Origin of the sequence: Streptomyces sp. NPDC007901, assembly GCF_042959465.1 — a bacterium.
Classification (GTDB): Bacteria; Actinomycetota; Actinomycetes; order Streptomycetales; family Streptomycetaceae; genus Streptomyces.
Map to the genome: position 1 here is coordinate 56,016 of NZ_JBIBKW010000030.1, position 42,134 is coordinate 98,149.

Annotated in this window: 37 protein-coding genes and 1 pseudogene (1 of these 38 only partly in view); 8 read left to right on the forward strand and 30 right to left on the reverse strand. The window is 69.8% G+C overall.

The window, feature by feature from the left end:
• The 9 genes from ACFZDK_RS49855 to ACFZDK_RS49895 form a co-directional block, all read right to left on the reverse strand.
• A protein-coding gene (locus ACFZDK_RS49855) for a type II secretion system F family protein (RefSeq protein ID WP_390984383.1) crosses the window boundary here: on the reverse strand, window positions 1-571 show its 5' portion. It extends 383 nt beyond the left edge of the window; 571 of the gene's 954 nt are visible here — the first part of the coding sequence; the start codon lies at window positions 569-571; the stop codon falls past the left edge of the window.
• Window positions 568-1,944 carry an ATPase, T2SS/T4P/T4SS family gene (locus ACFZDK_RS49860; RefSeq protein ID WP_390984386.1) on the reverse strand — a complete coding sequence of 459 codons (1,377 nt, stop codon included), beginning with the start codon at window positions 1,942-1,944 and terminating at the stop codon, window positions 568-570. Before ACFZDK_RS49860 ends, ACFZDK_RS49855 begins: the two co-directional genes overlap by 4 nt.
• Window positions 1,945-2,029: 85 nt before the next feature.
• Window positions 2,030-2,857, reverse strand: a complete 828-nt coding sequence (locus ACFZDK_RS49865; RefSeq protein ID WP_390984490.1) for a hypothetical protein — start codon at window positions 2,855-2,857, stop codon at window positions 2,030-2,032.
• Window positions 2,857-3,489: an SAF domain-containing protein gene (locus tag ACFZDK_RS49870; protein ID WP_390984389.1), complete on the reverse strand. Its 633-nt coding sequence runs from the start codon at window positions 3,487-3,489 to the stop codon at window positions 2,857-2,859. Before ACFZDK_RS49870 ends, ACFZDK_RS49865 begins: the two co-directional genes overlap by 1 nt.
• A gap of 96 nt (window positions 3,490-3,585) precedes the next feature.
• Window positions 3,586-4,470 carry an ATP/GTP-binding protein gene (locus ACFZDK_RS49875; protein WP_390984391.1) on the reverse strand — a complete coding sequence of 295 codons (885 nt, stop codon included), beginning with the start codon at window positions 4,468-4,470 and terminating at the stop codon, window positions 3,586-3,588.
• Window positions 4,416-5,009, reverse strand: a complete 594-nt coding sequence (locus tag ACFZDK_RS49880; protein WP_390984393.1) for a hypothetical protein — start codon at window positions 5,007-5,009, stop codon at window positions 4,416-4,418. Before ACFZDK_RS49880 ends, ACFZDK_RS49875 begins: the two co-directional genes overlap by 55 nt.
• 286 nt (window positions 5,010-5,295) lie before the next feature.
• Window positions 5,296-6,300, reverse strand: coding sequence for a hypothetical protein (locus ACFZDK_RS49885; protein ID WP_390984396.1), 1,005 nt, complete (start codon window positions 6,298-6,300; stop codon window positions 5,296-5,298).
• Between the two features lie 102 nt (window positions 6,301-6,402).
• Window positions 6,403-6,684: a hypothetical protein gene (locus tag ACFZDK_RS49890; protein ID WP_390984398.1), complete on the reverse strand. Its 282-nt coding sequence runs from the start codon at window positions 6,682-6,684 to the stop codon at window positions 6,403-6,405.
• Between the two features lie 422 nt (window positions 6,685-7,106).
• Window positions 7,107-7,793 carry a hypothetical protein gene (locus tag ACFZDK_RS49895; protein ID WP_390984401.1) on the reverse strand — a complete coding sequence of 229 codons (687 nt, stop codon included), beginning with the start codon at window positions 7,791-7,793 and terminating at the stop codon, window positions 7,107-7,109.
• A 213-nt stretch (window positions 7,794-8,006) separates the two neighbouring features.
• Here ACFZDK_RS49895 and ACFZDK_RS49900 point away from each other — a divergent pair, with 213 nt between their 5' ends.
• From ACFZDK_RS49900 to ACFZDK_RS49920, 5 genes are all read left to right on the forward strand, one after another.
• The gene (locus tag ACFZDK_RS49900; protein ID WP_390984404.1) at window positions 8,007-9,251 is read left to right on the forward strand and encodes a hypothetical protein; all 1,245 of its coding nucleotides are present in this window, start codon (window positions 8,007-8,009) and stop codon (window positions 9,249-9,251) included.
• Window positions 9,252-9,339: 88 nt separating this feature from the next.
• The gene (locus tag ACFZDK_RS49905) at window positions 9,340-10,578 is read left to right on the forward strand and encodes a cytochrome P450 (protein ID WP_390984406.1); all 1,239 of its coding nucleotides are present in this window, start codon (window positions 9,340-9,342) and stop codon (window positions 10,576-10,578) included.
• A 417-nt stretch (window positions 10,579-10,995) separates the two neighbouring features.
• Window positions 10,996-11,418 (forward strand): hypothetical protein, encoded by a 423-nt coding sequence (locus ACFZDK_RS49910; protein WP_390984409.1) that lies wholly within the window; start codon window positions 10,996-10,998, stop codon window positions 11,416-11,418.
• A gap of 3 nt (window positions 11,419-11,421) precedes the next feature.
• The gene (locus ACFZDK_RS49915; protein WP_390984412.1) at window positions 11,422-12,747 is read left to right on the forward strand and encodes a DUF6545 domain-containing protein; all 1,326 of its coding nucleotides are present in this window, start codon (window positions 11,422-11,424) and stop codon (window positions 12,745-12,747) included.
• 132 nt (window positions 12,748-12,879) lie between these two features.
• Window positions 12,880-14,343, forward strand: a complete 1,464-nt coding sequence (locus ACFZDK_RS49920) for a cytochrome P450 (protein WP_390984415.1) — start codon at window positions 12,880-12,882, stop codon at window positions 14,341-14,343.
• 244 nt (window positions 14,344-14,587) lie between these two features.
• On the opposite strand, the gene ACFZDK_RS49925 is transcribed toward ACFZDK_RS49920, so the two are convergent.
• The 10 genes from ACFZDK_RS49925 to ACFZDK_RS49970 are packed head-to-tail and all read right to left on the reverse strand — an operon-like array spanning window position 14,588 to window position 27,645.
• Window positions 14,588-15,502 carry a replication-relaxation family protein gene (locus ACFZDK_RS49925; protein ID WP_390984418.1) on the reverse strand — a complete coding sequence of 305 codons (915 nt, stop codon included), beginning with the start codon at window positions 15,500-15,502 and terminating at the stop codon, window positions 14,588-14,590.
• Window positions 15,499-18,123, reverse strand: a complete 2,625-nt coding sequence (locus ACFZDK_RS49930) for an ATP/GTP-binding protein (RefSeq protein ID WP_390984421.1) — start codon at window positions 18,121-18,123, stop codon at window positions 15,499-15,501. Before ACFZDK_RS49930 ends, ACFZDK_RS49925 begins: the two co-directional genes overlap by 4 nt.
• Complete coding sequence (locus ACFZDK_RS49935) at window positions 18,099-18,710, reverse strand: hypothetical protein (RefSeq protein ID WP_390984424.1); 612 nt, start codon at window positions 18,708-18,710, stop codon at window positions 18,099-18,101. Before ACFZDK_RS49935 ends, ACFZDK_RS49930 begins: the two co-directional genes overlap by 25 nt.
• 29 nt (window positions 18,711-18,739) lie before the next feature.
• The gene (locus tag ACFZDK_RS49940; RefSeq protein ID WP_390984427.1) at window positions 18,740-19,888 is read right to left on the reverse strand and encodes an NlpC/P60 family protein; all 1,149 of its coding nucleotides are present in this window, start codon (window positions 19,886-19,888) and stop codon (window positions 18,740-18,742) included.
• Window positions 19,885-22,758 carry a hypothetical protein gene (locus ACFZDK_RS49945; protein WP_390984429.1) on the reverse strand — a complete coding sequence of 958 codons (2,874 nt, stop codon included), beginning with the start codon at window positions 22,756-22,758 and terminating at the stop codon, window positions 19,885-19,887. The genes ACFZDK_RS49940 and ACFZDK_RS49945 overlap by 4 nt, the downstream gene beginning before the upstream one ends.
• Before the next feature lies 1 nt (window position 22,759).
• A complete protein-coding gene (locus ACFZDK_RS49950; RefSeq protein WP_390984431.1) occupies window positions 22,760-23,110 on the reverse strand; it encodes a hypothetical protein in 351 nt (116 codons plus the stop codon).
• The gene (locus tag ACFZDK_RS49955) at window positions 23,107-25,800 is read right to left on the reverse strand and encodes an ATP-binding protein (RefSeq protein WP_390984433.1); all 2,694 of its coding nucleotides are present in this window, start codon (window positions 25,798-25,800) and stop codon (window positions 23,107-23,109) included. Before ACFZDK_RS49955 ends, ACFZDK_RS49950 begins: the two co-directional genes overlap by 4 nt.
• The gene (locus tag ACFZDK_RS49960) at window positions 25,797-26,372 is read right to left on the reverse strand and encodes a hypothetical protein (protein WP_390984435.1); all 576 of its coding nucleotides are present in this window, start codon (window positions 26,370-26,372) and stop codon (window positions 25,797-25,799) included. The genes ACFZDK_RS49955 and ACFZDK_RS49960 overlap by 4 nt, the downstream gene beginning before the upstream one ends.
• Window positions 26,369-26,710, reverse strand: coding sequence for a hypothetical protein (locus ACFZDK_RS49965; RefSeq protein ID WP_390984437.1), 342 nt, complete (start codon window positions 26,708-26,710; stop codon window positions 26,369-26,371). The genes ACFZDK_RS49960 and ACFZDK_RS49965 overlap by 4 nt, the downstream gene beginning before the upstream one ends.
• Entirely contained in the window at window positions 26,707-27,645 is a 939-nt protein-coding gene (locus ACFZDK_RS49970; RefSeq protein ID WP_390984440.1) for a conjugal transfer protein, read from the reverse strand. Before ACFZDK_RS49970 ends, ACFZDK_RS49965 begins: the two co-directional genes overlap by 4 nt.
• A 705-nt stretch (window positions 27,646-28,350) precedes the next feature.
• Between ACFZDK_RS49970 and ACFZDK_RS49975 the strand changes: the two genes are divergently transcribed.
• The 3 genes from ACFZDK_RS49975 to ACFZDK_RS49985 all read left to right on the forward strand — a co-directional run bounded on the left by ACFZDK_RS49975 (window position 28,351) and on the right by ACFZDK_RS49985 (window position 31,783).
• Window positions 28,351-29,790 (forward strand): hypothetical protein, encoded by a 1,440-nt coding sequence (locus ACFZDK_RS49975; protein ID WP_390984443.1) that lies wholly within the window; start codon window positions 28,351-28,353, stop codon window positions 29,788-29,790.
• On the forward strand, window positions 29,787-31,217 hold the full coding sequence (locus tag ACFZDK_RS49980; protein WP_390984446.1) for a hypothetical protein: 1,431 nt from the start codon (window positions 29,787-29,789) through the stop codon (window positions 31,215-31,217). Before ACFZDK_RS49975 ends, ACFZDK_RS49980 begins: the two co-directional genes overlap by 4 nt.
• Window positions 31,218-31,282: 65 nt before the next feature.
• Window positions 31,283-31,783, forward strand: coding sequence for a hypothetical protein (locus ACFZDK_RS49985; RefSeq protein WP_390984449.1), 501 nt, complete (start codon window positions 31,283-31,285; stop codon window positions 31,781-31,783).
• 102 nt (window positions 31,784-31,885) lie between these two features.
• Here the strand turns inward: ACFZDK_RS49985 and ACFZDK_RS49990 are convergent.
• The 11 genes and pseudogenes from ACFZDK_RS49990 to ACFZDK_RS50040 form a co-directional block, all read right to left on the reverse strand.
• A pseudogene (locus tag ACFZDK_RS49990) lies at window positions 31,886-32,413 on the reverse strand (transposase); the annotation flags it as partial.
• A 163-nt stretch (window positions 32,414-32,576) separates the two neighbouring features.
• Window positions 32,577-33,380: an aminoglycoside phosphotransferase gene (locus ACFZDK_RS49995; protein WP_390984451.1), complete on the reverse strand. Its 804-nt coding sequence runs from the start codon at window positions 33,378-33,380 to the stop codon at window positions 32,577-32,579.
• A gap of 63 nt (window positions 33,381-33,443) precedes the next feature.
• Window positions 33,444-33,584 carry a hypothetical protein gene (locus tag ACFZDK_RS50000; protein ID WP_390984454.1) on the reverse strand — a complete coding sequence of 47 codons (141 nt, stop codon included), beginning with the start codon at window positions 33,582-33,584 and terminating at the stop codon, window positions 33,444-33,446.
• A 5-nt stretch (window positions 33,585-33,589) separates the two neighbouring features.
• Window positions 33,590-34,699, reverse strand: a complete 1,110-nt coding sequence (locus tag ACFZDK_RS50005; protein WP_390984457.1) for a radical SAM protein — start codon at window positions 34,697-34,699, stop codon at window positions 33,590-33,592.
• Between the two features lie 161 nt (window positions 34,700-34,860).
• The gene (locus ACFZDK_RS50010; protein WP_390984460.1) at window positions 34,861-35,787 is read right to left on the reverse strand and encodes an endonuclease/exonuclease/phosphatase family protein; all 927 of its coding nucleotides are present in this window, start codon (window positions 35,785-35,787) and stop codon (window positions 34,861-34,863) included.
• A 49-nt stretch (window positions 35,788-35,836) separates the two neighbouring features.
• The gene (locus tag ACFZDK_RS50015; protein ID WP_390984462.1) at window positions 35,837-36,607 is read right to left on the reverse strand and encodes a hypothetical protein; all 771 of its coding nucleotides are present in this window, start codon (window positions 36,605-36,607) and stop codon (window positions 35,837-35,839) included.
• Window positions 36,604-37,182, reverse strand: coding sequence for a hypothetical protein (locus ACFZDK_RS50020; RefSeq protein WP_390984465.1), 579 nt, complete (start codon window positions 37,180-37,182; stop codon window positions 36,604-36,606). Before ACFZDK_RS50020 ends, ACFZDK_RS50015 begins: the two co-directional genes overlap by 4 nt.
• Window positions 37,183-37,276: 94 nt before the next feature.
• On the reverse strand, window positions 37,277-38,638 hold the full coding sequence (locus tag ACFZDK_RS50025; protein ID WP_390984470.1) for a glutamine synthetase family protein: 1,362 nt from the start codon (window positions 38,636-38,638) through the stop codon (window positions 37,277-37,279).
• Window positions 38,638-40,131 carry an amino acid permease gene (locus tag ACFZDK_RS50030; RefSeq protein WP_390984472.1) on the reverse strand — a complete coding sequence of 498 codons (1,494 nt, stop codon included), beginning with the start codon at window positions 40,129-40,131 and terminating at the stop codon, window positions 38,638-38,640. The genes ACFZDK_RS50025 and ACFZDK_RS50030 overlap by 1 nt, the downstream gene beginning before the upstream one ends.
• A gap of 105 nt (window positions 40,132-40,236) precedes the next feature.
• A complete protein-coding gene (locus ACFZDK_RS50035; protein WP_390984475.1) occupies window positions 40,237-41,244 on the reverse strand; it encodes a hypothetical protein in 1,008 nt (335 codons plus the stop codon).
• Window positions 41,245-41,382: 138 nt separating this feature from the next.
• Entirely contained in the window at window positions 41,383-41,862 is a 480-nt protein-coding gene (locus ACFZDK_RS50040; protein ID WP_390984478.1) for an ATP-binding protein, read from the reverse strand.
• Window positions 41,863-42,134: the final 272 nt, after the last annotated feature.

Sequence of the window (42,134 nt, forward strand, 5' to 3'; positions counted from 1 at the left end):
CTCGGTCGTTGACCGAGAGGATGAGCGCGGCGGTCACCTTGTCCGCGGTGACGTCGTCCAGTTCGTCGGCGAACGCGCGCAGAGCTCCCTCGGGGCGCCACCCCAGGCGCAGCCGGTCGGACAGGTTGACGATCTGTGCAGCGAGTGCGTCAGGTGCTCCCTGACGGCTGGTGATCATCGCCTGTTCCAGGCCCATGCCCAGGCGCAGCAGACCGGCCAGCCGCTGCGTCCATTCGCTGAGGCCCTCCAGCTGCCCGATCCGATCCTGCGCCATCTGCGCGGGCGCGATCAGCCACGGCACCCCGACGACGGCCGTGCCGAGCAGGCCAGCGCCGACGAAGTTCCCCGAGACGAGCCACACGACCACGAAGACCACGACGGCCGCGACGATGAGGGTCCGCCGGCGCAGCCGGGCGCCCTCGCTCTGGACTTGCGAGCCGTGCAAGGCTGTCTGCCAGCGTCGGCGCAGCGGGGCCCGGCGAGGCGCCGTGCTACCCACGAGACCCGCGACGACACCGATCAGCCCGCCGGCCACCGCCATACCGCTGAACAGCCCGAACAGCAGGATCATCGGCGTACCCCCACCATCAGCGGCAGCGGCGCCGGCCAGGCCCCGTAGGGCTGCTGGAGCAGCGAGGAGTCGAAGCCGACACGGCTCAGGTCATCGACACATGCCGGGTCCATGCGGGGCACCGCCCGCACCTCGCCGAACTCGATGCCGGGGGAGAACACCGAGTTGGTGGCGGGCCGGCCGTTCTCGCCGATCCCGGTGAGCTCCAGGACGTGAGAGACGTAGCGGTGACGGCGGCCGCCGATCTGCGTCTCGTCGGTCATGTCGACGTACACGATCATGTCGAGGCCGTTGGCGGTCTGCCGGTAGGCGAGCTGCTCGGAGAGGTTCTCCTGGGCGAGCGCGTACAGCTCGGCGATCCGGTCGAAGACGATGTCGGGGCGACGCGCGTGGATCGTGCACAGGTTGCCGCCCGACCCGTTCGTCAGCGCCTGCATCATCGCGACCACCTCGGGACCGCGGACCTCACCGACCACGATCCGCTCCAGAGACATCCGCAGCGCCGGATGCATCAGGTCCAGCAGCGTCACCTCGCCCGCGCCGCGGCCGGTGACGTCCTTCTCCCCGTTGGACTCGCGGCCCACCAGGGACACGACCTGCCGGTGGTAGCCGTTGGCGTGGGCGAACAGCTCGTCCTCGGTCTGGATGGTCGCGAACCGGGTCTCCGGGTCGAACTCCTTGAGCATTGCTCGCAGCAGCGTGGTCTTCCCGGCCTTCTGCTTCCCTGCGATCATGATGTTCTTCTCGGCACGGACGGCCGCGCCGAGGAATTCCCGAAGGATCGGGTCGATCGTGCCCAGCCGGACCAGGTCGTCGAGATTCGCGTGCGAGACCCGGTGCCGGCGGATGACCGCATAGGTCATCGGGCCGAGCCCGGTGATGGCCTGGAGGCGGGAGCCGTCCTGCAAGGACAGGGCAAGGGTGGGGCTCGCGGTGGAGATGGTGCGCTCGCTGTGCCCGGAGCCCCGGGCTAACTCCCTCAGCAGCTCCAGGAGTTCCTCCTCGGAGTCTGCGATCGGAGCGACCTGGCAGCGTTCGCCGTCGCCGAAGTCGAGCCACACCTCGCGTGGGCCCTGGATGATGATGTCCTCGACCCGGTCGTCATCCAGGTACGGCTGGAGCCGGCCAGCCCTGAAGAGGATGTCGTACACAGCGCGCCGCAGTGCCTCATCCTGCTGCGGCGTCATCGCCTCGGCGTCCGACCACAGCGCGACGGCCTCGGCAATCCAGTTCAGGCAACGCTGCTCTTCACTGGCCCGGTCCATGCCGGGCTGGGACTTCAGGAGTTCCTCACGCTGCTTGGCGACCTGGGACGCGATGTTGCGGGCCACCCGGTAGTCGACGGTGACCTGCGGAGCCGCCGTCCCGAGCATGCGAGTGCTCGCCGAGGCACCGGCTGGCGCGGGCGTTTTGTTGGACTGCGGTAACGGTGCCACCGTGGGGTCGGGGTGCAGGGGCCTAGCGTGCACGGGTCACCTCTCCTCCTGCGGCGTACACGCTGCGGGGATCGAGGCGGGACCGGCGCAGAGCAGCCCGCTGCACCAGCGCGGTACTGCCCGCGCGAGCAGCCTTCATCAGCGGCGACCTGGGAAAATGGCGTGACTGTTCCGCGCCGTCGGACAGCACGCGGGCGTCCTTCGGCGCATACGGCAACGTGGCCACCACCGGCACCTGCAGCACCCGCTGTACCTCACCCGCTGGATACGGACCCTCGCTGATCATCAGCACGCCGACGTCGCCGACCCGTTCCTCCAGCGCACGCACACGGCTTTCTGCCGCCTGCAGACAGCGCAGGGTGTTGCGGACCACCACGAACGTGGCGTCGGCCTGCTCGGCCAACACCCCGGACGGTCCGTACGCTCCACGCCGACCCAGGTCGACCAGGACGTCGTGACCGTGCTCCGCCTCGATGCCGCGGAACATCTGCGCCAGCATCTTCCATACTTGGCCAAGGCTCGCCGACTGCGCGGGATCGGTGATGCCGGGCAACAGCAGCCGGTCGTGTGGGGACTCCTGCTTGCCGTCGTCGCTGCTCAGGTCGATCAGCTGCCGCCAGAAGGCCTCGCCGAAGTCGTTCTTGCGCGCGGCGACGCTGAGGTTGCGCAGGCCGTACCGGTCGCCGAGCGTGCCCTGCAGCAGGCCGTGCAGCACGGCCCCGCCGTCCGGGTCACACTCGGCCAAGATCATCCGCCGTTCCGCCTCCAGCGGCCACGACAGCAGCAGGGCGAGGGCACTCGTTGTCACACCGGGCGCGCCGCTGCACCCGGCGAGCGCGATCACAGCCATCAGCTGCCGTCCGGAGCAGCGAGAACCAGACGCAGAGTGCCGGCCGACTCCCACGCCGCGACCGTGGGCCCCTCGGCAGCGGCCGTAGCCACGTCGACGACCACGATGCCTGTACCCGGGGCGGCGCCAGACGCCTTCACGACCCGGCCGTCGATGGTCCGCGGCGCCACATCGGAGCCGGTGCCAGTGTCCGTCGTTCCCTGGGCCGGGACGTGCACGAGCTGGACCTTCTGGCCTGGGACCAGAGCGGTGGCCGGGATCTCCTTGGGCTCCAGGCCGATCGGCACCAACTGTTCACCGGCCTTCACCAGCGAGTCCTTCGTCACTTGCGAGGGGGTCAGCAAGGAGCCCGGTTTGAGCTCCACGGCGGCCCGCTTGCCCACCACCGACCTCAGGTTGTCGCTGCGGACCGCCTTGACGGCCGGGTCCAGGGCGACGGACGCCCTGCCCAGGTCGTCCTCGGTCAGGACCTGGCCGACCTGGACGTCGCGGACCACGGTCACGACGTCCGTGCGGTTGCCGACCTGGAGCAGCAGGACGGCAACTCCGGCGCCTCCGGCGGCGACCAGCGCCAGCGACAGGGCAATGACACTGGGGCGTCGCCTGCGAGCCGACACTCGGGGAGGTGCCACGGGCCCGGCGATACGGGGCTGCTGGGGGACTCCGTTCGTGCTGGCTGCGTCTACACGTTCTTGGGTCTTGCTCACCGTTCTGTCCTTCCGGCGGCGTTACCTGACGACCTGTACTTCGCCGACTGCTACCTGCACGTTGGTCTGCCGTACCTCAGTGAGTTGGCCGGCTTGACCGCCGCCCTGCCAGTTGATCGTCCACGTGGAGGTCGCTGCGACCTTGAACTTGCTTTCGGCCGCGGAGGTCTTGGCGTACACGTGTCCGCAGGTCGGTGACTGGGCCATGCCCTCGGACGACGTGTAGGGAGTGCCGGGGCCGTTGCAGGTCACGGAGGAGCCGTCACCCATCGACCACACGATCTTCGACACCTTTGCGGTCGCGCTGACGGTGATTCCGCCCGCTGTGGCCGAGGCGGTGTTCGGCCCGTAGGTCGTGGCGCTCTGATTGACCCACATCCATATCGGGACACCCACCGTGTAGGTTCCGGCAGCGCGCGGGCTGGCGATGTCCGGGCCGAGCAAGTTCATGGAATCCACCGCTCGCTGGGCCAGCTCCTGGGGGTCTACTTGCGGGACGGGATTCTGGCCTGTGGGCACGACGATGAAGCTGGCCGGGTTGTCCTGACCGCCGTCTGAACACTCCATCAAGTACAGATCGTTCGTCTTTGGATCTTTGCCTTTCCAGGCCGGGTGGTTCGCCGGAGGCTTCGGCTCAACTTTGGTGTACTTGCACTTCATCTTGCTGTCGCCGACGTCTTGCGAGCCGCCCGCCTGTCCACCACTGCCGCCGTTCTCGCCACCGACACCGACGCTGACGCAGAACTCGGTGATATGGCAGTCGCCTGTGCCGACATCGGGATCATCACCCGCGTATGCAATGCCCGCGGAGGTCAGCACGAGAGTGCCGGTCAGCAGAGCGAGGCAACCGGCTAACAGGCCTGATCTTGAGCGGTCAACTTCGTGACCATCCACTTCGTTCCCCACCTTTCAAGCGTTGCGGTGCTGATGTATGTGACGAGCCGCGTCGTGGGCAGCGGGACCGGCTTCTTCGAGGCCTTGTCGATCAGCGTCCAGTGCGTCGTGTCGACGCAGTCGGTGACCGTGGCCGTAGGGATCTTGGCGTCGGTCACCTTGACGACCTTCGGATGGATCACCGGCTTACCGGTGGCCACCTGTCCCGCCTTCCGCATCGTCGCGAGGTTGGTCTCGATGTCGGCGAGGGCCTCGAAGGTGGTGGTCTCCTTCAGGTCGGTGCCTGCGGAGGAGGCTTTGCTGTAGGCCTCGGTGTGCCCTTCCCAGGAGCGGGTGTACGCCGCGAGGACGGCGGCGTCTTCAGCGTCGACGGTGGAACTGGGGGACGCGGGGACAGCCGTCGGGGCAGAACTGGGCTTGGACGACGAGCCGGAGCCGCTGCCGCTACACCCGGCCAGCGCCACCAGACTGCCGGCGAGGAGCAGCGCGGTTGCGTGGGTGCGACCAGTGGCGACAATGCGTCCGGTGGAGCGTCGATACGTGGCTGTCACGGTGCCTCCAGGTGAAGCGCGGTGTACGGCGCCCACGGTTCGTGGTCCGCCGAGGTACGGCGGCCCGAGAAACCGCGGGGTCGACTCAGCCGCCGAGATCTCTTTAAGTGATCACAAAGTTACGTATAGTCCCGGTCAACTTCCCACAGGGATATCCGGGTTCACGCACACAACTCAGGACGCATCTGTACAGGCCGTCGGTCTGCACGAGGACCGCTCCGGCACCTCAGTGCTGTCACGCGCGCAGGATGCCGGTGTGCACGGCACTGCGGCAACTTCAAGGCCCTCACCGGGAATCCACCATCCGGTACCTGATCCCCAGCACCCGGGCCTTCTTGGCCGTCGACAACTCGGCCAGCGCCTGGCCCTGGAATTCGTCCGTGACGACGACACGCCTCTGAGCGTTGTAGACGGCTTCCTCGTCGGCGGGGGTGATCAGGAAGGAGCTCCTGTAAGCGGGCTTGAGGATCTGCTCCGATGTGTGGGCGGTGGGGAAGACGGCCAGGACGTCACCGCTGGTGAGCTTCAGCGCGTATGCCTTGGTGAACGTGGGGTCGGCGGCGAAGAACGTCTTGTCCGCCCAACGGCCGTTGACGCTGTTGCGGTCCTGGTAGATCTTGGTGGACTCCTTGGAGGACTCCGTCGGCGCGAAAGCGGTCCCCTTCTTCTTGCCCCCGGTCTCGAAGAAGTCCTCGTAGGCGGCGCCCAGTTGGTCCGGCGCGAGCGTCCCCACCTTCGTGGAGGCGTCGGCGACCGTGGCGTGGCCGTCCCGGTCCAGGGAGACCTCCGGGAGCTTCCCCTCGGTGTAGGCGGAGAACACCATCTTGTAAATGCTACCGACCTTGTCGAAGATCAGAAGGGTCTGGTACTTCGCGTCGTACGTCGACGTGGCCTTGACCGCGAACCAGGTGGCCTTGTCGGCGGGAGGTATGAGGTACTTCCGCTGGCGGTAGTAGAACGCCGTGCCGTACTCCTTCTGGTCCTTGGCCGACCACGACAACCACTCCTTGTACTCCGCCTTGGACAACTCGTGGAGTTGGCCGCTTTCAACCGTCGACAGCAACTTGGCGTTGCGGGTCTTGTTGGCCTGGTTGTTCACCTTCTCGTAGGCGTCGACCAGCCTCTTCGCGGTCTCCGTGGTGACCACCCCCTTCGGCGCTGTCGTGGAACTCGCGCTCGCGGTGGGGGTGTTGGCGCCGTCCTTCGAACTGTCGCCGCATGCGGTGAGGCTGACCCCCGTGGTGATGACGGCGGCGGTCAGGGCCAGGCGGCGGGTTCTGGGTCGGGACATGGGTTGCGTTCCTCCTGGAACGAGTCGATGCATGTGGGGGAGAGGAGCGAGGCCTGCGCGTTGGGTGGCACGTCGTGCCCGGTCCGGTGATCGAGCAGCCGGTTACGGCTGTGCTTCTTGGGCCGTCAGGCGCAGACGTACGCGGCTGTCGAGGCGACGCAGTCCGTTGCGGGTTCCGTTCAGAGCCCGCGAGAGGTCGGCGAGCACGCCCATGGCCTCGACGACCTGGGCGCGCCGTTCGGGCGAGGCCGGCGTCCAGGAGCCCTGCGGGCCGTGCTTATCGATCACGTCCTTGCAGCCGGTCAGCAGCTTGGTGATCAGTGAGCAGTATTCGTCGAACTCGCCGTCGGTGAAGTCGGTGATGGTCGGGTGTTGCCCTTGCAACGGTCCCCCTTGAGCGGCCGCGCCCTGATTGGGGGCGCTCGCGGTGTCCGGTCATCTCGCGGCCGCCGGTTCCGGTGCGTAGGTGGGGCAGGGCGCAGGGCATGGCGTGCCGCAGTGCCGACGGCAGCGGTCTACGTCTGGCGCCGACACGACCCGATGGTGGTCTACCATCCGCAACACTGTCAACAATTGTTGAATCTGCTGCTCGTGGTGGCTTTGAAGACGGCTTGAAGCATGCCGGAGGGCGGCTTGAAATGGTGTCACCCATGGCGCTTGTGCCACAGGAGAAGCATGGAACTGCCGCTCGCTGGCCAACTGTGTGGCGGCTGGGGCGCTCGGTGAGGGGCGTGCCGGCGCAGGCGGCCGCGCTGAGGTACCGGTGGGACGTGCGGAGGCGTGTGCCCGCCGTCAGTAGCGGCTGGTCAGCCCGCGGTACCCCGGCCGCGGGCCTCGGAACGCAATTGCTCAAGGATCGGCAGCAGTTTGACCAGGTCAATGTCCGTTGCGTCGCCGCTCGCACGCAGTGCGAGCGAGGAGGTGTCGAGATCCTGGGTGAGGGAGGCCAGCGTCAGGCGGGGAAGGTCGGATGAGGTCATCTGCGCCAGGTGGGCGACGAGCGAGGCGCCCTCGTTACGCAGGCAGAAGCCCTGAGGGACCTGGGTCCGGGGGAGGCGCTGCTGGCTTGCCCAGTCGAAAAACTGCTCCAGCCGGGCCGCATGCGCCGCATTGGGTGACCGCTGACCTTTCAGGAGATACGACACCATCTGCTTGGTGATGCTGGTGCGGCGCTCGATCTCGTCGAGCGTGTACGGGACATCTCCTGCCTCGGTCTGGGCGGTCCGGGTGCGGCGCAGGAAGGCGAGGCGCTGCTGGAACAGCGACTTCTGGAACGCTTCCAGTTCGGCCTTGTCGTCCGGCTCGACCTCCGGCAGGGCGCCGGCGAGCAGTTCCTGGACGCGGGCGGGTTCGATGCCTGTGGCGTAGGAGATGAACTCGCAGTCGAGGAACCGGTCCGCGGGCTGGCCGAGGAACTCTGCGTAGCGTTCGACGTCGCTGCGCAGCCGGGCGATGTCTGCTGCCGTCGCCTGCTGACGGGAAACGTGGTTCAACAGGGACTCCAAACGCGGGCCGCGACACAGCAGTGCCCCGTGAGCGTACCGACCTCGGACGGCGGCGGCCAGATCTCCCATGCACCGACCAGTGCAATCAACAATTGTTGACAGTTTTGCTGATCGTGCTCCACGATCACAGAGGTCCAAGCTCTATGCAAGGAGCATGCGTTGGGCCGCTGCCTCCCGTCTGGTGCCCACGGAACCGGTGTCATGACCTCACCTCCTGAACAGCCCGCAGCCCCCTCGCCCGGCCTCTTACCGTCTCCTGCCTGCCCGGCTCACGACGGCGCGTGGCACATCACCGGGGAGGACTTCCGCCACGACCCAGGTGCGGTCTACCAGGCGAAGCGGGCACAGTACGGAAGCGTCGCCCCCGTGGTCCTGGAAGGCGGGGTGTTCGCCTGGCTCGTCCTCGACTGCGCCGAGCTGAAGGAAGTGACCCAGCGCGGAGAGATCTTCAGCCGGGACTCGCGGCTGTGGCGTCCCCGCGAAGGCGGAATTCCGCAGGGGTGGCCGCTGGAGCCGCATACCCGCTGGCAGAAGAACGCGGTCTTCGCCACCGGCGACGAACACACCCGCCTGCGCGGCGCACTGACCCGCTTGCTCGGAAAGGTCAGAGCGCCGGCGGTGCGAGGGTTCACCCTCGCCAACGGCCACCGCCTCATCGACGCCTTCTGCCGCCGGGGCGAGGCAGAGCTGGTGTCCCAGTACGCGATGTCGGTGACCGTGCTGACGCTCATGCGCATGTTCGGCTTCCCCGCCACGACGGAGCAATCCCTGCAGACGGCGATCACCACACTCCTGGCCTGCGGCGACGACGCGTCGGCCGCCGCGCAGAGCGTCATGGACCTCGTCGACGAGCAGATCAGCCGCCGACGCCGGGACCCCCAGGCCGACGTCACCACTTGGCTGATCGAGGAACACGGCGCCATGTGGGACGGCGCCGACCGGGCAGCCGTCGACGAAGAGATCCGCGGGCAGATCTGGCTCACCGTCAACGCCGGCCACGGAGCGACCGCCATCTGGATCGCGAACGCCCTGGAGCAACTGGTCAGCCAGCGCGACATCCAGGCCGGCATGTTCGCCGGATGGATGGACATCCAAGGCGCCCTGCGAGCCACCCTGTGGGACCGCACCCCGCTGGCCAACATCATCGGCCGCTACGCCACACGCGACGCCCTCTTAGCCGGCCGCCGGATCCGCGCAGGCGACCTGCTCCTGCTGAGCCTCGCCGGCGCGAACACGGACCCCTGCCGCGGCACACGCTCCGACCGCGATGACTTCACCGTCCACAACGAGTCCTACTTCTCCTTCGGCAACGGACCCCACGAGTGCCCGGTACCGGGCCTCGCCCACACGATCGCGCAGGCCGCGATCGAGGCGGTCTGGGACCGGATCCCCGACGTCCGCCTCACCGACGCCGACCCCCCGTGCAGTGGCAGCTGTCGATCATGATGCGCTGCCCCGTCGCGCTGCCCGTCTCGTTCGACCGCTCCGCTCCCCGCTCGGGGGCCCGGAGCCCCGCACTTCCCGGAGGCCGCTGATGTCCCTGTCCCTCGACACCCCCGTCACCTTCCTCGACCCCTACAACGCCGACCCCGAGACCGAATGGCGCCGGCTACGCGAACTCGGACACCTCGTCCCCATCGAACTGGACGGCGCCGTCAGGACCTGGGCGACCGCTGACCACGCGACCGCCGAACGGGTCTTCACCAGCCCCGCGTTCAGCAAGGACCCCAAGCACTGGGCCGCATTCCAGCAGGGACACATACCCGAGGGCTGGCCACTGCTGCCGCTGATCACCATGAAGAGCATGCTCAACCGCGAAGGCGAGGACCACACCCGGCTCCGCGCCCTGCTCGCCAAGGCCTTCACACCGCGACGCATCGAGCTCCTGCGCCCCATGATCGAGGACATGGCCGGCCAGCTCCTGGACAGCCTCGAAACCGCCGACGGCGTGGTCGACCTGCGCCGGCAGTACGCGTTCGCCCTCCCTATGGGCGTCATCTCCCACCTCTTCGGAGTCGACGCCGACACCGACCGCGACCTGCTGGCCGCCCACTACGGCGCCGTCATCAGCAGCCAGAGCACCCCCCTCCAGGTCCAACACGCCCAGGCCGGCCTCGGGCAGGTGATCGGCAAGCTGATCGAGACCAAGCGCACCCACCCCGGAGACGACCTGACCTCCGCGCTGATCGCAGCCCGCGACGGCGAGGACCGCCTCAACGACGAGGAACTCGTCGAGACCCTGCTGCTGATGCTGTTCGCAGGACACGAGACCTCCAAGAACCTCATCACCAACGCCGTACGCAGCCTGCTCGAACACCCCGACCAGATCGCCGCCGCACGCAGCGCGGCCACCGCGGGCTGGTCCCACGCCGCAGTGGAAGAGACCCTGCGCTGGCGCTCACCCATCCGCGTCGTGATGTTCTACTACGCGACCCAGGACGTGTGGATGGACGGCGTGCTCGTCCAGCAGGGAGAACCCGTCCTCATCTACGTGGCCGCGACCGGCCGCGACACGGCCCGCTTCGGCCCCGACGCCGAAGAGTTCAAGCCGGACCGCACGGACGCCGCACGCCACCTCTCCTTCGCCCGGGGAGTGCACTACTGCATCGGCGCCCCGTTGGGCCGCATGACCGCCTCCATCGCCCTGCAAGCCCTCTTCAGCCGCTTCACTGTCGCCTGCGAAGACCTCTCCGATCTCACGGAAGAGTGGACCTACGCCTCCAACTCGGTGCAGGCGCTCCCGGTCACCCTCACCGTCATGGCGCCGGTGTAGGTGCAGACACGGTCTGCGCACGAGGCATCCGGTTTCGGGGTGCCCCAACTCCTTGCTGGGCGGGCCGACGCGGCTGCTAGTCTCGCTCCGCAGATCACCCGGCACAGACCGTGATCGCACACAAGGGGACGGGACATGACGCAGCGAGATGCGACGACGGGTGGGTTAGGGCCGGACCCGCGTCGCAGGCCGCACTCCGAACAGGCGCCCGGCACACCGCGAACCGACGAACGGGCTCCAGCCACGCCGCGGATCAGCGCCCGCCCGTTCCTCCCGCAAGGGCCGGCCTTCGTCCTCCACGTCCGACGCGCCCGGCGCATCTTCCGCAACCGCCTACGCCTCACCCCAGGCGCCTCCCTGGATGAACTCGTGACCGCGGTGGCCGCCCTCAACCAGAAACCGATCACAATCCGCGACATGGATCTCGACCCGGCCCTGAGCGGCATGTGCCTGCGCGGCAGGAAAGAAGACCGCATCATCGTCAGCCGGGACACCACCGACTGGCAGCGGCTGCGCATCAAGGTCCATGAACTCGGACACCTCCTGCCCTGGATCGACCCGGCCACCGACGACTGCGTGGTCGGCGGACACGCCCAGGGCCACGGCATCGAACTCGACCCCGGGATCCTCAGCACGCAACTGACCTCACTGCCCCCGGGACTGGTACAGGACGTTCTGCAGTCCAACGGATCGGTCAAACTGCGAGCCGTCTACGACACAGGTCCCGAACTGGCGGCCGAGGCCTGGGCCACCGCCGTGCCCCGGCTGCTGGCCCCCGGCGGCGGCACGGCCGGGCCGACGGACGCTATCCAGTCTGCGTTCGCCAACCGCTCCTGGTAGCCGATGCGCGAGACCGTCCTGACCGTCATCAACCTGTCCATCGCCATCGCCACCATCATCCTGGGCATCACCAAGGCCTCCGCCGCACGCCGCGAACCCGGCCCCACCCTGAAACTGACCGCCTCGGTCCTGCTGCACTCCGGCGTCATCTTCCTGCTGGCGACGCCACCGCTGTACCGGCGCATCGGCACCGCCCTGCGCTCACCCAACCTGCCCGCACTCGGCATCGACATCGCCACCCTGCTCTGCGTCGCCCACGCCCACTACATGACGCTCCTGTGGCACCCCGAGCGACACACCCCCGAGGCCCGCCACGAAGCCGTACGACGCTGGCGGCCCTTCTACCTGGGCACGATCATCACCATGATCGTCCTCTACGCGATCGCAGACCTCCCGGGAGCTGCCCCGCCCCTGCACCTCGCCCCCTACTACGCACACGTCAAAGCCGTACTGGCGCTGAAACTCGTGTACTTCACCGCACTCGTCGTCGCCGTGGCCGCCACCATGATCCTGTGCCGGCAGGTCGCACTCCCCGACCGCCCCGAACTCGCCCACGACGTCAGGCGATGCATCCAGTGGTTCACCCTCGCCGTCGGCCTGGACCTTGCCACCGCCCTGTTCACCCTCGGCTCGATGGGCAGCGCCATCATCCTCGACAACCACCGCCTCGACGTCCTCGCCGACGCTTCCTGGGCCGCGACCATCCTCAGCGGCATCGCCGCCAACAACTCCCTCGGCCGCATGGTGCTGGCCACCACCCGAAGCGACCGGCAGGACTGCCGGACACTGCGCCCCCTGTGGAAACTGGTGGTCACCGACGCCCCGCAACTGGTCATCCCCGTCGTCTGGTGGGGCGACAGCCGCATCCGGCTGGACCGGATGATGATGGAGACCCTCGACGGAATCCGCACCCTGTCCCCGTGGATGAGCACAGCACCGGGCAACGCCCTCACCGTACTCGCCCACCCCGCGGCCAACAGAAGGACCGATCCAGGCGAACAGCCTCCCGCCCCGCCGCACACCAGGAGCAGCGAGCCGCCGGCGCCGGCGCAGGGCGCCCTGGACTCGGCCGCCGGCTCGAGCGGGCCGGGCCCCGCGGAGACGGCTGCCGCCATCCTGATCGTCGCGGCACGCCACCGCGCGATGAACCGCCCTCCCGTACTGGAGGGCGACCGGCTCAGCGAACCCCCTGGACGGGAAGTTCCGGCTGATGAACAGCAGGACTACCTCGTCAAAGTCGCTCGCTACCTTTCCCACCCCCTGGTCGTGGCCGCCGCATCCCGCGCTGAAGGTGACGACCAGGCAGCCGCGGTGAACGCCGCGAGGTGAACCAGGGCGGTCGCACACGCCGTTCAACTGCGGAGAAATTATGGAGGGAGCGCTCCCCGGCGATTCACCCGGATTGATCTTGGGCAGTGATGCGGCCGCGCCGACACCCCCACACGAGGAGTGCAGAGCACCGTGAACGCCTCGCCCGCCATACCCGCCACCACGCCTGTTGCGCCGGGCCGACTGCCCTTGATCGGGCACGCTCACCACCTCGCTCGTTCCCCGCTGCCGTTCATCACCTCACTGCGCGAGCACGGACAAGTCGTCCGCATCGACATCGGTACCGCTCCGGCCTACGTGGTCACCGACCCCGCCCTGACCCGCCGCGTCCTGGTCACGGACGCCGCACAGTTCGAGAAGGGCGGGAAGATCATTGATGCGCTGCGGGTGTTCTTCGGTGACGGGCTGGCCACCGTCGCCGACGGAGACATCCATCTGCGCAACCGCCGTCTGATGCAGCCCATGTTCAACAAGGCGCACATCGCCACCCGCGGAGCCGCCATGATCGAGCAGGTGCGTTCCATGGTCACGGCGTGGGAGCCGGGCGCTGCCCGGGACGTGTACGCGGACATGAACGACATCACGCTCGCGGCCTTCCTCGTCGCCCTTTTCGGTACCGGCCTGCCCAGCCACCTGCAGCGCGACTTCACCGCGCTGATGCCCGCCATCATGGCAGGAACGATTCGCCAGACCGTTCTGCCGTCCTGGATCACCCGGCTCCCGCTACCCGCCAACCGCGCGCATGCCGAACGCGTCGCCCAGCTCAGGCGACTCATCGACCAGGCCATCGACCGCCGTAGCGCCCACGGCACAGGCCCGGAGACTCAGGCCGCCGCGGCCGCCTGTCCGCACGCCACAGAACACCAGGCCGAGGGCCTGTTCTCCACCCTGCTGAGCGCCGAGGACTATCTCTCGCGCCAGCAACTCCAGGACGAAGCCATCACCCTGCTGACCGGCGCCATCGAAACCACCGGCACCACCCTGGCCTGGACGCTGTACGAGCTCACCCAGAACCCGGACATCGAGCGGCGCCTGCGTGAAGAACTTGCCTCCGTCTGCCCCGACCGGCCTGTCACCTACGACGACCTCGACCGCCTCGCCTACGGTCGAAACGTCCTGCAGGAGGCCGTCCGCAAATACGGGCCCGCATGGATGGTCACCCGCACGGCAACCCAGGACACCGAACTCGCCGGTCACCTCATTCCCGAGGGCGCCGACGTCGTCTGGAGCCCCTACCTCCACCAGCACGACCCCGAGTACTTCCCCGAACCGGAGACCTTCGACCCGGACCGCTGGACTGCCGAACGGACGGCAGCCACCCGCGGAGCGTTCCTCGCCTTCGGAGACGGCCGCCGCAAATGCATCGGCGAGAACTTCGCCTGGGCCGAACTGCAGATCATCCTGACGGCCATCCTGCAGACCTGGCCGCGCATCGCTCTCGCGTCATGCCAGCCGAAACCCAAGGCCGTCGTCACCGTCAAACCCGACACCCTCAAGGTCGTGTTCCTGCCCGCCGACACCAGCCGAAAGCCTGCTGCTGACGGCAACGGCCCCTCGCCCCAGGCGCGGAAGAGCCGCACGGGCGGAGAGATTTGACGCTGATCACAGCGTGAATGCCCCGCAGCCCCAGGGGTAGCTAAAAGATCACCAGCAGGCGATGACCAGAGGAGCCCTGTGATTCCCTACCCGACGAACCGCGCAGCCCTCTTCCTGGAATGGGCAGGGCGGATGCTGCGGAAACTACGCGGTCGCCCCGAGGCCGGCCGGTGGACCGCCACCGTCACACGACGGGACTGAGTTCCCGCATCTCCGCAGCAGGAGAGGACACCCGACGTTCACGTCACAGGCTGGTCCACGGCCGGGGCGTGCCGCCGGCCAGCGGAACCCACACGTCACCTGTAGGACCCCGGTCTTCGAGGTCCTCCAGGACGGCCGCGCCCATCGGCACCCGCCGGGACAGCGTGCCCACGAGGGGATGCTCCGCCACCATCGCCTGCAGGTCGCTGATTCGGTTGCCCAGCACGTACTGGGAGGACCCGGTCAGCACGAACAACACCCTGGGAAACACCGGATACCAGCGCAGCCACACCGGCCCGGGCGCGGCGGGCTGGCGCGAGCGGGGTCGCCCGACGGGCTGCGGCTCGTACGACCACAGCCGCGCGTACTCGATCAGTTTGGAGGCGAGCCGCTCACTGCCCATCGTCGCCCGGTCGACCTCGACGAACGCCCGCAGCTTGGTGCGCTCGTCGCCCTCGATGAGGGTGTAGTGCATTACTGCGTCGGTGATGATCCGCTCGCCGTCGCTGAGCGGGTGGGAGATTTCCGGGGTCCAGTCCAGGTGGCCGTGCTCGTCGCCACGGCGGCGGGCGTCGGTGACGAAGGCTAGATGGGCGCGCAGGACGGTAAGGGTATGCGGGGTCTTCAGCGAGGCAGCAGTGGCCGAGCTGATCGGGTACGCGGGCCGTCCCCGCAGGGCGGGGAAGTCCCGGATCAGTCGTGCCCCCTCGCTGGTCAGGTACCAGGCCCGGGAGCGGTTGGAGGCCGGCAGCACCGTGTAGTCCACCAGGCCGTCGCCGCGCAGTTTGTTCAGTGGCGCGGACACGGTCTGCCGTGCAGCGCCGGGTCGCAGTAGTTCGTGGAGTTGATGGGTGGTCGCCATCCGGTGCTGGCCGAGCACGGCCAGGAGCTGATGGGGCAGTGGCTCGGCGGGGCTCGGCGTCTGGCTGGACGGCGCGTTCTCGAGGGCGGTGGTCACTTGTATCCCTTCTTCTGCAGGTGGATGTCCGGCTCGGCGCCGGACGCGTACTGGGCAAGGAAGTTGCTCACGCGGGCGAGCTGGTTGTCGGCCCGGTCTGTGAGCTGGTGAAGCGGGGCCGCACCGGCCCTGTCCCGGGCGGCCCGCTCCAGCGCTGCTGCCTGGCCGGGGCGGGCGTAGTCGGCGAAGACCTCGTCCAGGTGAGGGCCGGTGATCCGGACGGGACCGACGCGACGGCCCTGGACGGTCATCGACATGTAGTGCTCGAATCGGTCCAGCGCGGCAACGACGTCGGGGCTGGGCCGGTCGCCCCACTCGGCAGTGATCGAGGAGACCGCGGACTGCGAGCCGGCGGTCGACGCCAGCGTGGAGGCGTTCTGCACCAGTGACAGCCGTACTGGCTGGGGGAGTCGGGCCAGCAGCTGGGTCATGCCGTGGACGTGGACCTTGTACTTGCGGAAGTCCTCGAACATGGCCGCGATCGTCTCCGGGGCCGCGCCGGTCAGGGTGATCAGCTCATCGAAGTACGGGCGGAACGGCGCCCGACGGTCCTCCGGGGTGTCCCTGCGGGAGCGCACGGCGCGCAGCAGGTCCCGGGCGAGCAGCGCGGTGATCAGCCGGTCGGTGGGGCCGTTCCCGCCCGGGCACACCCACACGATCATCCGCGCGTCCATCGCTTCACGGATGTTGTAGACGCCGGCCGGCTGCCCGAGGAACGCCCGGGTGACGGGGTTCGAGGCGAGCCGGGCGATCGGGTTGAGGACGACGGCGAACGCGTCGACGGGCAGTGCCGGAAACACCGTCCGCCACCACGAGCGGGTCTCCTCGTCCAGATGCCCCTTGACGGCGCTGAGCGCCGCCGTTCGGAAGTCGGGGTCGGTGAGCAGGGACCGCACGTGAAAGACCGTGGCCTGGTCGTCCGCCCGCCCGGCTCGGCACGCGGCCTCGTTGACGGCCACCAGCACCGTCAGCGCGGCGGTGAAGATGGTCAGGGCGCGGGGAGCGGTGGCGTCGTCCCAGCCGAGCACGGACGCGTAGGCGTCGGCGGTCGCCTCGACGACCTCGTGGGCTGCCTGCCCCTGGTGCATGCCGATCGGGTTCCAGCAGCCGAGCTGCGGAGCAGGCCCGGCCGCGTTCAGGTCGATCAGGGCGATTCGCTGCATCAGGTGGTTGTGGGCGAGGAACGGAACGGCACGCGGCCAGGAGTCGCGGTGCGGGTCGACGAACATGAGGCCGCCGCCGGCATGTGCCCAGCCGATCGCCTGGGCGAGCGCGCGTTCGGTCTTCCCGCCGCCCGCCTTACCCACTCCGACCTCGAACAGCGTCTCTCGCGCGTAGGTGGCGACCAGGCGGCGGCGGCCGTCCGGACCGCGGTAGATGCCCTGCAGCAACAGCTCCGGATTCCCGTGCTCGAACGACGGCAGGTCGCCGGCGAGCAGCGGAAGACGACAGTGCATCGTGGGCGGCTTGAGCAGGCCGGTCAGCTCGTCCAACCGGACCCAGTTCGCACGGGGCGGCTGGCAGTGCCCAAGATTCCACCGGCGCTCGAATCCGCGCCGGCTGGGCCACCGGTCCGCCCCGAACCGCCACGGGCCCACCCTCCAGCCCCGCATCGCCCACCGCGACCCGCCGCCGAACACGTCGAGCGCGGCCTGCAGTTGCGCCAACCGGGCCTGCGCGCGGCCCTCGGTGTTGGACGCGCACAGCACCAGCAGCTGGACCCGCACGAGGTGGTCGTCCTCGGCCAATTTGCCCAGCGCCTCCTCGGGGTCCACCCGGCGCGGCACCGGCGGCATCACCAGCCGGCGCCCGCCCCCGCCCTGCTTCCCGGCGACCAGCTGCTGCAGCTGCCAGGTCAGCGAGTCCTCGATGCCGGTGGCGTCCTGCCGCACCCAGCGGGCGGCCCGCTGGGCCTCCCGCCGCTCCGCACGGCGCGCGCTGCTCATCAACTGCAGACGACGTGCCCGTAGCGCCCACTTGGGGGCCCGCTGGATGTCGAGCCGGATCTCGGCGAGATCCCCCAGCTCGGCCCGCAGGTCCGAGACGGCATCGATCAGCGGCTGCAACGGGTCCGGGTTCAGCGGAACCTCCCGCAAGGGCGCGGTCGGCTTGCCACGCAGAATGAACTCCGCCCTCACCACGTGGTCGCGGGGCTTGTCGACGAGCGGACGGGCCCGGTTCACGGTCACTCCCGGCCCGAACGGCGTGATCGACAGGAGCCGTTCGCCGCCCGCCGGGCCCTCAATCCGGTACCGCAGCGGGCTGGAGCCGTCGGCACGCAGCCGGACCTGCACGGTCTTCGACCGGCGCGGCGCCCACCACGGCATGGATGTTGAGGCACGTGCGAGTTGCACACCCCGGCGGAAGATCTCCTCCAGACCGGGATCGAAGTGCCGGGACGGCACGAGCTCCAGCGCCATCCGCTCGGCCGAAGCCTTCCGGGCCAGGCGGCGCACCAGCGCCTCGCTCGCAGCCCAGACGGCGACGGTGACCAGGGAGAGAACCCACCAGTAGGTGATCACCCATCCGATCGCGTGCACGATCCCGGGGACCAGGCCGAGGGCCGTGCCGGGGCCCAACACGGAGGCCTGCCTGGTCAGGTCTGGGGTTGCGGAGTCCACGTGGACGCCCCCTTCGATGTGGTGATGCGTGTGAAGCGCCAGTCGCTGATGCGGCCGTCGGTGAAGGTGCCGCCTCGGTCGGTACCGGCCCACACCAGGTGCACGACTGCGCGGTTGCCGGCGCCGTCCCGGCGGGCGATCGCGGCCTGGATCCGGAACCGGGTGGTCGCGAAGGCCGGCGCGAGGGCCTCGGCCGGGAAGACATGGGGCCATCGCACGCGGCCGATCCCGGTGGCGTCCGCGCGCAGGAGATCACGACCCGCTGCCAGCAGTTCCCGTTCGTCGCGGGCGGGCAAGTCGGGAGGCCAGGCGGCCTCCAACGCCTTCTGGATGGCCCCGTCGCCGACGGCGCCTTCGCCATGCGGCGGAAGGGCGGACTCGACAGCTGCCGGTGCCGACGTGGCGGACATCGAGGGAGCCGCGCCGGCGGCCGGCTTGCCCGCTGAAAGCGGAGACGCCGCCGGCGTCGGTGCCGTGGGCGCGTGCGCGGCCGGTGCTGCGGTCCGGGCCGGGGCCGGGGGCTCCTGGCCGTGGGGCATCGCGAGGAGGGCGATGCCGGTGACGGCGAGTACGACAGTGCTCAGCATGAGGAGACGTGGTGGGCGCGGGGGAGTGGTCACAACAGCCGCGCTCCCCCCGCGTAGCCGGACATCGTGTTCACCGAGTCCAGCCGGACAACCGTGCCCGGGCGCGCGGCGTTGATCATGCGGCCGCTTCCTGCGTAAATCCCGACGTGGTAGATCGTGGAGTTGCGTCCGGGGGTGTAGGCGAAGAAGACGAGGTCGCCCGGCGTGAGGGCACCGGTGCCGAGACGGGAGGGGATCCGCTGTCCGATACGGGCCTGCGCGGCCGCGGTCCGTGGCAGCTGGATGCCGGCTGTGGCGTAGGCGTACAGGGTCAGCCCTGAGCAGTCGAAGCCCTTGATGGCGGTGCCGCTCTTGCCGCTGGGGGAGCAGCAGATTCCGTACGAGGGGCCCTGGGCGTTGCCGCCGCCCCATGAGTAGGGGACACCGCGCTGGGAGAGCGCCGCCTCGATGACGGTGCGGACTTTCCCGGTGACGTTCGTCAGGTCCGGGTCCTTGGCGGCCGCGGTGTACTGGTCGATCCAGCCCAGCACGTTCGCGGCGTACTCGCTGGAGTGGTTGTACTGCAGGATCGCGGCCTTGAGCTGGGCGCGCTGGGTGAGGTCGCGGCCCGTCCCGCACAGGTAGATGGCGGCGCCGAGCGCGGCGTCGTCGGCGTTGTGCGGGTCGGCGGCCTTGTCGCCGTTGGCGTCCTCGCCGACCGACGCCCAGGTGGAGGGCAGGAACTGGAACGGGCCGACCGCGCGTTCGCCGCTCGCCGTGCCGTCCCAGCGTCCGTTGTCGGTGTCCGCGACGACGGTGGTGTTGCCGCCCTGTCCGGACCCGTTGAGGAGCACTCCGTAGATCTTCGGGCGGATGTCGCCGTTGGCGGCGATGCTGTGCCCGATGGCGTGGTTGGACTCGACCCTGGCGATCCCCGCGAGGATCGGCCAGCGCATGCCCTGGCACTTCGGCACATACGTTCCGACCTGCTGGACCGCCTTCTTGTACGCGGTGAGCATCCGCGACGGGATGTCTGCGGCGCTGCCGCCCTGGGCGATCCCGCCGTCGTCCTGGTCCGCCTTCAGCGCCACGTACGCGCTGATCGCGTTCCCTACCGGCGCGGCGCAGCACACGGCGGCGAACAGCAGCAGCGCCACCATGCAGCCGCAGCGCGCCAGACGGCGTCGGCTCGTCCTCACTCGCTCTCACCGGCCTGCGGCGGCTGCTCCTGCTCCTGGCGCAGGAGCTCGGCGTCGGATGCGGTGCGGCGCAGCAACTCCTGGAAGCGCCTCCTCGCCTCGTCACGCGTGCTGCCGCTCACGTTTCCGCCGCCGGGAAGGACCGCCCCGGGCCCGTTTGGTGCGGGGCGGCGTCGGGACGCTCCGCCCGGAAGCCGGGTCGGGGAAGTGGGCGGGGCGGTCGGCCCGCTGCCCGCTTCTGCCGCGGGCGTGCGGGGCGGAACCGGCGTCGAGGGTGGAGAGGCAGAAGGCGCCGGGAGGGAGCCGGAGCGGGCGGGCGGGGAAGACCGGCCGGCTGCCGGGGATGGCGGGGCGGGGGGAGCCGTGGGAGTGGACAGGCGGCGGGTGAACGGGACGGCAGCCCCGCGGTCGTCCGCGTGGTCCCGCATCGTCCGGCCGACTTGCCGGCCGCTCTCTGCCCAGGCCTTGCCGTCCTCGCGGATGGTGTTGCCCCAGACCCGCACCTGCTTCTGGGCGTCCTGGGTGAACCGCGATTGGCCCTCGCGTGCCTGGCGGACCGTGGCCGGCAGGCCGTAGGTCGCCCCGTACGCCGTCCGGCCGCTCCGGTTGAGAATGCGGTACCCGCGGTAGCGCACGAGCCGGTTGTGGGCGCGCGTCGCCAGCAGCGTGCGGTCGGTGTTCTGGTCGTGAAGCACCGCGCCCGTGCGGCGGTTGACGATCTGGCCGTCCTCGTTGCGGTAGCGATCTGGCGGTCCGCCGGGCCTGAGCGGACCACCCCTGCCGGGCCCCAGCGGACCGCTGCTGCCGGGGCCGCCGTCATCGCCGCTGTCCTGTGCGTCGCCGTCCGCCGTGGGCTTTTGCCACTTCGCGAGGTGCTCGTCGTCCGGGCGGCGGCCGATCAGCAGCCCGTACGCGCCCCGTAGCCCCAGCCGGGCCCCCAGCCCGCCCACCGCCGCGGCAGCCCTCAGCGGGGCGAGACCACGCCCGGCCTCCGCCATGGCGTCGCCGAGCAGCCCCCCGGTGTCCACCGGCATCCCGGCGCCGTCCGTCAGGGAGGAGAGCGCCCCCATCAGCCGCTGGCGGGTGCCGAGCGTCCCGTACCGGCCGCCGCCGGCGAGCAGACGCAGCCCGCCGCCGTATCCGCCCAGCGCGGCGGGGGAGTTCATGGCGAGCGCGGCACCCAGTTCGGAGGTGTCGCCGGGCATGTGGGTGCCGCCGACCTTCGCGTAGCGCATCCGCATGGCCATGCGCCGGCCGAAGGAGGCGATGCCGGTCAGCAGCCTGCGGTGTCCGGCCGCCCCCGCGATGGCCAGCACGTCGATGAGCAGGATCCGCTCCACCATGAGGTTCGGGCCGCTGGTGACGGTCGCGTCGATGGCGATCCCGAAGAACGGGATGAACGCGCAGATCCCGACGACGGCCATCATGGCGATGCCCCACACCGACAGCCACTTCCACACCGACTGCCGGGCCGGGCCGGGCAGCATGCCCGCCACGAACGTGACCCCGCCGGCGGCCGCCGCGCCGACGCAGACGGCCTGGGTGCCCAGCAGCACGATCGTGCTGGAGAGCAGCATGCCGCAGATGAACAGGGCGGCGATCAGCAGCAACAGCGCGCCGCCGACCCGCCACCAGGTGGGTTCCTCGGCGTAGGCGGCACAGGCTTTGCCGACGTCCCCGGCGTTCTTCATGTCGGCGAGGAACGCGGCGAACTCCTGATCGTCCTCGCTGGTGATCGCGGTGGTGGCGCTGAGGAGATCGCTTCCGGAGGTCAGCCCCGGCAGTCCGCCGGCGGTGCCGGCTTCACACAGCTGCTTGCCGGGGCCGTTGATTCCGGCGCAGTTGTCCTTGCCGTCCTCCTCGCAGTACTTCTTCGCGGTGCCGGAGAGCAGGGAGCAGGCGTCCTTCTTCTTGTTCTGCTCCTCGCAGTACGTGCGGGCGGGCTTGGCGAGCGAGTCGCAGTCCGCCGTGCTGCCGCCGTCATCTGCGCTGTCGGAGGCCCTGTATCCGCCGGCGACCCACTTGAGATGGACGGCGTAGGCCTTGAGATCGGACTTCTTGGAAGGATCGAGGATGCGCCCGTACTCCAGGAGCATGTACGGCTTGACGATCAGCGCGTTGGTGAGGGAGTCCTGCAGCGGCCGGGCCACGTCTTCGGCGGAGACGGAGGCTTCGCCTTCCTGCTGCAGGCAGGTGAGTTCGGCGTTGCCGGCCAGACTCGCGCACGGGTCAGTGCTGGCGATCTTGCCGCCCCAGTCGTAGGAGTTGACGCTCTGCTGGGCGACTTCGGCGGCGACCTGCTGGGCCTGGCCCAGCGGCCCGTCCTGGCCGAGCAGGGTGTCGGGGCGGATGAGGGCGGAGGCGGCGATCGCCCCGATGAGCAGGGTGAGGAAGATCTCGCCCAGGCCGCGGCCGACCCGCCCGCGCACGATCATGAATCCGGCGAACACGAACGCCCAGGCCAGCAGAAGTCCCTTCAGTCCGAGCGTGTCGACGACCACGCTGCCGTAGGCGTCAGAGACCTTCTGCGCGGGGCGGACGAGGATCTTCAGCAGGGGGAACCGGTACGCGACCTCGATCGCCCACCCGGCCAGCCCGACCAGCAGCCGGATCAGGGTGAAAATCCCGGCCAGGGCGAACGCCAGGGCCTGCCCTTTGAAGTTGATGATCGAGCCGCCTGAAGCGTTGAGGTCGTACCCGTCGATCGGCACCCCCTCGGACGAGGTGATGTTCAGCGGGGCGAGCAGGTCCCCGGTCTCGCTTGTACTGCCGGCGGCGTACACGACCTGGGTGTTGACCATGAGGAACACGCCGGTGAGCAGGACGACGAAGCCGGCCGAGCGCAGGGTCGCGCGGTCTGGGCGGAACACGTCAGCGCCGCCTCTGCCTGAAGGCGGGCCGCAGCCGCCACACCATCAGGGCCGCCACACCCGCACAGACGGGCACCAGCCGCCATGCTGCACCGGACACGCCATGCCGGTCCGCCGCGGCCTCGGTGGCGGTGCCGCGCTCGCAGTAGGCCTTGGCCGGGCCGACGACCAGGTCACACGGGTCGTGGTCCGTGCCGCCTGCGCCGGCGGCGAACGCCTGCCCGGTATGAGGCCACCACGCATCCGGCAGGATCACCCCGAGGACGACCGCGCCGACAGCCACGATGATCAGGGTGATGATGGTGGCCGCCGCGGCGATGCGCCGGGAGCGGTCCCAGGACGCGGTGGTCATCCGACGTGCTCCTTCGATTCGACGTGCACGGCCCCGCCGGCATCGGCGCCGGACGTGGCGGGTGGGGCCGCGCTGGGGCGGCGTCCCGGGGTGGTGGTGACGGACGTGGTGATCCGCGGGATGCGGGGGATGGAGACCTTGATGCGGCCGGTGTTCTGCCTCGGGCAGGTCAGCAGGAACTCGCCCTCCCGGCCCCGCTGGCCGACAGGGGACAGACCGGTGGTCACCAGCCGCAGCAGCGCCGGGTCGTTGGGGTCGAGCCCGACGAACTCCAGCCCGCGGCGGGCGCGTTCACGGTCCGTGGTGCGGGCGAGGGCGCGGTAGGCCATCAGGCCGCGGTCGGGGCCGAGTTCCTCGGCGTCATGGGATCCGGCGAGCAGGCCGGCGCCGTGCTTGCGGCCGTCGTGGAGGATCTCGTGGACCAGGGCGGTGCCTTCGGCCGACGAGGTGAGCCAGTACAGCTCGTCCGCCACGACCGCCGTGAACCGTTCCGGGTCCTCGAAAGCCGTCTGCCGGGCGATCGCGGCGATCAGATAGAGAACGGCGCGGCCGATGAGCGCCTCCAGCGGCTGCTGGTGCAGGACCTCGGGCTTGTCGAACGCGGCCTTCGGGGGCAGCTTCAGGCCGGTCGTGGTGATCACGATCATGTCGGATGCGCTGGAGGCGTCCAGCCGCACCGGCGGCAGCGTGGGGTCGAAGACCATGCGGGCCAGCGAGTTGCCGGCCACGACGCGGATGAGACCGGCGAGGGTGGTCGCGGCGTCCTGCCGCTTGCCCACCTCGCTCGTTGCCATCTCCTCCAGGACCTCAAGGACGCGGTGCATGGAGGGATCCGGGCCGGCGGCGGCCTGCTCGACGGCGTGGTGCAGGACCTCGCCGCTGGTGCTCATCGGGCCGATGCCGAGTTGCAGAGTGAGATACGACAGGGCGTAGTGGCGGCCTTCAGGGCCGTCGAACATGCGTAGCGGGTCGATGCTCACCTTGGCGCGCGCGGCGTCGATGATCTGGGCGCGGCCCCGGGCCGCGGTGCGGGCGAAGGTCGCCCACTCGCGGACGGGGGTGCGGTCGATGCAGATCGCGCAGCCGCCGCGCGCCCACACCGCTTCCGCGATCAGCTTCTGCAGGACGCTCTTGCCGGCGCCGAGATCCCCGACGATCCCCATCGAGGCCGAGGCGTCCACCTTGGGTGCGTCGGCCACGTTGATCATCACGGGGCGGGTCGTGCCGCTGTCGAGGTCGATGCCGAGGAACATCCCGTTCGGGTCGCCGACCTCCGCGGTGGTGAAGGCGCCGCCGAGTGCCCAGTCCTCGCTGACCTGGTGCTGGGTGAACTCCCGGACCGTGCCGGGCCGGACGGTGCCGGGCAGTCCCAGGGTGAACAGGGCCTCCTGCAGGCCGGCCGGGCGCACGGCCCGGTAGTCGGCGCCGCCGAGCAGCGCGGCCAGGGCGCGGGCCCGGGCGTCGCACACGGCGGCGGTCGGTCCCCACACGGTCAGTACGGTCACTGACTGGACCTCGACCTCGACGGAGGTACGGGACAGCCGGGCATCCAGCTCGCCGAGGTCCCGGGCGGCCTCGGTGAGCGAGGCGGGCATGCCGGTGGGCCGGGCGTCGTACTGGTCGGCCTGGTCGACCAACTCGTTCTTCTTGCGCCGCACCTGATCGCGGGCCTTCTCCGCGGGCAGCAGCGTGAGGTCGACGGTGTAGTCGACGGGGAAGTCGAGCAGCTCCAGCTGCGCGAACAGATCCGCCGCATCCTGGGCGACGGCGGGCGGGCACTCGGCCAGCGCCAGCTGCGCCTGGTAGCCGACGCCGGCGTCGGACTCGACCTGCAGCCAGCGCCGCCCCAGCGGCGAGCCGGTGTTCAGCCGCCACCAGGCCGTGCGGCCCGACCGGGTGATCCGGCCTGCGCTCTTGAGCTCGTCGGCATCGTCGAGTTCGGGGTCGATGCCGCCCTCCTGCAGCCGGACCTGGCCGAGATCGGCGTAGCTGGGGGAGCGCAGCACACCGCCCCTGATCTGCCCGCCATATAGGCCGCTGGTCTCGGCCTCGGCGAGCAACGGCTCCGCGAGACCGCGGTGGAGGGCGTGCTGGATCATCCACACGATCTCCGCCGGGCGGGCGGGACGGAAGGCGATGCCGCCGGCGAGGGCGGCCTCCACCCGGGAAGCCTGCTCGCGGTAGGCGTTCACCTCGCGCCGGGCCACCGGCACGGGCGGGATGCCCAGCATCGGCGCGATCTCGGCCCATGCCGCGCCCATGGATGCCGATACCTGCAGGCCGGTGCCTTCCGTCTGCAGGGGCACGGCCAGCCACAGGGTGCGGCGGTGCATCTCCTGGTCGTCGAGCAGGCTCAGGGCGGCCTCGACGTTCTCCACCCACGGGTGCCGGCCCGCGCCCGGTGCCTGCTCGGCCGGCTCGATGCCCTCGATCATGCGCAGGGCGATCTCACCCGGGTCGACCTGCGCGCACAGCCCGTACAGGCGCGGTGCTCCGGACAGCGAGCGGATCAAGTGGGTGATCTTGGCGAGCTGTTCGTCGCGGACCGCAGCGGGCAGGTAGGTGCCCTGGACGGTGTCCCCGCGCTGGCCTGGCGCGTCCGGTCCGGGGTGCAGGCGGTAGAGGGCCCACACGCTGCCGTGCGTCGACCACACGAGGTGCCCGGCGATGTGACGGATCGGAACCCTCACCGGACGCCCCCACCGTGCTGCGCGAGCGCGAGCAGCTGCTGCACACCCGACACCGGTCCCGCCGGCTCTGCGGGTCCTGTCGGCTCCGGGCGGCTGTGCGGCGTGGAGGAGCGATGGGGGGCGGGCGGCTTCAGCGGCGCTCGATGTGCGGGCCGCCGGGCCAGCGTGGCCTCTGCCGCGGGGCCGGGCACGGGTGCCCCCTCGATGGTGAAACCACCGAGCAGCGGGCGGGGCGCGCGGTCGCGGGCGGCCCGCCCTCCGATCCGGCCCCCTCGTGGCTGCCAGCCGAGCAGGACCCAGCCGAGGGCGGCCTGCAGCGGGGCACGGCCCCGGATCTTCGGCCGGCGTACCGCCCAGATCGCCAGCAGCCACGCGACGATGGGGAGGGGCCCCATCCACGTCCACCAGCCGATCGTCTTGATCAGGAGGAAGCCGCCGCCGACGGCGAGTGCGATCTGCGCGGGGGTGTAGGGGCCGAGCGGGATCTTCCAGTCGGCGACCTTGCCCAGGACCCAGGGGTGACGGCGCGCGGCGGTGTAGTAGCGGCCCACCCGTGCCGCGGCCGCGGTCACAGCCAGCCTCCGTCGCCCGGAGAGTGGTCACGGGCAACGGGGAGCTCGGACCGGACGACGCCCGGCGCGGCCGGTGCGCCCTTGGCCGGGTTCTTCACCTCGTCCTCGAACATGCCTGCGAGGCTGTCGCGGGAGTTGTACAGCCCGAGTGCGATGATCATCAACAACAGCGCGCCGATGCCGGCCTTCAGCGAGAACTTCTGGACCATGACCACGACGACCAGCACGAGGAGACCGGCCTGTAGGCCCTTGGTCGCCCACTCCTTGAACATGGTGATCCAGGAGTCGCCGAGGTCGTTGAGCTGTCCCGCGAGCATCAGGGAGTGCACCGTGTTCACCGGGCACCTCCGCCCTGGACGGTCCCGGACTCCAGCGCCGCGACTTCCCACCGGACCGAGCGGGCCTTGAGAGTGAGCTCGTACGCCAGCGGCCACCGGCCGCCGGCGTCCCGGGCTTCCACCCGGACAAGGACGCGGACTTTCGTGCCGTCGGCCGGCACCTTCTCGGCGGCCGCGGCCTCCTCCACGGCCAGGACCTGCTCGACCGAGACCCCCGTATACGGGGCGGGGGCAACGGCGGTGAGGCTCACCCCGGGAGCGAGATAGCGGTCGACCTCTCCGGACCCGGTCAGATACGCGGCGAGGAACTCGCCGAGCGCGGACGACAGATCACCGTCCGGGACGCTCACGCCATACGGCGACACTGGCACCTCGGCCCGGGCCGGGCCGGCCACCACGCCGGGCGCACCGGTCACCGCGAACGAGGTACCGGACTGGTCGGCGGCCACCGGCACGGCGTAGTAGCGCACCGAGCCGCCGGCGTACTGCGCAGCCACGGTCACCGACCACGCCCCAGTGCCGCGCTGCGCACTGCGTACCGCCGTCACCGACTGCGGCGCCGACTGCGCATCGGCGGCCGGCTCCGGCAGGTCGACGTCCGGCGCCATCGAGTGCGCAAGCCGCGCCTGCGCACTCGTCTCGTCGCCCGCGCTGCTGCGCAGCCAGGCGCCGAGGAACACCTGCGCATAGCCGCCCGGGCCGCCCGGGTTGCCGGCGGCCGCGGTGCGCATCGCGGTGGGCTTGTCCGAGGTGGCCGCCTGGACTGTGGTCGGGGTGGAGGCGACGGCGACGCACAGGGCGATCGGGCCGGCCGCGATGACGGTCCAGACCGCCACGCGCGAGATGCGGACGCGACGTCGCATCGCCTCCAGGCGGGCACCCGCCGCCGTCGGAGCAGCGGCCTCGCTCTGTGAGGCCTGCAGGCCAGGGGACATGTTCAAACTCCCAGGTCAGGACGAGTGTTGCTGACCTTGAGGAAACCCGTCGGCCCCGACCCGACCACCGACCACCAGACCCCGACCACGGTCACGATGGGGACACGAAGCCCATGGTCGGGGTCATGGTCGGCCCGACCACAGGCCCGACCACGGGCCGGCAACGAACCGGCGGTCGTGCCCGCACCAGAGCCTTCGGCCCGACCGCCCGCTACGCGGCCGCGGTCCGCGCAGCCGCCGGGCTCGCACTGATGCGCAGCCGGACATGCCGGATGCGACGTGGCTCGCGGCCGGCGTTGCGCGGAGCCTCCCCAGACCTGCGCAACGAAGATTGATGAGGCGCCACATCAGATGCGCAGCGGGCACGCACTCCGACCGCGCAGGACCCTCGCCCGGTTGCGCAGCCGCCGTGCGCAACGCCCGGCGAGGACCTGCGCAACCGGACTGCGCACCTTCCGGGAAGCCGCGCTGGCGATGCGTGGTCGGCCCGACCATGACCCCGACCACGGCAGGTAGACAGCCTCCGTTGCCGGATCGTGACCGATGGTCGGGGTTCGTGGCCGCCGGACCGGTCGGGGCCGGCGGGTGATCTGTCGGCATGAAACGCACGCACCTCCCCACACCCGGGAACGGAGACGGCCCCCCGCCGGCGGTCCCGGCGTCCTGCCCCGGCCACGGCGCGCAGCCCGCGTCGAGGGCACGGCGGTGAGCCGTTTCGGGGCGGGGGTCCGCCGGGGTGTGATGGCCGCCGACCGGTTCACGCAGATCGCGAACGGACTGTTCCGGGACAGCCGGCTGTCGTTCAAGGCGAAGGGGATCTTCGGGTACGTCAGCACCCACCGGGAAGGCTGGCAGATCACCATCGCCCACCTCGTCTCCGCAGGCCCCGACGGACGGGAGGCGGTCCGCGCCGGCCTGAAGGAACTGGAGCGGTACGGCTACCTCGTCCGCGAGCGCCTGCGCCGCCCGGACGGGGCGCTCGGCGAGGTCGTCTACTCGATCACCGACCGTCCCGCCGTCGTCGACGTCACCGTCCCGGGGGCCGCCTCCGCCCTTGCGATCGAGGACGAACGCGACGCCGGTTTCGGGGCGGGGGTCCGCCGGGGTGTGATGGCCGCCGACCGGTTCACGCAGATCGCGAACGGACTGTTCCGGGACAGCCGGCTGTCGTTCAAGGCGAAGGGGATCTTCGGGTACGTCAGCACCCACCGGGACGGCTGGCAGGTGACCGTCGCCGAGCTCGTGCGCCGAGGCCGCGAAGGCGTCGACGCGGTCACCACCGGGCTCAAGCAGCTGGAGCAGCACGGATTCCTCTACCGCAGCCGCGACCGCAACCCCGACGGCACGCTCGGCCAGGCGCTGTACTTCATCACCGACCTGCCCGCTCTGGAAAACGCCACGTCACAGCCAGAGTCGGGTTTTCCAGGATTGGCTGAGCCAACGTTGGCTGATCCCGGCACTAAGAACACCAACAGAAAGAAGACCACGACAGAGAACACCAGCCCCCTCCCTCCGTGCCGCCGCACCGGCGCCGCACGTACACCGGGACGTCGGCACCAGCCAGACGCAACAGCCACGAAGGCCGAGCCCGCAGCCGATGAGATGCACCCGGGGATCCGGCTGCTCCTCGACCTCGGAGCGGCCCGCCCCGACCTGCTGCTGACCGGGAAGACGCTTACCGATCAAGGCCGCATCGTGACCGTGATGCTGGAAGCCGGCTGGAGCACGGAGCACCTTCGGCACGTCATCGCCGACCGGCCCCTGCCCCGCCCCGTCCGCACGACGGTCGGTGCGATCATCGCCGCCCGCCTGCGCGCCGCCCAGGCCTACCCGCCGCCCGCCGTCGAGGCCGGCCCCCGCGACCGGGCCGCCTGGGACGACCCGTCGCGTCGGCGGAACCCCGACTCCGCGGCCGCCCGCACGGTGAGCGAAGCACTGACCTACCGGGTCCTCGTCGAATGCGCCGGCTGCGGCCGTCCAGGGACCGCCCCCGGCGAGGACCTCTGCCCGGCCTGCCTCGGCTGGCCGCTGTGCCGCACGTGCCCCGGACCCACACCGCGACGCGCTCACCCCCACGGCGACGGCCGCTGCACCACGTGTGCCTCCGCCCTGACTGATCATCACCTGGAAGGAAGCAGCCCGTGACCGACACACTTCACACGCCACCGCCGACCGACCACGGGCGCCCCTTTGCCCGCGACTCGGGACGGTGGGAGAAGGAATGCTCCCGCGCCCTGAGGACCGGGCACATCCGCGACCACACCTGTTCGGCAGCCTGCGAGCCCGTGATCGTCTTCGAGCGCACCGGATGGGGCTGGTTCGCCTGGACGGTACCCGGGGACGGCAGTTCGCCGGCCATCCCCCACCAGATCGGGGTACTCACCCCGGCCGCCACCAGTACACAGCGCCTTGCCCTGCGCTGGGTGACCCGGCGCCCAGCCCGGCGTATGGCCGTCGGTGCTCTCCACGGCTCGCTGCGGTTGTCCTCCGCCTCCATGGCCTTCATCAGCCTGCTCATCGGCCTGATGGCCATCGACCGCGGAATCCCGGTCACCGTTGCCCTGCCGGCCATGCTCCTGGCTCCCCTGGTCGCCGAGTACCTCCCCGACTGGCTGGACGCCTGGGCCCGCGAATACGTCCGCACGGTCGAAGGTGACGGCGCCTGCCGCTACCTGCACCGTCTCGCCGGCCTGCACACCGTTCTCGTCCTAGCCGCCGCCGACAGCGACCGCTATGAGCTGCGCCGCTCGGCCGAGATCGGCCACACCCTGCTCTGGGACACCGCCGATCTGCTCCAGACCCGGGACACCCGCTCCGCCTCCGCCTGCCTCATCACCCGCGAGCGCCTGATGCTCCAACTCATCCACCAAGTCACCCAGATCCTCAAGCACACCACGCAGGACGGCACGGACGGCACGAACCAGGACTCCGCCCCCGCGCAGCCCGCGGATCCGCACCCGTGGGCCACGCGATCGGCAACCGAACCCGCTCCTCGTCACGTACCCAGCCCACTCCCGCAGAAGGGAACGCCGCGCATGTCACAGCCCGAGCCCGTCCAGGTGATCCGCCCTTTGAACGTCTACCTCCTCTTCGCCCACGAGCCGTACCACCCGGCCGGCGCCCAGGAGATCAACACGTCCGTCGTCGCGGCAGCCTCCCTGTTGCACCCCGGCGTACGGCAGCCCGACGGCGCACGCATCCACCAGTTGCTCGTCCGCGGCCGCCGGCCGGGCGAGATCGTGCCGCTGTCCACGCTCACCCACGAACTCGACGGCGGCACCCGCTGGCCGGAGGTCGGCGACTGGGAAGCCGTGACCCGCGACCTGCTGCAGCTCATCCGCGACAACGACTGCGACGCCCTCAGCCTGGGCCTGCCGGACATCGCCCGCGCCCTCGTGTGCGCAGGCCCCCACAGTGAGGTCCGCACGGTCGACCCGACATCCGGGCACCAGCGGGCCTACGGGCCCGCCGACCGGATCGAGGTCCTCGTCGAGGTCGGCAAACACCTGGCCCGGGAGGAAGCCGGATTTCCCCTCTGGCCCGGCAACGGACTGCTCGCCCCGCTGGCCTGACGACCAGGAGCCCAGACGATCACCGCCCCCTTCACTGCACGAACGCCAACGGCTCTGTTCTGTTGGTGCCTTTCCTGAAGGCGACGTGCCCGTGGTTGCGTACTTCCTTGGTGCGTGGCCTGGCGGTAGCGGCGGCTCCGCTGGATGGTGGCGGGATGGGGAAACGGGAGACAGGGGAGGAAGTGGTCCGTCGGGTGGGGCGGGATGCTTTGAGGTTCCTGACCGAGGCGGGGTTCGCGATGCCGTCCGACATTGAAGGGGGCCTTGAGTACACCGGTCGCGGCCTGAAGATCGGTTCTTATCACTATGTGTGGGTCCATGAAGTCGCGGTGTCGGCATTCGTGGAAATGACGGAGGAACCTCTGCCTGCACGTCACCGGGCCAAAGTGGAGGAACTCTACGCCGAGTGCGGGCTTGGGGCACCGAATCATCTGCCGGGGACCGCAGGCAATGCGCGCCTGACGGAGGTCAGGGTGCGGGTGTTCGCGAGCGCTCTGAGACAGCTGCTGCCGTTCCTGCTCGGCTCCGACCGTGACGCACTGATTCGTAGGGCCTCAGCCCGCTGATTGCAGCGTCCGGCTCGGCGAGAACAGGGAATCTTGATGCTGATCGAGGCATCAGGCAGCTCGTGCGAGGAACGGCGGCGTGACGGTGGGCTCCGGTTACCGGCCGCGTCGGGTGAGGTGCCGGGGCATCAGAGTGATCGCCGCCCAGGTGATGTGGGCCTCGGATAGTTGAGGCAGGCGTTCGTTGTCGCGGACGTGGCGGCGGGCACACATGATCCACGACAGGGACCGTTCCACGATCCAGCGGCGTGGCAGCACGACGAAGCCCGGGTGTGCGGGTGGCCGGGAGACGACGTTGATCATCAGATTCAGCCTGGTCTTGGCCCAGTCGACCAGTTGGTCGGCGTAGACGGAGCCGGCCCAGATCACGGTGATCTCTGGGTGCGTGAGCCGGAGACGGAAGAGGACCTCCTTGGCAGCATCACGGTCGGTCAGGTCTGCTGGGGTGTCCCGGACCAGCAGGGGTAAGCCGCGGATATCCACGACCAGGTGGCGCTTGCGGCTGTTGATTTTCTTGGCGGCGTCGTAGCCGCAGCTCTGCCGGGCGATGGTCTCGGCGGCTTTCGCGCTCTGGGAGTCGATGGTCACGACCACTGCCTGTGTCGTCTTGCCCACCCAGATGCGGGACCGCGCGTGGAAGCTGGTTGTGCAGGACACCGACGGCACTTACACCGGTGCCCTCGTCGTACTTCTCCCGTCCGCGCACGGAGAACGGCTCGCCCCCGTGCCCGATGAGGGAGGGGGAGGAGCGCGGCCCCCGCCGGGGGCGGAGGTCTCGGGGCGGGGCGAGGGGTCAAGCGGTGGTGTTCCGGTGTGTGTCCCAGGTGCGCGTCGCGTGCTGCATCGGCTTGGCCCAGTTGTCTTTGCTCTCGGTGGCGATGGAGTCCCAGAGCCGGCGCTGGACGCGGGCGAGCGCGTCGAGGCCGGCGGGTGGGGCGAGCCCCCAGGCCGGGTGCGCGGCAGCCTCGCCCTCGGCCTGGACGGGGGTGTGTCCGTGGGCGATGAGCCACAGCAGCCACAGCGCCGGGTCGATCCAGGCAGCGCCGCGCGAGGCCCAGCCCCAGTCAACGAGCAGGGCCCCGCCGTCGGCCATGATCACGTTGTGGGGGTTCCACTCCGTGTGGAGCAGGCTGTTCCCCGCAAACCACGACAGGTCAGCGGGATCTTCCACGTACGTCCGGAGCCTGTGGGCCATGTCCTTCAACTCGATGCCCGGGGCAGGGACTTCGGCGAGCTGCGCCATGGTGGTCATGACCGCGGGCAGATCCGGCGATTCGGGCGTGAAGTCGGCATGCCCTCCCTCAACGTAGTCGAAGCCGAGCAGACTCCACCCGTCCGCTTCTACGTGCCAACGCAGCTCAGGTGCGATGCCCCGCACATGCGGGCTGATGTCTGCCTCGCGTTTCTGGGTCCACACCCAGGGATGATCGAGCGGCAGGCCTTTGACGAACAGCTTGTGCTCGGTCGTTCGCACGCGGGCAGCGATGGCGCTGTTGCGGCCGGCGTTCACGGTCCCGACATCGACGACCGGGCCACTGGCCTTCTCAATCAGGCGCAGCACTGCATCCGGGAGCTCGGCCAGGCGCTGGGTGGACATGGAGTCTCCAAGGGGGGAACGGCGCCGGGGCCGCGCGTCGGTGCGCGACCCCGGCAAGGTGGTTCAGTTGTACGGGTTGTCGTCTCCGCAGCCGGGGACCGTGCTTTCGGTCAGTTCGTCGACGTCGGTGACCAGGACGATGTCCTCCGCGTCCAGGACGACGGGCTCCGGCTTGCGCGTGAGTTCGACCATGACAACAGTCATGCCGGTTACCTCTCTCCGTGTTGGCAGTAGTTGACCAGTGGTGCCTTCGCATCCTGGAAGACCTTGGCCATCGGCCTGCACACCCGACACGTGTCGGAGAGCTGGCAGCCGGTGCATCCTCCGGTGCGAAGCATGAGGGACTCGGCGATCTCACCGAGTCGGGTCAGACCTTCCACGCCTTCGGCGATCAGGTCGATGTTCGGTTCGCGGCCGACCTTGCAGATCGAGGCGCGGCCGAACGGGTCGGCGTGGAAGAAGGTCACACCGGCCGGGCATCCGGTGAACGGCGCCCGGTTGGTGAGGTACTGGGGGGACTGCGAGGGCAGCGGTTCCGCGGTGCCGTGGATCGTCGGCGAGATGTTCGCGTACTCGCGGTAGGGCACACCGAGCTGCCCCGCCCACTCGCGCATGGCATCGGCCTCGTGAACATTGTCCTGGACGATGATCAGGCTCAGGTCGATGTTCAGCCCGGCGTCGACGGCCTTGTGCACGCCCTCCCTGAAGCGGGCGAATCCGCCGCGGCGGCGCGTCACCGCGTCGTAGGTGCCGGCCGTCGCGCCGTACACGCTCAGTGTCAGCTTGGTCGGCGGGAGAGTGCGCAGCAGATTGAGGATGTGCGGCTTGCGCAGCCGGGAGCCGTTGGACAGGAGTTCCAGCATCATGCCCATCTCGTGCGCGAGCCGGTACGCCTCGGGGAAGTCCGGGTCGATGAGCGGTTCCCCGCCGGTGATCTGGAGCCAGATCACCCCGGCATCGCGCAGAACGGCCAGCAGTTTCCGCTTGCCGTCCATGTCCAGGCCCTCGAACCGCTTCTCGCCGAGATAGCACATGATGCAGTCGAGGTCACAGCCGAGATTGATCTCCCACGTGGCGCGGCTGAAGTCGTACGGCCCCGCCTCGCGTACGAGAATCGCGTCACCGGCGCTGTGGCCGGCCAGGTCAACGTTCCACTGCGCGCCCACCGGACCGATGAGCCAGCCGGGCACGGTGCCGGAGGCCGACACCAGGGCGCGCAACTCCTCGAACCTGGCGTGGGGGAGTTGCAAGGCCTTGGCACTGCCCGGCCGGAGAATGAGGCCTTGCTCTCCGAACGGTGTCGCAACGAACTGGTGCACGTGGACGTCCTTTCGCCTGGAAGAGCCAGTGGGTTGGGAGACCCCGGCGCGGGGTGAGCAAGAGCGCCGTGGGGGAACGGTGGTCCGCAGTTCCCCGCGCCGGGAGTCGGGCCTGCCCGGGTGGCGCAGACCGGATCCATCCGGACCACCCGGGCAGGTGTCTATGCGGCGCGAGCCGACTCAGGGGTCAGCACGCGGCGTAGTTCCGGCAGGCTGAACACGGCGAGGACGGGCGCATGGTCGGATGCCGCGATCACCTCTTCGGTGACGATGACCTCCACCCGGATCAAGGCTCCGGCGATGCCGGGCGTTGCGTAGATCCGATCGATACGCCGCCTCGGGCCCTGGTCCGTACGCCACAGGGACCCCGTGGGAGTGAGGGGATCAGGGTCCTGCTGGCCGAGGACGGTCGCGGCGTAGTGGGCCAGGTCCACGAAGACGGGCGGCTGACCGTCATGCTCCCCCGCGAGGATCTCGTCCGGCACGGTGTCCGTGACCCGCTTGCCACCCCGCTCGATCGTCCGCGCCTCGAAGAGGCCGCGGTCCTCGACTCGACTCCAGTCCGTGGGCTCCGCCGTCTCGTCGTGCAGCCGGTGCGGCTCGCTGTTGCAGTCGCCCCCGAGGATGGCCTCCACGCCCGGCCGCCGCAGAACAGTCAGCCGCTTCGCTTCCCGGGCCCGCGTTGCTGGATCGTAGGAGCACAGATGGAACGACGCGAGAGCCAGATCCTTCGACGCTCCCTTGAGCCTCACCACCGGGTTGCACACGGGGTGCCATATGTTCGTGTGGTGCTCGAAGAACTGGACCGGATCGAACAGGTCCCGGTCGACGTAGACCCCGGTCGGGTTGGCGGACTCCGGTGTCGCGGTGGCGAGGAATGGCGTGTGGTTGCCGAGCCGGCGGGCCTCCGCCCAGACCATGCGCTGGCCGTGCATGTCGGCTCGCGTGAGCTCCTGGCGGAGCAGCACGTGCGGCCGGAGCTGGGTGAGGACGTCCACCGCCAGGTTCCAGCGCTCGGCCGACCCGTTGGTGTCCGTGCCGTTGTGCTCGACGTTCCACGAGACTGCGTAGAACTCCTCGGTGACCACTGTGTGATCCCTTCGTCGTGGTGTGGTTGCAGGGACGGGACTGCGCCGTTCAGAGAGACGTCGCCGCAGCCCCGGCTCCGCCGACGCTGTCGTGATACGCGGAAGGCTCGGAGACTTCTTCGGCCATGGCGTGCAGTTCGTCGGGACTGACCGAGGTCACGCCATGGAGGCTGACGACGGTGAAGCTCGCGAGCGTCCAGGGGCTGACGGCTGAGGCGATGTCGACGTGAGCGAGCTCACCGGGGCGCGACCCGACGTGAGGAAGCGGCGCAAGCGTCTTGGGGTCGTGGATGACACCGGCGACGCCGTACAACGTGGCGCGCTCCACCAGCGCGACGGCATACCCGCGCCCCAGGGGCGGGCAGTTCTCCACCGCCTCGATGGCGCAGGGCGGATGCACCGGGGGTGCGGCCGTTGTCTCGCCCTCGGCGATGGGGTGCGCGCCGCCCAGGAGGAACAGGGTGCGGCCGTCGGCCCGGGTGCCGACGGTCGGGCCGCTGCACACCTGGCACAGGCTGTGCTCCATCGCCCGTCGCTGCCGGTGGGGATTGACCAGGTGGAATTCAGGCTCGCAGCGGCCCGGGGCGAGAGCCGACCGGATGTGCAGCACCCCGTAGCGGCGATCGGTTCGGGGGTCTTCGTCCTCGAACCCGATCCCCTCGCCGGCGAGCGTGACGCGGCGGACAACACGCGGTTGGGGAACGGACTCCGCCGTCCACCGGGTGATGTACGGCACGCGCTTGCCACGCCAACGCAGACCCTTCGTGAACACACCGCCGGCTTCGGCGGCGCCGATCGTCGTTGCCTGGGCCGCGCTCATCCGGTGCCTTTCCGTTCCGTGGGGATCGGGCGGGAGCCATACACGGGATGGAGGACGCCCACGACCTGGCCTGTGACGGACCCGGCGACGGATGCGGTATCGCTGCCGGCTGTGGGAAGCTGCCGGACGGTCAGATGGGCACCTGAGCGCAGCGCGTGACTGATGTGGCGGTCGAGCGGCACCTTGAGGACGATGACCCTGGCCGTCCCGTCTTCGTGTTCCTCGCTGCTGTGGCCCAGGAAGGGACAGCCCACGATCCCCGCAGTGGTCCTCCCCTGGGACTGGGCAGTGTCGGCAGGAATCCGCTGGCCGCGGAAACGGCCGTCGGCACGGACTACCAGCCCTTTCGCTTCCAGTTTCCCGAGCTGGTGATCGACGCTCGATGGCGAGCGCAGTCCGACCGCCTTGGCGATCTCCCGGAGCGTGGGAGGAAAACCCTGCTCCGCGATGGCCTCGCGGAGGAAGCCGAGGATCTGTAACTGGCGGGTCGACAGCCCGCTGCTCGGGGTATCGGGAGTGCTGTCGGCGTCCGGGCTCTCACTGCGGGTCTCCACCGCTGCGGCGATGTTCGTCATCGGCTTCCTGGACATCTCTTCTTGCGGGTGGCGGACCTCCCTGCCACCGGGCGCGGACCCGGGCCCGGCGGCAGAGAGTATGGGGCTGGAGGCTTCACGCAATGTCGAGGAGTTCTCGTTCGACGTCGGTGACCCTGCTGCGCCAGCGGTCGACCTCGGCCTGGGCCGCCCGGGCGTAGTGGACGACGACGTTGGTACCGAGCAGTGCGTGCGCGAACTGGCTGCCGCGGAAGTCAGCGAGGGCTTCCGACAGGTTGCCGGGCAGGGGCCGGGCCGTCCTGTCGGCGTAGGCGTCGCCGAGGCACGGGGACGGCGGGGTCAGCTTCTCGTCGAGACCGTGCGCGATGGCGGCGAGCGAGGCGGCAGCCACCAGGTACGGGTTGGCGTCGCCGCCGGCCAGCCGGTTCTCCAGATGGGTGCCCTCCCCGTCCCCGGTGACCCTGATCGCGCAGCCGCGATTGTCCGGGCCCCAGTTCATGTACTGGGGAGCGAAGTCGTACGCCGACACGAACCGCTTGTAGGAGTTCGTGCCCGGTGCGTACAGCGGGCCCAGGTGCGGCATGGCGGCGACCAGCCCGGCGATGGACTGGGCCATGACCCCGATGGGCGGGTCAAGGTGGGAGCCGGTGGCGAAGAGCGGTCTGTCGTCCCGCCAGAGCGACAGGTGCAGGTGCAGGCCGCTGGTCACGCCGGTGACCGGCGAGGCCATGAACGACGCACGCATGCCGTGCCGCCGCGCGAGGTACTTCACGCAGTGCTTGTAGACCGTGTAGCTGTCGCAGGCCTTCATCACGTCCCCGTAGGGGAAGGTGATCTCGGCCTGGCCGCCGCCGCTCTCGGTCTTGACGGCCTCGGGCCGCACTCCGGCATCGTGCAGTGCGTGTTCCAGGTAGCCGAAGAAGTCCGTGAGGTGGGGCCGGTGGTCGAGGTCGTAGTCCGCGTTGTGGCCCATGACCGGCGTGCCGTCCTCGTTGTAGAGCACGAACTCGCTCTCCCACCCGATGCGCGCCTCGACACCGAGCTCTGCGAGGCGCTCCAGTTGCCGGCGCAGCATCTGCCGGGGCGCGACCTCGATGAACGCGCCGTCGGCATCCAGGGCGTCGCAGTGGACCAGAGCGACGCCTGGCATGTAGGGCAGCGCGCGCAGCGTGTCCCAGTCGGCGGCGACCTGCATGTCGTGGAAGCCGTCGTTCCAGTCGGTCAGGTCGAAGCCGGACAGCGGGTCCATGTGGGTGTTGGTGGCCAGGATGTAGGAGCAGGCATCGGCCACGTGTTTGCCGGCACCGGCGTCGAGCCGTTCGAGGAGGGGGAGGGCGCCCATTCGTTTGCCCTTGAGGCGGCCCTGCATGTCCGGGATGGCGGTCATCACCGTGTGGATGGTGCCCAGCGGTGCTAACGACCTCAGGGTGTCGAGGGTGAGGTGTTCGCCGACGGCGGGGATGCTTTCGGTGGTCATCAGAATCCGTCGCTTTCCGGGATCAGGGCTTCGGCGGGCTGCGCCGCGCCGCCCGTCGGCTGGTAGCCCTTGCGGCCCTGGACCTTCCAGGCGGCCCAGAGGAGCAGGAGGGCCACCGCGAGGGTGACCGGGGCGTAGTTGAAGGTGTCGGTGGTGATCACGCCGACCTGCGGGAGGCAGAACACGACGATCATGGCCGGGGCGTAGACGCAGGCGATGACCGAGACCGGCTTGCGCCAGGCTCCGAGGGTCCAGGGCCCTGGCCGGTAGGCCTTGCCCTTGCGCAGGGCGAGGTAGACGGGGATGGTGCAGGCGGGGAGCATGCCGACCGCATTGATCGCGGTGATGGCGCCGTACGCGACCGGCGACTTCAGAGCGGGCAGTGCGAGGACGAACGGCAAGAACACGGAGAACCACACGGCCCGGGTCGGCACCTTCGTGCGGGAGCTGACGTGGCGCCAGAACTCGGACTTCGGGAGGGCTCCGCTGCGGGAGAACGCGTAGACCATGCGGGCACATGCCCCCACTTCCGAGTTGCCGCACAGCAGCATCGCCACGATCACGACCAGCAGCAGCAATTTCGCTCCTGCCGTGCCGAGGACGTCGAGGAAGATCTGCGCGGGTGGCACGCCGGTCGCGGAGTTCAGTGTGCGGGTGTAGTCCTGGATGGCGAGCAGCATGCCGGCGAGGAGGATGAAACCGCCCACCCAGGACGCCGTGATGGCGTGGACGATGCCCCGGGGTGCGGAGATCTGCGCGTTGGTGGTCTCCTCGGCGATGTGCGCGGAGGCGTCGTAGCCGCAGAACGTGTATCCGGCCACCAAGCTGCCGACCAGCACCACTTGCAGCGTGCTGCTGATGCCGCTCTCGTTGTGGAAGGTCAGCAGGAAGGACGGCGACTGGTGCGGGGCGGAGGAGAGCATGAGGGCGCCGACGATGAGTACGACTCCGCCCACCTGCCACCACACCGATATGGAGTTGAGGATGTTGAGTACGCGGACGTTGGTCGAGTTCAGCAGCCCGTGAGCGATCAGGATGACGCCGAAGAGCAGCATGGTGGTGGTGGCCGTCGGCGCTGTGCCCCATTGCAGCTGGATGAACGCACCGATGAACTGGGCGGCGCCGTAGTCGATGCCGGCGATGGCACCGAGCAGCCCGAGCAGGTTGAGACCGCCGGTCAGCCACCCCCAGCCGGCCCCGCCGAGCTTCTCGGCCATGAAATAGGGGCCGCCGGATGTCGGGTAGGCGGAGACCACTTCGGCCAGCGCCATGCCGACGAACAGGGTGAAGAACCCGACAGCGACCCAGGTGCCGAGCATGACCACGGGCCCGCCGTGGCCCATGCCGAAACCGAACATGCTCATGCCGCCGGCCAGGATGCAGATGACCGAGATGCTGATCGCCCGGTTCTGGAACGGACTGGTGCGACGGGACAGCTCGGGCTTGATGCCGAGGCCGGCCAGGACGTCGTCGTCACTGCCGGTTCTGCGCATTGTCCTACTTCTGGACACCGGATTCCTTTAGGGGGAAGAGAGGAAAAAAGGGGGGGGACGGTACGGAGGCTCAAGAAGGGCGCTCTGGCGGCGCGCGGGGACTGGTCATCGGCGCCTGCGCAGGACGGACACCCGGGTCCGTACGAACTCGTCACGCCAGTCCGCAGAGCGGCCCAGACTGGCGTTGATAGTCCGCCACGGCTCGGCCGTGGTGTAGGGGCCCATCGCCTCGAACACCGCGCCGGCTCGGGCCTCCTCGCCGCAGGCCACCAGCGTGAACGCCAGATGACTCAGGTCGGCCAGAGCCACCCACGGATATTCCGTTGCCGGGATCTTGTCGAACCACTCGTCGTACGCCCGCACCGCGTACCCGCTGACCCGGCCTTCCTGCCAGAAGGCAATGGCCGTGCCTTCACCGTTGCCGTGGCGTTGGCGGTACACGTCCATGAGCGCGTACAGAGGGAGCAGCAGCAGATCGGGACTGACCACCCGTCCCATGACCAGCCAGCCGGAAAAGTCCTCGGCAGTCCCGGGAGACCCGCGGTGCAGGAAGAACTCCCGCATCCGGTGATGGCCCTCCCGGCTACCAGGATGGCGACGGTTGATCTCGTGCAGCAGCGGCCACGGCCCACGATGCGGCATCCCGGGATCCCTCGACAGGTTCCATGGCAACGGGCGCCTGTCCGCGTATGGGTCGAAGTCGACCGGGTCGACGGGCAGCTGCGTGAGGCGGAGCAGGTCGATCCAGGGGACAGGACAGGCCGGAGACTGGCCGATGGCAGTGAGGCATGCCTGCCGGGCAAGGTTCATTGCGCGGCCCACCAACTCCGGCTGTGCGCCGGAATGATGGGCGACGACCGCTGTCCTGGTGAGCGCCCTGGCCCACATGATCAGCGCGTGCGGATTCTGCGGGTCCTCGTCCAACCAGGCCTTGATGACGCCCGCCGCACCGTCGCCGGCGGCCAGGAGCTGCGTGCGGATCGTGTACAGAGACCAGTGCCAGCCGGTTCGAACCAGCAGGTCACGGGCAGCGAGGTAGCGGCCGATCTTCAGGTCTTCCAGTGCGCGACGCAGGTCAACATCAGTACCGACCTGACTCACGATCAGAGTCATGTCATCCGGGGTGCCGCGAGCCGCTCGCCGTGCGGACGCTGCACCGGTCGCTAAGGAGTCAGGCATGGGGGAGGCCTTGGGATTGGAGGTGTGCGTAGGGACTTGCAGGATCTCGGGACTGAGGCTGAGAAGCCGTGATCAGGTTCCGGTGATCTGCGTGAGCAGCGGGAGCGTGCACCACGCGCGGGTGCCGTCTGCGGTGAAACCCCATTCGCCGCCCGCCGCCTTTGCCATGGCGTCCACCAGGAACAGGCCGCGGCCGTTCTCCGTGCGACTGTCCGGGTGCTGCACCGAGGGGGCCGGAGAGGGGGTGTAGTCGGCGACCTCGATGCGAAGTCCGCAGGCAGAGGGCATCCAGACGCGTACGCCGATGCTGTCCGACGCGCCGTGCAGGATGGCGTTCGCGCACATCTCGGAGACGATGAGTAACAGGGTGTCGATCAGGTCATCCGGCACCCGGCAGTAGCTGCACCAGGCCCGCGCGACACTCCGTGCCTGCCTGACGCTCGCCGCAACCGCCGGCATCGCAATGTCGAACCCGTCCGTTACGGGATACCGGACCGGAACGAGAAATGACGCCGCCGACAGGCTCGTCAATTCGGCAGGCTTTGGTGACATTGGGGTGACTCCCTGGCTTCTGTGTCCGGTCGAGCACTCACAGCGAAGTAGGCGATCAGAGTTCACCCACCCCAGGTAGCTCCGCCATGACCTGTGACGTGGCTTCTTCGGTACCTCCGGGCGAGTGACGTGGCCTCGGAGTAGCTTCGAAGTGGCTTCTGCTCGGGCGAGGTTGCCGATGGCGTCCCTCGTCGTGGTGTACGGGATCAGCGGCTGGGAGTGCGCGGGCGTCTGCCCGGGGCGCACTTCCACGGGTGAGTTCCGCTCCCTGA

What these genes read in the sequence shown, in the direction of transcription:
- ACFZDK_RS50015 (WP_390984462.1), bottom strand. Translation starts at nt 36,607, where the DNA reads ATGAGCGCGGCCCAGGCAACGACGATCGGCGCCGCCGAAGCCGGCGGT.
- ACFZDK_RS49865 (WP_390984490.1), bottom strand. Translation starts at nt 2,857, where the DNA reads ATGGCTGTGATCGCGCTCGCCGGGTGCAGCGGCGCGCCCGGTGTGACA.
- ACFZDK_RS49915 (WP_390984412.1), top strand. Translation starts at nt 11,422, where the DNA reads ATGCGCGAGACCGTCCTGACCGTCATCAACCTGTCCATCGCCATCGCC.
- ACFZDK_RS50025 (WP_390984470.1), bottom strand. Translation starts at nt 38,638, where the DNA reads ATGACCACCGAAAGCATCCCCGCCGTCGGCGAACACCTCACCCTCGAC.
- ACFZDK_RS50030 (WP_390984472.1), bottom strand. Translation starts at nt 40,131, where the DNA reads ATGCGCAGAACCGGCAGTGACGACGACGTCCTGGCCGGCCTCGGCATC.
- ACFZDK_RS49860 (WP_390984386.1), bottom strand. Translation starts at nt 1,944, where the DNA reads ATGCTCGGGACGGCGGCTCCGCAGGTCACCGTCGACTACCGGGTGGCC.
- ACFZDK_RS49910 (WP_390984409.1), top strand. Translation starts at nt 10,996, where the DNA reads ATGGATCTCGACCCGGCCCTGAGCGGCATGTGCCTGCGCGGCAGGAAA.
- ACFZDK_RS50040 (WP_390984478.1), bottom strand. Translation starts at nt 41,862, where the DNA reads ATGTCACCAAAGCCTGCCGAATTGACGAGCCTGTCGGCGGCGTCATTT.
- ACFZDK_RS50020 (WP_390984465.1), bottom strand. Translation starts at nt 37,182, where the DNA reads ATGACGAACATCGCCGCAGCGGTGGAGACCCGCAGTGAGAGCCCGGAC.
- ACFZDK_RS49995 (WP_390984451.1), bottom strand. Translation starts at nt 33,380, where the DNA reads ATGTCCACCCAGCGCCTGGCCGAGCTCCCGGATGCAGTGCTGCGCCTG.
- ACFZDK_RS50035 (WP_390984475.1), bottom strand. Translation starts at nt 41,244, where the DNA reads ATGACTCTGATCGTGAGTCAGGTCGGTACTGATGTTGACCTGCGTCGC.
- ACFZDK_RS49935 (WP_390984424.1), bottom strand. Translation starts at nt 18,710, where the DNA reads ATGCTGAGCACTGTCGTACTCGCCGTCACCGGCATCGCCCTCCTCGCG.
- ACFZDK_RS50000 (WP_390984454.1), bottom strand. Translation starts at nt 33,584, where the DNA reads ATGACTGTTGTCATGGTCGAACTCACGCGCAAGCCGGAGCCCGTCGTC.
- ACFZDK_RS49950 (WP_390984431.1), bottom strand. Translation starts at nt 23,110, where the DNA reads ATGACCACCGCGTCCTGGGACCGCTCCCGGCGCATCGCCGCGGCGGCC.
- ACFZDK_RS49970 (WP_390984440.1), bottom strand. Translation starts at nt 27,645, where the DNA reads ATGTCCCCTGGCCTGCAGGCCTCACAGAGCGAGGCCGCTGCTCCGACG.
- ACFZDK_RS49885 (WP_390984396.1), bottom strand. Translation starts at nt 6,300, where the DNA reads ATGTCCCGACCCAGAACCCGCCGCCTGGCCCTGACCGCCGCCGTCATC.
- ACFZDK_RS49900 (WP_390984404.1), top strand. Translation starts at nt 8,007, where the DNA reads ATGACCTCACCTCCTGAACAGCCCGCAGCCCCCTCGCCCGGCCTCTTA.
- ACFZDK_RS49905 (WP_390984406.1), top strand. Translation starts at nt 9,340, where the DNA reads ATGTCCCTGTCCCTCGACACCCCCGTCACCTTCCTCGACCCCTACAAC.